The organism is Nonomuraea sp. NPDC049378, assembly GCF_055586745.1.
The window spans coordinates 394,139-449,991 of sequence record NZ_JBVJHP010000003.1 but is presented as its reverse complement, the minus strand read 5'-3'; the positions used below and the strand labels follow the sequence as shown (position 1 = coordinate 449,991).

At 71.1% G+C, this 55,853-nt stretch carries 54 protein-coding genes (2 of these 54 running past the window's edge); 32 read left to right on the top strand and 22 right to left on the bottom strand.

The genetic code is table 11. The features are described 5' to 3' along the window. On the top strand, positions 1-434 hold the end of the coding sequence (truA, locus tag ACZ6SA_RS09770) for a tRNA pseudouridine(38-40) synthase TruA (protein ID WP_347646488.1). The gene continues 451 nt to the left of window position 1, outside the view; 434 of the gene's 885 nt are visible here — the last part of the coding sequence; its start codon lies off the left edge, out of view; the stop codon is at positions 432-434. Here the strand turns inward: truA and ACZ6SA_RS09765 are convergent. From ACZ6SA_RS09765 to ACZ6SA_RS09755, 3 genes are all read right to left on the bottom strand, one after another. Then, on the bottom strand, positions 399-2,591 hold the full coding sequence (locus tag ACZ6SA_RS09765; RefSeq protein WP_347646489.1) for a hypothetical protein: 2,193 nt from the start codon (positions 2,589-2,591) through the stop codon (positions 399-401). The genes truA and ACZ6SA_RS09765 overlap by 36 nt on opposite strands. A 101-nt stretch (positions 2,592-2,692) precedes the next feature. Continuing rightward, a complete protein-coding gene (locus ACZ6SA_RS09760) occupies positions 2,693-3,598 on the bottom strand; it encodes a hypothetical protein (protein ID WP_347646490.1) in 906 nt (301 codons plus the stop codon). A gap of 24 nt (positions 3,599-3,622) precedes the next feature. Continuing rightward, positions 3,623-4,321: a CAP domain-containing protein gene (locus tag ACZ6SA_RS09755; RefSeq protein ID WP_347646491.1), complete on the bottom strand. Its 699-nt coding sequence runs from the start codon at positions 4,319-4,321 to the stop codon at positions 3,623-3,625. A gap of 371 nt (positions 4,322-4,692) precedes the next feature. Here ACZ6SA_RS09755 and rplM point away from each other — a divergent pair, with 371 nt between their 5' ends. The 3 genes from rplM to glmM all read left to right on the top strand — a co-directional run bounded on the left by rplM (position 4,693) and on the right by glmM (position 7,096). After that, positions 4,693-5,136: a 50S ribosomal protein L13 gene (gene rplM, locus ACZ6SA_RS09750; RefSeq protein WP_132334437.1), complete on the top strand. Its 444-nt coding sequence runs from the start codon at positions 4,693-4,695 to the stop codon at positions 5,134-5,136. 75 nt (positions 5,137-5,211) lie between these two features. Beyond that, positions 5,212-5,736 carry a 30S ribosomal protein S9 gene (rpsI, locus tag ACZ6SA_RS09745; protein WP_347646492.1) on the top strand — a complete coding sequence of 175 codons (525 nt, stop codon included), beginning with the start codon at positions 5,212-5,214 and terminating at the stop codon, positions 5,734-5,736. Position 5,737: 1 nt separating this feature from the next. Beyond that, on the top strand, positions 5,738-7,096 hold the full coding sequence (gene glmM, locus ACZ6SA_RS09740) for a phosphoglucosamine mutase (protein ID WP_465827425.1): 1,359 nt from the start codon (positions 5,738-5,740) through the stop codon (positions 7,094-7,096). A 164-nt stretch (positions 7,097-7,260) separates the two neighbouring features. Here glmM and ACZ6SA_RS09735 read toward each other — a convergent pair whose 3' ends face one another. From ACZ6SA_RS09735 to coaA, 6 genes are all read right to left on the bottom strand, one after another. Further along, on the bottom strand, positions 7,261-7,977 hold the full coding sequence (locus ACZ6SA_RS09735; RefSeq protein ID WP_465827423.1) for an ABC transporter permease subunit: 717 nt from the start codon (positions 7,975-7,977) through the stop codon (positions 7,261-7,263). Then, positions 7,977-8,891: an ABC transporter ATP-binding protein gene (locus tag ACZ6SA_RS09730; RefSeq protein WP_347646495.1), complete on the bottom strand. Its 915-nt coding sequence runs from the start codon at positions 8,889-8,891 to the stop codon at positions 7,977-7,979. The genes ACZ6SA_RS09735 and ACZ6SA_RS09730 overlap by 1 nt, the downstream gene beginning before the upstream one ends. After that, the gene (locus ACZ6SA_RS09725) at positions 8,888-9,745 is read right to left on the bottom strand and encodes an ABC transporter permease (RefSeq protein WP_347646496.1); all 858 of its coding nucleotides are present in this window, start codon (positions 9,743-9,745) and stop codon (positions 8,888-8,890) included. Before ACZ6SA_RS09725 ends, ACZ6SA_RS09730 begins: the two co-directional genes overlap by 4 nt. Continuing rightward, positions 9,738-10,646 (bottom strand): ABC transporter ATP-binding protein, encoded by a 909-nt coding sequence (locus tag ACZ6SA_RS09720; protein ID WP_347646497.1) that lies wholly within the window; start codon positions 10,644-10,646, stop codon positions 9,738-9,740. The genes ACZ6SA_RS09725 and ACZ6SA_RS09720 overlap by 8 nt, the downstream gene beginning before the upstream one ends. Positions 10,647-10,685: 39 nt before the next feature. Then, the gene (locus ACZ6SA_RS09715) at positions 10,686-11,612 is read right to left on the bottom strand and encodes a DUF389 domain-containing protein (protein WP_347646498.1); all 927 of its coding nucleotides are present in this window, start codon (positions 11,610-11,612) and stop codon (positions 10,686-10,688) included. Positions 11,613-11,781: 169 nt separating this feature from the next. Beyond that, the gene (gene coaA / locus ACZ6SA_RS09710; RefSeq protein ID WP_347646729.1) at positions 11,782-12,684 is read right to left on the bottom strand and encodes a type I pantothenate kinase; all 903 of its coding nucleotides are present in this window, start codon (positions 12,682-12,684) and stop codon (positions 11,782-11,784) included. A 160-nt stretch (positions 12,685-12,844) separates the two neighbouring features. Here coaA and ACZ6SA_RS09705 point away from each other — a divergent pair, with 160 nt between their 5' ends. The 12 genes from ACZ6SA_RS09705 to tsaD all read left to right on the top strand — a co-directional run bounded on the left by ACZ6SA_RS09705 (position 12,845) and on the right by tsaD (position 23,407). Further along, positions 12,845-14,257 carry a PhoX family protein gene (locus ACZ6SA_RS09705; RefSeq protein ID WP_347646499.1) on the top strand — a complete coding sequence of 471 codons (1,413 nt, stop codon included), beginning with the start codon at positions 12,845-12,847 and terminating at the stop codon, positions 14,255-14,257. 10 nt (positions 14,258-14,267) lie between these two features. Next, positions 14,268-14,618, top strand: a complete 351-nt coding sequence (locus tag ACZ6SA_RS09700) for a holo-ACP synthase (RefSeq protein WP_347616766.1) — start codon at positions 14,268-14,270, stop codon at positions 14,616-14,618. Positions 14,619-14,627: 9 nt separating this feature from the next. Continuing rightward, positions 14,628-16,166 carry an NAD(P)H-hydrate dehydratase gene (locus ACZ6SA_RS09695; protein ID WP_465827421.1) on the top strand — a complete coding sequence of 513 codons (1,539 nt, stop codon included), beginning with the start codon at positions 14,628-14,630 and terminating at the stop codon, positions 16,164-16,166. 29 nt (positions 16,167-16,195) lie between these two features. Further along, complete coding sequence (gene alr / locus ACZ6SA_RS09690) at positions 16,196-17,344, top strand: alanine racemase (protein ID WP_465827442.1); 1,149 nt, start codon at positions 16,196-16,198, stop codon at positions 17,342-17,344. 20 nt (positions 17,345-17,364) lie between these two features. Then, positions 17,365-18,414, top strand: coding sequence for an alpha/beta fold hydrolase (locus ACZ6SA_RS09685; protein ID WP_347646502.1), 1,050 nt, complete (start codon positions 17,365-17,367; stop codon positions 18,412-18,414). Further along, positions 18,414-18,872 (top strand): tRNA (adenosine(37)-N6)-threonylcarbamoyltransferase complex ATPase subunit type 1 TsaE, encoded by a 459-nt coding sequence (gene tsaE, locus ACZ6SA_RS09680; RefSeq protein WP_347646503.1) that lies wholly within the window; start codon positions 18,414-18,416, stop codon positions 18,870-18,872. Before ACZ6SA_RS09685 ends, tsaE begins: the two co-directional genes overlap by 1 nt. Positions 18,873-19,039: 167 nt before the next feature. Then, a complete protein-coding gene (locus tag ACZ6SA_RS09675) occupies positions 19,040-19,714 on the top strand; it encodes a hypothetical protein (RefSeq protein WP_347646504.1) in 675 nt (224 codons plus the stop codon). Between the two features lie 3 nt (positions 19,715-19,717). Then, on the top strand, positions 19,718-20,254 hold the full coding sequence (locus tag ACZ6SA_RS09670) for a class F sortase (RefSeq protein ID WP_347646505.1): 537 nt from the start codon (positions 19,718-19,720) through the stop codon (positions 20,252-20,254). Between the two features lie 32 nt (positions 20,255-20,286). Next, a complete protein-coding gene (locus ACZ6SA_RS09665) occupies positions 20,287-21,213 on the top strand; it encodes an aminoglycoside phosphotransferase family protein (RefSeq protein WP_347646506.1) in 927 nt (308 codons plus the stop codon). Between the two features lie 79 nt (positions 21,214-21,292). Then, the gene (gene tsaB, locus ACZ6SA_RS09660) at positions 21,293-21,940 is read left to right on the top strand and encodes a tRNA (adenosine(37)-N6)-threonylcarbamoyltransferase complex dimerization subunit type 1 TsaB (RefSeq protein WP_465827419.1); all 648 of its coding nucleotides are present in this window, start codon (positions 21,293-21,295) and stop codon (positions 21,938-21,940) included. An 11-nt stretch (positions 21,941-21,951) separates the two neighbouring features. After that, positions 21,952-22,383 carry a ribosomal protein S18-alanine N-acetyltransferase gene (rimI, locus tag ACZ6SA_RS09655; protein ID WP_465827441.1) on the top strand — a complete coding sequence of 144 codons (432 nt, stop codon included), beginning with the start codon at positions 21,952-21,954 and terminating at the stop codon, positions 22,381-22,383. Then, complete coding sequence (gene tsaD, locus ACZ6SA_RS09650) at positions 22,376-23,407, top strand: tRNA (adenosine(37)-N6)-threonylcarbamoyltransferase complex transferase subunit TsaD (RefSeq protein WP_347646508.1); 1,032 nt, start codon at positions 22,376-22,378, stop codon at positions 23,405-23,407. Before rimI ends, tsaD begins: the two co-directional genes overlap by 8 nt. A 35-nt stretch (positions 23,408-23,442) precedes the next feature. On the opposite strand, the gene ACZ6SA_RS09645 is transcribed toward tsaD, so the two are convergent. After that, the gene (locus ACZ6SA_RS09645; RefSeq protein WP_347646509.1) at positions 23,443-25,317 is read right to left on the bottom strand and encodes an apolipoprotein A1/A4/E domain-containing protein; all 1,875 of its coding nucleotides are present in this window, start codon (positions 25,315-25,317) and stop codon (positions 23,443-23,445) included. 191 nt (positions 25,318-25,508) lie between these two features. Next, positions 25,509-26,687: a class I SAM-dependent methyltransferase gene (locus ACZ6SA_RS09640; protein WP_465827416.1), complete on the bottom strand. Its 1,179-nt coding sequence runs from the start codon at positions 26,685-26,687 to the stop codon at positions 25,509-25,511. A gap of 402 nt (positions 26,688-27,089) precedes the next feature. Here ACZ6SA_RS09640 and groES point away from each other — a divergent pair, with 402 nt between their 5' ends. The 3 genes from groES (at position 27,090) to ACZ6SA_RS09625 (ending at position 30,272) form a co-directional block, all read left to right on the top strand. After that, positions 27,090-27,401 carry a co-chaperone GroES gene (gene groES, locus ACZ6SA_RS09635; protein ID WP_043623565.1) on the top strand — a complete coding sequence of 104 codons (312 nt, stop codon included), beginning with the start codon at positions 27,090-27,092 and terminating at the stop codon, positions 27,399-27,401. 71 nt (positions 27,402-27,472) lie between these two features. Beyond that, complete coding sequence (gene groL / locus ACZ6SA_RS09630; protein WP_347646511.1) at positions 27,473-29,092, top strand: chaperonin GroEL; 1,620 nt, start codon at positions 27,473-27,475, stop codon at positions 29,090-29,092. 544 nt (positions 29,093-29,636) lie between these two features. After that, positions 29,637-30,272 carry a sigma-70 family RNA polymerase sigma factor gene (locus ACZ6SA_RS09625; RefSeq protein ID WP_132334441.1) on the top strand — a complete coding sequence of 212 codons (636 nt, stop codon included), beginning with the start codon at positions 29,637-29,639 and terminating at the stop codon, positions 30,270-30,272. 109 nt (positions 30,273-30,381) lie between these two features. On the opposite strand, the gene ACZ6SA_RS09620 is transcribed toward ACZ6SA_RS09625, so the two are convergent. Together ACZ6SA_RS09620 and ACZ6SA_RS09615 are read right to left on the bottom strand one after the other, a co-directional pair. Then, complete coding sequence (locus tag ACZ6SA_RS09620) at positions 30,382-30,759, bottom strand: DUF5319 domain-containing protein (RefSeq protein ID WP_090930411.1); 378 nt, start codon at positions 30,757-30,759, stop codon at positions 30,382-30,384. A 39-nt stretch (positions 30,760-30,798) separates the two neighbouring features. Next, complete coding sequence (locus ACZ6SA_RS09615; protein WP_465827414.1) at positions 30,799-31,809, bottom strand: helix-turn-helix transcriptional regulator; 1,011 nt, start codon at positions 31,807-31,809, stop codon at positions 30,799-30,801. Between the two features lie 474 nt (positions 31,810-32,283). On the opposite strand from ACZ6SA_RS09615, the gene guaB reads away from it, so the two are divergent. The 4 genes from guaB to ACZ6SA_RS09595 all read left to right on the top strand — a co-directional run bounded on the left by guaB (position 32,284) and on the right by ACZ6SA_RS09595 (position 36,420). Next, a complete protein-coding gene (gene guaB / locus ACZ6SA_RS09610; protein WP_347646513.1) occupies positions 32,284-33,765 on the top strand; it encodes an IMP dehydrogenase in 1,482 nt (493 codons plus the stop codon). A 16-nt stretch (positions 33,766-33,781) separates the two neighbouring features. Continuing rightward, positions 33,782-34,891, top strand: a complete 1,110-nt coding sequence (locus tag ACZ6SA_RS09605; protein WP_443153148.1) for a GuaB3 family IMP dehydrogenase-related protein — start codon at positions 33,782-33,784, stop codon at positions 34,889-34,891. A gap of 63 nt (positions 34,892-34,954) precedes the next feature. After that, positions 34,955-35,209 carry a hypothetical protein gene (locus ACZ6SA_RS09600; protein WP_347646515.1) on the top strand — a complete coding sequence of 85 codons (255 nt, stop codon included), beginning with the start codon at positions 34,955-34,957 and terminating at the stop codon, positions 35,207-35,209. Beyond that, on the top strand, positions 35,206-36,420 hold the full coding sequence (locus tag ACZ6SA_RS09595) for an RNA polymerase sigma factor (RefSeq protein ID WP_347646516.1): 1,215 nt from the start codon (positions 35,206-35,208) through the stop codon (positions 36,418-36,420). Before ACZ6SA_RS09600 ends, ACZ6SA_RS09595 begins: the two co-directional genes overlap by 4 nt. 23 nt (positions 36,421-36,443) lie before the next feature. Here ACZ6SA_RS09595 and ACZ6SA_RS09590 read toward each other — a convergent pair whose 3' ends face one another. Continuing rightward, positions 36,444-37,010 (bottom strand): dihydrofolate reductase family protein, encoded by a 567-nt coding sequence (locus ACZ6SA_RS09590; RefSeq protein WP_347646517.1) that lies wholly within the window; start codon positions 37,008-37,010, stop codon positions 36,444-36,446. A 69-nt stretch (positions 37,011-37,079) separates the two neighbouring features. Here ACZ6SA_RS09590 and ACZ6SA_RS09585 point away from each other — a divergent pair, with 69 nt between their 5' ends. Both ACZ6SA_RS09585 and ACZ6SA_RS09580 read left to right on the top strand, forming a co-directional pair. Beyond that, positions 37,080-37,652: a TetR/AcrR family transcriptional regulator gene (locus ACZ6SA_RS09585; RefSeq protein WP_347646518.1), complete on the top strand. Its 573-nt coding sequence runs from the start codon at positions 37,080-37,082 to the stop codon at positions 37,650-37,652. Positions 37,653-37,661: 9 nt separating this feature from the next. Continuing rightward, positions 37,662-38,447 carry a phosphotransferase family protein gene (locus ACZ6SA_RS09580; protein WP_465827410.1) on the top strand — a complete coding sequence of 262 codons (786 nt, stop codon included), beginning with the start codon at positions 37,662-37,664 and terminating at the stop codon, positions 38,445-38,447. Between the two features lie 7 nt (positions 38,448-38,454). Here ACZ6SA_RS09580 and ACZ6SA_RS09575 read toward each other — a convergent pair whose 3' ends face one another. Genes ACZ6SA_RS09575 through ACZ6SA_RS09560 form a run of 4 tightly spaced genes read right to left on the bottom strand, consistent with a single transcriptional unit; the run spans position 38,455 to position 42,230 of the window. Further along, positions 38,455-39,279 (bottom strand): class II fructose-bisphosphate aldolase, encoded by an 825-nt coding sequence (locus ACZ6SA_RS09575; protein WP_347646520.1) that lies wholly within the window; start codon positions 39,277-39,279, stop codon positions 38,455-38,457. Between the two features lie 13 nt (positions 39,280-39,292). After that, a complete protein-coding gene (locus ACZ6SA_RS09570) occupies positions 39,293-40,222 on the bottom strand; it encodes a 1-phosphofructokinase family hexose kinase (protein ID WP_443153120.1) in 930 nt (309 codons plus the stop codon). Then, positions 40,219-41,355, bottom strand: a complete 1,137-nt coding sequence (gene nagA / locus ACZ6SA_RS09565) for an N-acetylglucosamine-6-phosphate deacetylase (protein WP_347646522.1) — start codon at positions 41,353-41,355, stop codon at positions 40,219-40,221. Before nagA ends, ACZ6SA_RS09570 begins: the two co-directional genes overlap by 4 nt. Continuing rightward, positions 41,352-42,230, bottom strand: a complete 879-nt coding sequence (locus tag ACZ6SA_RS09560; protein WP_465827407.1) for an SIS domain-containing protein — start codon at positions 42,228-42,230, stop codon at positions 41,352-41,354. Before ACZ6SA_RS09560 ends, nagA begins: the two co-directional genes overlap by 4 nt. Positions 42,231-42,359: 129 nt before the next feature. On the opposite strand from ACZ6SA_RS09560, the gene ACZ6SA_RS09555 reads away from it, so the two are divergent. Both ACZ6SA_RS09555 and ACZ6SA_RS09550 read left to right on the top strand, forming a co-directional pair. Beyond that, positions 42,360-43,130, top strand: coding sequence for a DeoR/GlpR family DNA-binding transcription regulator (locus ACZ6SA_RS09555; protein WP_347646524.1), 771 nt, complete (start codon positions 42,360-42,362; stop codon positions 43,128-43,130). Positions 43,131-43,207: 77 nt separating this feature from the next. Continuing rightward, the gene (locus ACZ6SA_RS09550) at positions 43,208-44,941 is read left to right on the top strand and encodes a glycerol-3-phosphate dehydrogenase/oxidase (RefSeq protein ID WP_347646525.1); all 1,734 of its coding nucleotides are present in this window, start codon (positions 43,208-43,210) and stop codon (positions 44,939-44,941) included. 4 nt (positions 44,942-44,945) lie between these two features. Here ACZ6SA_RS09550 and ACZ6SA_RS09545 read toward each other — a convergent pair whose 3' ends face one another. Continuing rightward, a complete protein-coding gene (locus ACZ6SA_RS09545) occupies positions 44,946-47,078 on the bottom strand; it encodes a beta-propeller domain-containing protein (protein ID WP_465827404.1) in 2,133 nt (710 codons plus the stop codon). Positions 47,079-47,110: 32 nt separating this feature from the next. Continuing rightward, positions 47,111-49,252, bottom strand: coding sequence for a protein kinase domain-containing protein (locus ACZ6SA_RS09540; protein ID WP_465827402.1), 2,142 nt, complete (start codon positions 49,250-49,252; stop codon positions 47,111-47,113). A gap of 129 nt (positions 49,253-49,381) precedes the next feature. On the opposite strand from ACZ6SA_RS09540, the gene ACZ6SA_RS09535 reads away from it, so the two are divergent. Continuing rightward, the gene (locus ACZ6SA_RS09535; RefSeq protein WP_347646528.1) at positions 49,382-49,975 is read left to right on the top strand and encodes a TetR/AcrR family transcriptional regulator; all 594 of its coding nucleotides are present in this window, start codon (positions 49,382-49,384) and stop codon (positions 49,973-49,975) included. A gap of 5 nt (positions 49,976-49,980) precedes the next feature. Then, positions 49,981-50,718 (top strand): MBL fold metallo-hydrolase, encoded by a 738-nt coding sequence (locus ACZ6SA_RS09530; RefSeq protein WP_347646529.1) that lies wholly within the window; start codon positions 49,981-49,983, stop codon positions 50,716-50,718. Between the two features lie 7 nt (positions 50,719-50,725). Here ACZ6SA_RS09530 and ACZ6SA_RS09525 read toward each other — a convergent pair whose 3' ends face one another. Then, a complete protein-coding gene (locus ACZ6SA_RS09525) occupies positions 50,726-51,466 on the bottom strand; it encodes an N-acetyltransferase (RefSeq protein ID WP_347646530.1) in 741 nt (246 codons plus the stop codon). A 78-nt stretch (positions 51,467-51,544) separates the two neighbouring features. Here ACZ6SA_RS09525 and ACZ6SA_RS09520 point away from each other — a divergent pair, with 78 nt between their 5' ends. After that, the gene (locus ACZ6SA_RS09520; RefSeq protein ID WP_465827399.1) at positions 51,545-53,038 is read left to right on the top strand and encodes a DUF885 family protein; all 1,494 of its coding nucleotides are present in this window, start codon (positions 51,545-51,547) and stop codon (positions 53,036-53,038) included. Between the two features lie 52 nt (positions 53,039-53,090). Next, positions 53,091-53,912: an SDR family NAD(P)-dependent oxidoreductase gene (locus tag ACZ6SA_RS09515; protein ID WP_347646532.1), complete on the top strand. Its 822-nt coding sequence runs from the start codon at positions 53,091-53,093 to the stop codon at positions 53,910-53,912. Here ACZ6SA_RS09515 and ACZ6SA_RS09510 read toward each other — a convergent pair. Beyond that, entirely contained in the window at positions 53,903-54,841 is a 939-nt protein-coding gene (locus ACZ6SA_RS09510; protein ID WP_347646533.1) for a DUF2207 domain-containing protein, read from the bottom strand. The genes ACZ6SA_RS09515 and ACZ6SA_RS09510 overlap by 10 nt on opposite strands. Before the next feature lie 54 nt (positions 54,842-54,895). Between ACZ6SA_RS09510 and guaA the strand changes: the two genes are divergently transcribed. Further along, positions 54,896-55,853 carry the 5' portion of a glutamine-hydrolyzing GMP synthase gene (gene guaA, locus ACZ6SA_RS09505; protein WP_465827439.1) on the top strand. The gene runs 632 nt beyond the window's last position, so the window shows 958 of its 1,590 coding nt (coding positions 1-958); the start codon lies at positions 54,896-54,898; its stop codon lies beyond the right edge, outside the window.

Below are 55,853 nucleotides of genomic sequence, written 5' to 3'. Positions count from 1 at the left end.
GGCCGCTGGACGACGGCGCGCTCGACGCGGCCGCCGCGCGGCTGATCGGCGAGCACGACTTCGCCGCGTTCTGCAAGAAGCGCGAAGGGGCCACGACGATCAGGGAACTGCAGCGCCTCGACTGGGTCCGCGAGCAGGACGGCACCCTTGTGGCGACCGTCGTGGCCGACGCGTTCTGCCACTCGATGGTGCGGGCGCTGGTCGGCTCCCTGCTGGCCGCCGGTGACGGGCGGCGGCCGGTGGAGTGGCCCGGTGAGGTGCTCGGCAGGGCCGTACGCGACTCGGGCGTGCACGTGGCGCCCGCGCACGGGCTCTGCCTGGAGGAGGTGGGCTACCCCCCGGACGCGGAGCTCGCCGCGCGGGCCGCGGCCACCCGGCGCGTGCGCACGCCGGCGGGCTCAGCCGCCGTTGACGCGGCGCTCGAGGACGAGTGACGTCTCGTCGCGGAACGCCCCGCTCACCTTGGGCAGCGTCCTCTCGCCGGCCGACGGGGTGTGGCCGTCGGCGTGGGTGGCGTAGCTGAAGACGAGGTAGCGGCCCCACACCAGGCCCGCCGCGTAGCCGCCCGCGACGTGCACCCGCTCGCCGCCCGAGCCCTCACCGCCGGGAAGCGGGCGGAACCAGACGTTGCGCGACAGGTTCTTCGCCTGGTCGACGGCCTCGGCCGCGGTCTTGTCAGGAAGTACGGCGATGCCCGTGGTCACCGCGTAGCGCCGTTTCCTGTCGACGTACGTGGCCCTGAGCACGCGGCTGCACTTCTGCTCCTTGAGCGCGTCGGCGAAAGCACCCATGGCCGCCTTGTCGCAGGCCGTCTCGATGCCGGCCTTGACCCGCGTGAATGTCGCGCCGGCCGCGCTCACCTTCTTGTCGGGGAACGCCTCCGACAACGACAACTTCTGCGGGTCGGTCCGCTCGGAGTCGAGCGCGGACGCGCCCTCGGCGGGTGGGGAGGCGGCCGGCTCAGAACTCGGCTGGACGGACGCGCTCGGCCGGGCGGCGGCGGTCGTCGGCGCGGGGTCGCTCACGGCCTGCCAGGCGAAGAACCCGCCGGTGGCCACACCCGCCAGGGCCAGCGCGCCGAGTGTGACGAGCAGGGCGCGCCTGCTCCTGCCCGGCGGCGCGGGAGGCGGGGGCGGGGCCTGGAACGGGGGTTGTTTGAACGCTCCAGCCGGGAAGGCGGGGCTGCCCACCGGTGGTGTGGGCGCGTCGAGCGAGACCGGTTGTCTCTGGCCCCAGGTGTCCCGGGGGAAGGGGAGATCGGGAAGTTTCTCCTCTTCTGGGGGGAGGGGCGGCCAGACGGGTACGTCGCCCGGTTCGGGCGCGCGCGCCGACGGGTCGCCGGGCTCGGACGCCCTCTCCTGACGTGCGGCGTCACGCCTGGCGGCTTTCGGGTCGAAGTAGTGGGCCGGCTTCTTGGACTTCGTGACTTCCTGCCCGACCGGGCGGGCGACGTCGTTGTGGGCGATGGGCCGGGTGTCGTCGCGTTCGGCGGCGACCGGTGCCGAAAGGGGAGGCTCGCCGGACGCGTCGCCGGTCCGGGGCTTCGCGGTGCCCGGCGGCTCTGCGACGTCCGCGTCCCCTGCGGGCTGGGCCGTGCCGGACGGGGTGGTTCCCGGGTCGCCCGCTTCGACGGGGCCGGGGGTGGTGGCTCGGGGTGCTTCTGGCCGGTCGGCGCCGGGCCGGGGGACTTCGGCCTGATCGGTTTCCGGGTGGCCCGCGTCGGCCGGGCGGGTGAAGCCCTCCGGGTCGGTGGCGTTCGGGTCGAAGGAGGCGGGCAGGGGGCCGGGCTCGTCGGGGTCGGGGTCGGCCACGAGCTCGCCGGTGGCGGCCGGCCACGGCGGCATGGCGTGGGGGTCGCCGGCGGGCGCGGGCCACACGGGCATGCCGGCCGCGGCGGCGGTGAACGCGGGTGGCGGCTCCCACGGCGGCGCGCTGGGCACCACCGGCTTGGCGGGCCAGCGGCCGGTCTCCTCCGGAGCGTCCCACGCCGGTGGGTCCTGCGCCTGCGGACCTCGTCCCTGTGCGTCCTGTTCGTGTGCGGACTGCATGCGCTCGGCCGGGGACCGGCGGGCCGTGGTGTGACCGGGGCGCGCGGGATCGGCCTGCTCGCGAGCGGTCCGCGGGCCGCTGAGGAGCTCACGCGCGGCCGAAGGGCGGCCGGGGAACGCCTGGTGGGCGTGCGGATGGTCGCCCCATTCCTGGTCGGCGGGGTCGACGCCGGTGTGGTCGGCGAACCAGTCGTAGGGCGCGGTGTCGTCGCCCGACACCTCCCACGGTTGGGCACCCGGCCGGTCGTCAGGCGCCGGCAGGTCGGGTGGCGGGCCCTGGAAGACGGGAATGGCGGGGCGCGCCCTGGTCGCCGCCGCTTCGCCGGAAGCGGCTCCGGTCGATGGGGTGCCGTAGGGGGCGCCGCCGTAAGGGATGCCGGTAGTGGTGTCGGATGGGGTGCCGGATGGGGTGCCGGATGGGGTGAACGCCGGTGGAACGTCTCGCCCGTCGGTCTGGCCGAAGCTCGGCGGTGGCGTCGCTGGTGCGGCCGAGTTGTCGGCTTCCCTGCGATCGTGCTCAGACCCGGGTTCCTGGCCACGCATAGGGCGAGCCTAGCGAGAGAGACGAGATCGTTACGTCGGTATGAGCGTTCCCGAAAGGATCCGGCATCCCGTTTGGGGCGTTACGCGCGCGAAGACGGGTTTCAGATTCGCGGGCTTCCGGTGACCGACCGGTTGTCCAGCGCCTCGAACACCGTGGCCTTGGTGATGTCGTTCACGGCGGCGAAGAGCTGCTTGCTGCCCTTGTTGTCGGGCTTTGTGCCGTCCTTGTTCTGGAACCACACCATGATCGCGTAGTGTCCGTGCGTCAGGATCCTGGTGCCGCCACTGCCCGAGCCGATGAACTTGGTGACACTGTCCTTACCCGCCAGCGGTTTGACGTAGTTTTCCGTGTCGCCGACCTTGGCCACCTTGCTCGCGGCCTTGGTGCTGGTGAGGTTGGCCACGCCGATCGTGCCGATCACCTTGCCCGCCTTGTCGCGGAAGCTGGCGCGGACGAGCTGGGTGCACTTGCCGGACTTGAGCGCCTTCTTGAGATCGTCGCCCAGGGCGCCGTCGGAGCACTTCTTGTCCTTCTTGGTGATCGTCCGCTCGTACGAACGCTTCGACACGGTGATCTTCTTCTTGCTGCCGAAGATCTCCTTCACCGAGATCGGGTCGGGGTCCGTGGAACGGCTGGCGGCGAAGCCGTACTCGCCGGGAGGCGCGGACGGCAGGGGCGCGGCGGTCATGCGGGGCCTGCCGGTTTCGGTGGCGACGGGGTCGTCGGCGTTCCACATGAGCACCAGGCCGCCGCCGAGCAGGCCGAGCACGGCCACGCCGCTGATCGCGAACCACAACGGGGCACGCGAGCGCGAGCCCTCGTCGTACGGACTCCACCCGACCTTGCTCTGCGGGCTCTTCGGCGCCTGCTCCTGGGGCTCGCCGGCGGCGCGTTCCTTGCGGCGCGGGCGGCGGAAGGCGCTGCCCGGCTCCTCGGGCGCGTTCCCCATCCCGTAGGGGGCGCCGCCCGATCCGCTCTCACGTTCCCCGTTGCCGTTGGAAACCATGGGGCGACATTACCGTGATGTTCGTCATCGGGTTCCGAAGTCCTGGGTCCACCACGGGCCGTTGGGGCCGTCGGCGACGCCGACGCCGATGGCCTTCAGCCGGCAGTCGAGGATGTTCCTGCGGTGGTCGCGGCTGTCCAGCCAGCCGCGTACGGCCTCGTCGGGCGTGGTGTAGCCGGCGCCGATGTTCTCGGCGGCGCCCCAGTGGTATCCCGCGCGCTCCATGCGGTCCCACGGGGAGCCGCCGTCGGGGGAGTTGTGCACGAGCCGACCGGTGCGGGCCATCTCCAGCGAGTGCGTACGGGCGGAGCGGGTGAGCCCGCGGTCGACCCTGAGCGCCCCGCACCCATGCCTGACCCTGGCGGCGTTGGTGAGCGAGACGACCCTGGACGCCATGCCCGCCATGACGCGCACGCCCTCGCCGTCGCTGCGGAGCTCGGCGGAGCCGTCGCCGTCGCTGGTGAACCCGGGAATCTGCCCGTCGGGCTTCTTGGTGACCTTGGGGGTCGTCCTGCCGCGCGGCGTGGGTCTGGTCGTGATCTCCCTGGGGATCCGCTGGGCGTGCGGCCGGGCCTTCTTCGAAGCCTTGGGCGTGGCGTGGCCGGTGGCGGCCGCGGGCGGGACGGTCTCTTCGAGGTAGACGTGGCGGGCGGGCTCGGCGTCGTCGGTCAGCCGGCCGATCAGCACGCCCGTGAACAGGACCGCCATCAGGCAGGTCAGCACACCCAGGTGATTCCGGCGCCGAGCGCCCCGCTGGGTTGGCCGGGTGTGAGAGTTCTGCCACATACCGCCATCAACGATAGGGATGTCTGGTCCTGGGAAAGAAGAGGTCCCAGGGAAACGAAATCGAACCGTTCTGCGGTCGGGTAGACTCGTCCGAGGTTACCGGTCTTTTGACCAGCGCGCCTCCGGGCGGGTAGCCTAATCGTTCGTTGTGTGCATAGGTCCAGCGTGACCAATGCGCGGCGCGTCCGGCGTCATCTCCCGTGTTGCGGAGACGGAAGGTCCGGGCCGTCGTGTGCCCGCACCGACCGACCAATGTTGCTGTCGCATCCGACAGCGCCGAAGACGCGAGCATAAAGAAGGCTACGACCGTGCGCACGTACTCACCGAAGCCCGCCGACGTCCAGCGTCAGTGGTACGTCATCGACGCGACCGATGTCGTGCTGGGCCGGCTGGCCAGCCACGTCGCGACCCTGCTCCGCGGCAAGCACAAGCCGATCTTCGCCAACCACGTCGACACCGGTGACTTCGTCATCGTCATCAACGCGGACAAGATCGCGCTGAGCGGCAACAAGCTCGAGCAGAAGAAGGCGTACCGTCACTCGGGTTACCCGGGCGGTCTGCGTTCCGTCAGCTATGGCGAGCTCATGGAGAAGCGGCCGGAGAAGGCCGTCGAGAAGGCCGTCAAGGGCATGCTGCCGAAAAACTCCCTGGGCCGGAAGATGGCGAAGAAGCTGAAGGTCTACGCGGGCTCCGAGCACCCGCACCAGGCCCAGCAGCCGGTGCCGTTCGAGATCAGCCAGATCGCCCAGTAAGTAGACCCGCGGGGGAGACCCCGTCGCATGCCCCCGCAAGGGGTAGCGCCGAGTTTCGAAAGTAAGAGGAGAACCGTGGCTGAGCCCACCGGTGTCGAGACGGCCGTCGAGACGGCCGAGGCGGAGGACTTCTCCAGCGAGGAGTTCCCGTCCGAATACACCACAGAATCCACCGCCAGCGCTGACGCTCCCGTGCGCAAGCCCGTCACCACGGGCAACTCGTACGGCACCGGCCGCCGCAAGGAGGCGATCGCCCGCGTGCGCATCGTCCCCGGCACCGGTAAGTGGACGATCAACGGTCGTTCGCTGGACGTCTACTTCCCGAACAAGGTCCACCAGCAGATCGTCAACGAGCCGTTCGTGGTGCTCGGCGCCGAGGAGGCGTTCGACGTCATCGCGCGCATCGACGGCGGCGGCGTCACCGGTCAGGCCGGCGCCCTGCGCATGGGCCTGTCCCGCGCCCTGGCGATCCTGGACGTCGACGTCAACCGCCCGCCGCTGAAGAAGGCCGGCTTCCTCACCCGTGACGCCCGCGCCACGGAGCGGAAGAAGTACGGCCTCAAGAAGGCCCGCAAGGCTCCGCAGTACAGCAAGCGCTGAGTTGGCGCGCCTTTTCGGCACCGACGGGGTACGCGGGGTCGCGGGTCGCGACCTCACGGCGGAGCTCGCCATGGACCTTTCGGTCGCGGCGGCTCATGTCCTCGGCGATGCGGGCGCGTTCTCCGCTACCGGCCCCAGCCGTAAGAGCAGGCCGGTAGCGGTCGTAGGCCGGGACCCACGCGCCTCGGGAGAGTTTCTCGAGGCCGCGGTGGTCGCCGGCCTCGCGGCGTCTGGAGTGGACGTGCTGCGCCTCGGCGTGCTGCCCACCCCGGCCGTCGCCCACCTCACGGCCGCGCTCGGCGCCGACCTCGGCGTCATGTTGTCGGCGTCGCACAACCCGGCGCCCGACAACGGCATCAAGTTCCTGGCCCGTGGCGGCTTCAAGCTGTCCGACGCGGTCGAGGACGAGATCGAGCGGCGGCTGGGCGAGGAGTGGAGCTTTCCCGTCGGCTCGGCCGTGGGCCGCGTGCGCGACGCGTACGGTGAGGCCGACCGCTACATCTCCCACGTGCTGACCACGATGAGCGCCTCACTCGACGGCCTCGACATCGTGGTCGACTGCGCGCACGGCGCCGCCCACATGGTGGCGCCCGAGGCGCTCGTACGCGCGGGGGCCAGGGTCGAGGCCATCGGCTCCAGGCCTGACGGGCTCAACATCAACGCCGGCCACGGCTCGACCCACCTGGACAAGCTCCAGCAGGTGGTCGTCTCGCGCGGCGCCGACCTGGGCGTGGCCTACGACGGCGACGCCGACCGTTGCCTGGCCGTCGACCACACCGGCTCGATCATCGACGGCGACCGCATCATGGCCGTGCTCGCCGCTGCCATGCACGGCGAGGGGCTGCTGGCGAAGGACACCGTGGTCGCGACCGTGATGTCCAACCTCGGTTTCAAGCTGGCGATGCGCGACGCGGGCATCACCGTGGTCGAGACCGCCGTCGGTGACCGCTACGTGCTGGAGCGCATGAAGCACAACGGATACAACCTCGGCGGCGAGCAGTCAGGCCACGTCATCATGCTCGACCACGCCACCACCGGCGACGGCCTGCTCACCTCGCTCCACCTGCTGGGCGTGGTGGCCAAGACGGGCGTGCCGCTGAAGGAGCTGGCCTCGGTGATGACGCCGCTGCCGCAGATCCTGATCAACGTCAAGGACGTCGACAAGGGCAAGGCCTCCGTGCCCGAGCTCGTCGCCGCCGTCCAGCAGGCGGAGGCCGAGCTGGGGGAGACGGGGCGGGTGCTGATCAGGCCGAGCGGCACCGAGCCGATGATCCGGGTCATGGTCGAGGCCGCGTCGGAGGAGCACGCCACCCTGGTGGCCGGCCGCCTCGCCGACGTGGTGCGCACGTCCTGCGTCTGAAGGTTTCTCACGTCGGGTACGGCACGCGGTGCCGTACCCGACGCTCATGAGCGGGACCTGAGCTGCGCGTCCCGCCCGCCAGGCAACCGCGCGATATGGTTGCCGGCCCCGATCACTGTGGTCACAGGGCTCAGACGGCAGTCGCGGGAGCAGATCAAAGGTGTCTACTCGTCGCCCGTGAGGGAGAAGGCCCGCAGCCTGCGGCCCGCCCAGAAGACGGCGGCGACCGTGACGATGATCAGCGCCGGCACGGCGAAGCCGAGCGTCACGTCGGCCTTGAGGAACGCCGAGTCGGAGATCTGGTCGGCGATCGACTTGCCCCACTGCTGGATCGAGAACTTGCGGGCACCCGGCAGGAACCCGCCCACCAGGGTCTCCCACACCAGGGCGTAGATGATGCCGATCGCCACCGCGTGCCGCGTCAGGACGCCCAGCAGGAGGAAGACGGCTGCGTAGGCGATGCCGGCCAGCAGCGCCCCCAGGGCGAACCCCGAGGCGATGCCGTCCTCGTTGCTGACCAGGAGCCAGGCCGACACGTACGTCGGGATCGCCCCGAACACGGCCAGCAGCGACGCCGCCACCACGAACTTCGTCCGGATGATGACAGGGCGGGAGATCGGCTTGGACAGCAGGTGGATGATGGTGCCGTCGTCGATCTCCGGGGCGATGACGCCCGTGCCCGCGATCAGGCCCAGGAGGGGCAGCATCGTGTTGATCGCGAAGTTGTCCATCAGCAGCATGGCCGAGCGCTGGCCGGTCTCGCCGAACAGGCGCAGCAGCACCGCCAGGGCGATGAGACCCAGCGGCAGCACCAGCAGCAGGATGATGCGCCGGCGGCCCAGCAGGGCGCGGTACGTGATGCCCGCGACCACGGTGTTCATCAGGTGCTCCTGGTGATGAGGTAGGAGAAGACGCTTTCCAGGTCCTCGTCCGCGGGGGAGATCTGGTGCAGGTGCACGCCTTCCTCCTTGGCGACCCTGGGGAGGAGCCGGGCGAAACGGCGGAACTCGGTGGCCTGGACCTCCAGGCCGTCGGGGCGGAGGGTGATGCCGCCGGCCGAGGGGTCGCGGATGAGCGCGGCTGCGAGCTTCCTGTCGTCGCTCGAACGGATCATGAACAGGTGCGGCCGGTCGGTCATCAGGCGGCGGATCTCGCGGAAGTTTCCCGAGGCCGCGTGGCGGCCCGCCACCAGGACCTCGATGTGCTGGGCTACCCGTTCGACCTCCTCCAGGATGTGGGAGCTGAACAGGATCGTCTTGCCCCCCGCGCCCATGGAGCGGATGAGGTCCATCAGCTGGAGGCGCTGGCGGGGGTCCATGCCGTTGAACGGCTCGTCGAGCAGCAGCACCGGCGGGTCGTGGACGAGCGCCGCGGCGACCTTGACGCGCTGGCGCATGCCCTTCGAGTACGTCTCGACGCGGCGGTCCTTCGGCTCCTCCATCTCGACGGTGGCCAGGGCTTTGCGGGCGGCTTCCGCGGGGTCGGGCAGGCCGTGGAGCCGGGCGGCGGAGAGCACGAACTGCCAGCCGGTCAGGAAGCCGTACACGCCCTCACGTTCCGGAACGAGGCCGATATTTCGGTAAATGCGGTGGTTCTTCCAGACCTTGGTCCCGTCCAGCGTGACCGAGCCGCCCGAAGGGGCCAGGAAGCCCGCCATCATGTGCAGGAGCGTCGACTTGCCCGCGCCGTTGGGCCCGAGCAGGCCGGTGACGCCTGGGCCGATCGTCATCGTCACGTCGTTGACCGCCACCACGTTGCCGTACCAGCGGGAGACCTGCGAGAGCTCGATCTTCATCGCGCGGCCGCCTTCCTGTAGCGCAGCGCGAGGGCGGCCAGCCCGGCGCAGATCAGCACGACGAGGATCGCCGCCGAGGCGGGGCCGTTCGGGTAGTCGCCCTCGATGGAGTGGGGCGGCGTGCCGAACACCCACGACTGCACGGAGTCGACCAGCCAGAACGGGTTGATCAGCCAGGCCCAGGCGGCCTGCGACTCGTTGCCGGTGGAGGCCAGCGTGCCGTAGATCACCGGGACAGCCGCGAACGACAGCAGGTAGACGGTGATCACCGACGCCACGCCGAGTCCGCGCCGGGGCGTGAACGAGGCCAGTGCGAGGCCGAAGGCCGACAGGAGCAGCGCCAGCACGAGCGCCATGGTCATGGAGCCGGCGTATTCGCCGGTGGCCGGCGGGCCGGGGAGGTCGATCACCAGTTCGCCCACGTACATCAGCGTGAGCGGCGCGGCGACCAGCAGGAACACCGCCGCGGTCATCGCGGCGACCTTGGCCCCGACGTACTCGTTGATCGCCACGGGCCGTGACAGGTAGAGCGGCAGCACGCGGTAGCGCAGGTCGGGGGCGACGACGGTGGGGGCCTGCGAGGCCAGGAAGATCGCCACCACGGCCTGCATGATGACCGCGTAGCCGCTGTAGGGGATCTCGCTTCTCCTGAGCAGGGCCATCAGCGCGATGTTGACGATCGCCGGCACCAGCATGATGGTGGCCAGGGAGAACGGCATGATCTTGCTGCGGGCCGGGCGGCCGAGGCCGAAGATGCCGCGCAGGCTGTGCAGGGTCAGGGCCCTGGTGGCGTAGCCGCGGCCGAGCCGGGGGCCGTCGTAGTGCCGGTAGCCGATGTCGTAAATTTCAGACACTTGTGCTCTCCTCCCGGAAGACGTCCTCGATGCGGTGACGTCCCTGTTCCAGGCGGATGAGGCAGAGGTCCAGGTCGACGGCGGCGTCGCGGATGGCGTCGTACGTCTCGGGCCCGAGCACCTTGACCACCAGCATGCGGCCCTGTGGCGAGACGGTCTGGCCGTCGCCGGTCAGGCGGGCGGTCAGCGCGTCAAGGCCCTCGTCGACCTCGACCGTGACGGTCTGCGTCGCCTGGGTGAACTCGCCGATCGTCGAGGAACGCAGCAGCCGCCCCGCGTCGATGACGATCACGTGGTCGCAGATGCGCTCCAGCTCGCCCAGCAGGTGGGAGGTGACGAGCACGCTGATGCCGAACTCGGTGCCGATGCGCCGGATCAGCGTCAGCATCTCGTCGCGGCCGCGTGGGTCGAGCCCGTTGGTGGGCTCGTCGAGGAAGATCAGTTTCGGGTCGTGGACCAGGGCCTGGGCCAGCTTGACCCGCTGCTTCATGCCGGTCGAGTAGCCGCCGACGGGACGGTAGCGCTCTTCCGCCAGGCCGACGTGGCGCAGGACGTCGGCGGCGCGCTCGCGGGCCGCCGTGCGCGGCAGCCCGGACATCTGGGCGAGGTGGACGACTAATTCGGTGGCGGAGACGTCGGGCGGAAGACACTCGTGCTCGGGCATGTAGCCGACGAGCCTGCGGATCTCCGCGCCCTGCGCGGTCACGTCCAGATCGAGCACCCGCGCGGTGCCGCCGGAGGGCGGCAGCAGACCGAGCAGGATCTTGATCAGTGTCGACTTGCCCGCGCCGTTCGCCCCGACCAGGCCGGTGACACCGGGCCCCACGGTGACGGAGAGCTGATCGACCGCCGTGACGGTGGGAAAGCGCTTGGTCAGCCCCTCGGTAGCGAGGATGTGCATGTGCCGGACACTACCGGGCGATCAGCGCCGTGGCCTCGTTCAGACGGATGAACGGCGTCCTACTTGAGGCCAGAATTTCCGCTGGACCATCAGGGTCGTGGTGCCCGCCAGGATCATGCCGGCCACGTTCATCGACAGTTGCGACACCGAGCCCGCGACCTGCGCCCACTGGCCGAGCGCGAGCGCGACGGCCAGGTAGCCGGCGGCGGGCACCGTGGTGACCGAGATGAAGACGCCGATCAGGGCCGTCGACTTGCCCGCCGTGATCGACAGCACTCCGGCCACGCCCGCGAGCAGCGCCACGATGAACGACCACCGGTCGGGCGTGACGATAAACCTGACCTCCTCGCCGGTGGCGAGGTCGCCGGGGCCGATCCAGCCGAGCCAGTGGGAGACGAGCGCGCAGGCGAAGGTGACGGCGATCGCCGCCGCGAACCCCGTGATCAACGTACGGAGCGCGTGGACGACCAGCCGCCACCTGCGGCGCAGCAGGCCGAAGCAGACGGCCGCGATCGGGCCGAACTCCGGGCTGAGCACCATCCCGCCGATGATGAGGATGACGGAGTTCTGCAGCACGCCGATGCCCGCCAATTGCGTGGCGATGGCGAGGAAGACCAGGAACGCCCACGTGATGCCGGACTCGCCCTGCACCCGGTGCGCGAACTCCTCCCAGATGACCGCGTCGTCGGGCTCGCCCGGCGCCTCCTCGACCGCCTCCTCCGCCGTCCTGGACAACGACAGGTCGACGTGCTCGATGGCGATCGAGCCCTCCTTCTCCAGCCACTTGAGCCGGCCCAGCACCTCGTTGGCCGACTCCCTGGCGGCGTCGCAGAGGATCACGTCGCCGCTCGGCAGGCGGGCCGCCCCGGAGAGGACGACGATGTTGGTGACGCCAGGGCAGTCCTCCAACACCGCCGTCACCTCCTCCGCGCGTGAGGGCGGGCTGATCAGCCGTAGATGGAGCATCCGGCCATTGTCGTCGATCGGACGTTGACGTGGTTTTGACACGTGTGCGCGAGGGTTTCCCGCATGTGCCGCTTCAGCTGCCACGACCACGGTGAGGAGTGCTGGTTCGCCGGCATCGACGACCAGGAGTGCGGGGGCAGGTTCGCGCGTTACCTGTACGAGGAGGCGTTCAGGTCTGGCGGAGCCGTACGCGCTGCACCGAGTGATCGGCGCCCTTCTTGAGCACGAGGTCGGCGCGGCCTCTGGTGGGGGCGATGTTCTCGACGAGGTTACGTTCGTTGATGTCGCGCCAGACGTTGACCGCGAAGTCCGTGGCCTCGTCGTACGACAGCTCCGCGATGTGCCGGAAGTACGACTTCGGGTCCTCGAAAGCGGTCCGGCGAAGCTTGTGGAACCGTTCGACGTACCAGGTGCGGATGTCCTCGACCTTGGCGTCGACGTAGATGGAGAAGTCGAAGTAGTCGTTGACGGCGAGGGAGGTGGGTGGGGCGGGCTGGAGGACGTTGAGGCCCTCGATGATCAAAATGTCCGGACTTTTCACGGTCTGGTGTGCGCCGGGGACGATGTCGTACTCGAGGTGGCTGTAGACCGGCGCCCGCGTCGCCGCCGCCCCGGCCTTGACCTCCGCCACGAACCTGACCAGCGCCCGCCGGTCATAACTCTCGGGGAAGCCCTTGCGATGCATGATGCCCTTCTTCTCCAGCACCGCGTTCGGGTGGAGGAAGCTGTCGGTGGTGACCAGTTCCACGTGCATGTGCTCGGGCCAGCGGGCGAGCAGGGTGTGCAGCAGCCGCGCCGTCGTCGACTTGCCGACCGCGACGCTGCCCGCGATGCCCAGGATGTACGGCACCCGCTGCTCGTCACGCCCGAGGAAGGCGCTCAGCACGCTGCTGCGCTGTTTGGACCCGGTGAAGTGCAGGTTCAGCAGCCGGGTCAGCGGGAGGTAGATGTCGGTGACTTCGGTGAGGTCGATGGGGTCGTCGACGCCGCGCAGCTCTTCCAGCTCGTCTGCGGTGAGAGTCAAGGGCGTGTTCTTGCGGAGCTCGCTCCACTGCTCCCTGCTCAGTTCCACGTAGCCGTTGTTCACCTAGGCAGCGTAGCGATGGAGGAAAGAGCGGATCTTGGCGGGTCCTGACCGGTCGTCCACAGGTTGTGGACGACGGCCGGAGATTACCGCTGATTCCGGTATGCGAAGGTTTGTCGAGGGCTACTGTTGCTGGCGGGAGGCTTCCGTGGACCGTCGTCGTTTCATCACCAGCGTGGTCGCCGCTGCCGGCGTCGCGGGCCCCTTCGCCGGGGTCGCCTGCGCGGGCGCCCAGGGAGGGGCGAAGCCGGTCCGCGCGTACGGGCCGCCGCGTCCCGTGAAGGATCTTCGTGACGGCAAGGTGCGCCTGCACCTGCCCGGCGGGTTCAAGTACCGCTCGTTCAGCCCCGCCGGCGACCGGTTCGGCGACGGCTCGGCCGTGCCCGGCAGGCACGACGGCATGGCGGCCTTCGCCGGCCCCGGGGGCAGCGCCGTCCTGGTCCGCAACCATGAGGTCAACGGGCCTGTCGGCGCGTTCGGCGACAAGGGCAGGGCGTACGACCCCATGGCAGGGGGAGGCACCTCGACGCTGCAGGTCACCCGCTACGGAGAGGTGATCAAGAGCGGCCCCTCGCTCAGCGGCACCATGATGAACTGCTCGGGCGGCCCCATGTCGTGGGGGGCCTGGGTGACCTGCGAGGAGACGGTCAACGGCCCCGACGTGGGCGACGACTTCTCCGGCGGCGACAACTCCAAGCTCACCCGCCCGCACGGCTACATCTTCGAGGTGCCGCTCGACCGCCCCGCCGCCGCCCGGCCGATCAGGTCCGCGGGGCGTTTCCCGCACGAGTCGGCCGCCTTCGACCCGTCCACGGGCGCGATCTACCTCACCGAGGACAACTTCGGCTTCCCGTCCGGCTTCTACCGCTACCTCCCGCCCAGACATCCCGCCGTGGCGGGGCGGCTGCTCGACGGCGGCAGGCTGCAGATGCTCGCCGTCAAGGGTGCCAAGCGCAAGGATCTGTCCGAGGGCCAGGAGCCGGGCGCCTCGTACGCCACCACGTGGGTGGACATCGACGACCCCGATCCCCGCTTCACGGGCACGCCGTCCAACGACGACGCCGTCCAGGCGGTGGGCCGGCAGGGCAGGGCGGCCGGCGCGGCGATCTTCTCCCGGCTGGAGGGCGCGGTCTACCACCAGGGGACGGTCTACTTCGTCTCGACGCAGGGCGGGGCCACCGCGTCCGGTGACACGCCGCCCGACGGGTTCGGCAAGGGACGGGGACAGGTGTGGGCGTACGAGACGTGGAGCGGCCGGCTCAAGCTCGCCTACGAGTCGCCGCGCTCGGAGGTGCTCGACCTTCCCGACAACGTGACGGTCAGCCGCCGCGGCACGCTGGTGTTGTGCGAGGACGGCGACGGCGCCAACTACCTGCGCGGGCTCAGCAGGGCAGGGGAGATCTTCGACTTCTGCCGCCTGGAGCCGATCCCCGGCGACGCGGGAGCCGAGTTCGCCGGCTCCACGTTCGGGCCCGGCGGCCACACGCTCTACGTCAACATCCAGGCCGAACACGGCATGTCGATCGCCATCTGGGGACCCTGGGAGAAGGGGCTGTTCTAGGCTTGGTGCGGTGATCCTGGGCATCGGGGTGGACATCGTGGACATCTCCCGCTTCGAGGCGACGCTGCGGCGCACGCCGCGCCTGCGCGAGCGGTTGTTCACCGAGGCCGAGCGGCCGCTGCCGGTGCACTCGCTGGCCGCCAGGTTCGCCGCCAAGGAGGCCGTGGCCAAGGCGCTCGGCGCTCCGCAAGGGCTGGGGCATCAGGAGGCCGAGGTGCGCTGCGACGACCTCGGCAAGCCCGAGCTGGTGATCACCGGGCGGGCCGCGGAGGTGGCGTACGAGCTCGGGATCAAACGCTGGCACCTCTCACTCAGCCACGACGCGGGCGTCGCCGTGGCCTACGTGATCGCGGAGGGATAGCTTCGGATCATGCGCACCGCCTACACCGCCGACCAGATCCGTGGCGCCGAGCACGCGCTCATGGCCCTCCTGCCGGAGGGCACGCTGATGCAGCGGGCCGCGTCGGGGCTCGCCGCCGTCTGCGCCGACCTCCTCGGCCGGGTGTACGGCCGGCGCGTCGTGCTCCTCGTCGGCAGCGGCGACAACGGCGGCGACGCCCTCTACGCGGGCGAGCGGCTGGCCCGGCGAGGCGCCAGAGTAGGCGCGGTCCTGGCCGGGTCCAAGACCCACGAGGCGGGCCTGCTCGCCTTCACGCGGGCGGGCGGCCGGGTCGTCGACCGGGCGGCGATCGACGACGCCGACCTGATCATCGACGGGCTCGTCGGCATCGGGGCGGCGGGGGCGCTGCGGGAGCCGTACGCGGAGCTCGCCGCGCAGGCCAACGCCGCCCGCGCCGCGATCGTCGCCGTGGACGTGCCGAGCGGAGCCGACGCGAGCAGCGGCCGGGTGCCGGGCGCGGCCGTGCGGGCCAAGGTGACCGTGACGATGGGGGCGTACAAGACCGGGTTGCTCGTCGATCCCGGCGCGGCCTGCGCGGGCGCGGTCGAACTGGTGGACATCGGGCTCGGCGACCACCTGCCCGATCCCGACGTGGCCGCGCTGACCGGCTGCGACGTCGACGTCCTGCTGCCGCGGCCGGCCACCGAGTCGGACAAGTACCGCAGGGGAGTCCTGGGGGTCGCGGCGGGCAGCGACCTCTACACCGGCGCCGCCGTGCTCGCCGTGGGCGGCGCGCTGCGCGCCGGGGCGGGCATGGTGCGCTACGCGGGACGGCACGCGCCCGTCGCGCAGGTGCGTGCGCACTGGCCCGAGGCGGTCGTCACCGAGCTGGACCGGCCCTCGATCGACGGCGTCGGGCGGGTGCAGGCATGGGTGCTCGGGCCAGGGCTCGGCACCGATGACTGGGCGCACGAGCTGGCGGCCAAGGTGCTCGCCTCCACCGTGCCCGTACTGATCGACGCCGACGGGCTGACGCTGGTGGCCAGGGACCGCGGGCTGCTGCGCCGCGGCGCGCCCGTGCTGATCACCCCGCACGCGGGCGAGCTGGCGCGGCTGATCAGGGCCGAGCGCGACGACATCGAGGCGGCCCGGCTGGAATACGCCCGCAGGGCGGCGGCGGAGCTCGGCGTGACCGTCCTGCTCAAAGGCTCCACCACGGTGGTGGCCGAGGACGCGCGGCCGGTGCGGGTCAACGTCACCGGCTCGCCGTGGCTGGCCACAGGGGGTACGGGCGACGTGCTGTCCGGGGTCGCGGGCTCGCTGCTCGCGCAGGGTCTGAGCTGCTACGACGCCGCGTCCTGCGGCGCCTACCTGCACGGGCTGGCCGGAGGGCTGGCCGCCGTGGGCGCGCCGCTGACGGCGGCCGACGTGGCCACCGCCGTCCCCGCGGCCATCCGCGCCGTGAGCGGCGGCCCACCAGGCGGCCCATCAGGCGGCCCATCAGGCGGTACGGCCTGGCGGGCGGCGGGGGTCGTGGGAGAGGATAATCGCGCTCGACCACGTGCGTGACCTGCCACACTAGAAGGATGTACTCCCCGATGACCACGCCCGCGCAGGCTCGGGTCGACCTGGCCGCGATCAGGCACAACGTGGCCCTGCTCAAAGAGCGGGCCGGCGGCGCGGAGCTGATGGGCGCCGTCAAGGCCGACGCCTACGGCCACGGTCTGGTGCCCGCCTCCGAGGCGGTCCTGCAGGGCGGCGCGAGCCGGCTCGGCACCGCGTTCGTCGGGGAGGCGCTCGCGCTGCGCGAGGGCGGCGTGACGGCGCCGATCCTGTCCTGGCTCCTCACCCCGGGAGAGCCGCTCGACGACGCCGTGCAGGCCGACGTCGAGCTGTCGGCCTCCGACGAGGGGATGCTCGGCGAGATCGCCGCCGCCGCACGGCGCACGGGCCGCACCGTGAAGCTGCACCTGGAGGCCGACACCGGCATGAGCAGGGGCGGCTGCCCGCTCGCCGCCTGGCCGGCGCTGCTGGCCGCGGCGCTGCGGTTGCAGGCCGAGGGCGCCGTCGCGATCGCCGGGCTCTGGTCCCATCTCGCCTGCGCCGACATCCCCGGCCACCCGTCCATCGGGCGGCAGCTGGAGGCGTTCGAGGCGGCGCTGAAGCTCGCCGAGCAGGCGGGCGCGGCCGGTTCCCACGTGATCAGGCACATCGCCAACTCCGCCGCCACCGTGACCCTGCCCGAGGCCCGCTACGACCTGGTCAGGCCCGGCATCGCGATCTACGGCCTGAGCCCCATCCCCGAGCTGGGCGACTTCGGCCTCAGGCAGGCCATGACGCTGGTGGCCCGGGCCGGGCTGGTCAAGCGGGTCCCCGAGGGCTCCGGGGTGTCCTACGCCCACCTCTACGTCACCGGACGCGAGACCACGCTCGGGCTCGTGCCGCTCGGGTACGCCGACGGCATCCTGCGGCACGCGACGGGAAAGGCCGAGGTCCTGGCGGGTGGGCGGCGCAGGACGATCGCCGGCCGGGTGTGCATGGACCAGTTCATGATCGACATGGGCGACGACGCGCTGTCGGCGGGCGACGAGATCGTGCTGTTCGGGCCGGGTGACGAGGGCGAGCCGACCGCTCAGGAGTGGGCGGATACTCTCGGCACGATCACGCATGAGATCGTGACCAGGATCGGTTCGCGTGTGCCGAGGGTCTACGCGCACAGGACTCGGAGCACCTCGCGGCGGGCATGAGCGGGAGAAGGGTCGGGGAGATGACGACGACAAGACGGCGCAGGGTGGGGATCGCCGGCGCGCTCGTCGGTGCGGCTTCCGCCGGTGTCGCGGCGGCGGCGCTGGCCAAGCGCTATGCGGTCGGCCGCATCAGGCTGCGCCCCGACGACGAGGCCAGCGAGCCGTTCGGCGAGTTGCGGGGCAGGGAGCGCACGCTCGTCACCTCCGACGGCAAGGCGCTGCACGTCGAGATCGACGGGCCGGACGACGCGCCGCTGACCATCGTCTTCTGCCACGGCTACTGCCTCAGCCTGGAGTCCTGGCACTACCAGCGTAAGGATCTGCGGGAAAACTACCGTCTCGTGCTGTGGGACCAGCGCTCCCACGGCCGCTCGCAGCGCGCCGGCTCCGACGACAGCACGATCGACCGGCTGGGCGACGACCTGGCCGAGGTGATCGAGGCCCACGTGCCCGGCCCGTGCGTGCTGGTCGGCCACTCCATGGGCGGCATGACGATCATGGCCCTCGCCGACCGCCGTCCTGAGCTGTTCGGCGAGAGGATCCGCGCGGCCGCGCTCGTCGCGACCTCGGCGGGCAAGCTGGCCGAGCTCACCCTCGGCCTGCCCGCGCTGCTGTCCAAGGTCGTGCACAAAATGGCCCCCACCACGGTGTCGATGCTGGGCAAGCGGGGCGCGCTGGTCGACCGCACCCGCCACGCGGGCAGCGACATCGCCTTCCTGATCACCCGCTACATGGGTTTCGGCGACTCCAAGAACGTCAGCCCGACGCTGGTCGACTTCGCCGAGTCGATGATCAGGGCGACGCCGACAGAGGTGGTCGCCGACTTCTACCCCGCGCTGATGAACCATGACAAGCTCTCCGCGCTGCACGTCCTCGACCCGGTGCCCACCGCGATCCTGGTGGGCGACAGCGACTGGCTGACGCCGCCCGAGCACAGCAGGGCCATCGCCGCCGCGCTGCCCAAGGCGCAGCTCACCGAGGTGCCCGACACCTCCCACCTGATCCAGCTGGAGCGCCCGGGCATCGTCAACGACGCGCTGCGTGACCTGGCGAAGAGGGTGGAGCTCTAGTGCGGCTCGCGACCCCTGAGGACATGCGCGCCTATGGCGCCCGCCTGGCCGCCCGGCTGCGCCCCGGAGACCTGCTGGTCCTGTCGGGCCCGCTCGGCGCGGGCAAGACCACGCTCGTGCAGGGCATCGCGGAAGGCCTCAAAGTACGCGGCCCGATCACCTCGCCCACCTTCGTGATCGCCAGGGTGCACCCGTCGCTGCGCCAGGGGCCGCCGCTCGTCCACGTCGACGCCTACCGGCTGGGCGGCGATCTCGAGGTCGACGACCTCGACCTGGACGCCTCGCTGGAGGAGTCGGTCACCGTCGTCGAATGGGGCGAAGGGCTCGTCGAGGGCCTGGCCGACGACCGGCTGGAGATCCACATCGACCGCGAGGCGGGCGACGAGGCCCGCCTCGTGACCCTGCGCGGCGTGGGCGAAAGATGGGCCGACACGCCGTCTGAGCCGCCGGAAGAGTAAAACGGCGGTCAAGCTCCGGCAATGCTGGCACCCTTGACGTACCCGGCCGATGATGTAAATCATGATCGTTGACTAGGGTTCGCCCAGAATTTCTGGGTATCAGGAGGGGCGACATCCATCTCTTTGGTGGATGCTGGGGTGTAACACGGCAAAGTGGGGTGCGGCCGGTGCTCAGGGTCAGGCGAGTCGCGTACGCGGGAGCCATCGTCATTCTCGGTCTGACCGGCTGCACAGCCTCGGCCGAGACCGATCCGACAACGACACCCTCGCCCACGGCCAGCGGCACCACCGCCGCCCCGACCGCCAGCGGCAGCCCGAGCCCCACGGCCACCAGGCAGACCATCTCGGTGCAGCTCAACCCCGACCGCGTCACCGCGGGCGAGACGTCCACGGTGTGGATCCTGGCCAACTGCCCGGTTCCGACCGGCGGCCCCGCCCACACCGGCACCGCGACGTCCAAGGCCTTCATCAACGGCGTCACGCTCAACCCGGTCCCCGCGGCGTCGGTGACCCCCACCCCGACCGCCACCCCGGCCAACGGCTCGCCGTGGGTGCGCGGCGAGGCACAGGTCTCGGGGACGGTCAAGCGCGGCAGCTACCGCGTCGACGTCAAGTGCGACGGCACCAACGACATGGGCAGGGCCACGCTCAGGGTCGTCGCGGCCGAGCCCGACGACGACCCGACCGGCGTGCCCACCAAGGCGCCCAAGGCAGGCGGGGGCGGCACGTACGCGAAGGACGCCGACGAAGAGTCGTCCATCCCGCTCGGCCCCGCCGGCGCGCTGGTCGCGCTGGCGCTGGCCGCCGGCGTCGGCATAGCGGTCAAGCGCCGTAAGGCATAGACCGTGGCCCGCCCAGGACGGGTGGTGCTCGCGGGCGCCGTGACGGGACTGCTGCTGGTCGCGTTCGGCAACAACCTCAAGACCGGCACCACTCCAGCACAGGCCGTCGTTCCGGAGAGCATCGACATCCCGTCGATCGACGTCGAGGCCCCGCTGATGGAGCTCGACCTGCTGAAGAACGGCGAGGTCGAGCTGCCGCCGTACGAGAAGCCGAAGACGGCCGGCTGGTTCACCGGCAGCGCGGTGCCCGGCGAGAAGGGCGCCTCGGTCATCATCGGCCACGTCGACACCAAGACGGCGCCCGCCGTGTTCTACAAGCTCAGGAACTTACGCAAGGGCGAGACCGTCAAGGTCGAACGCAGCGACGGCAAGACCGTGACGTTCAAGGTCGACGGGATCGAGCAGGTGCACAAGGACGACTTCCCCGCCAAGCGCGTCTACGTCGAGGACGGGCTCAAGCTCGTCACCTGCGGCGGCAAGTTCGACTATGCCAAGGGCGAATACCTGGACAACATCATCGTGTACGCGTCCCGGGCCTGAAATCCGCTTGCGTCCCCCGGGACGATGAAGACATGAGTGCGGACACCATTCCGCCCGCGTCCGGCGCCCGCGTGCCGTGGCACGACGTGCACCCGCCGGTACGCGCGGCGGTCGAACGTTTCCTCGGCGGGCGCGTGGCGGAGGCGACGACGCAGCCCGGCGGCTTCACGCCGGCGGCCGCCGTCCGGCTGCGCACCGAAGGCGGACGGCGGGCGTTCGTCAAGGCCGTCGGCCCCGAGCCGAACGCCGACAGCGTTCGCATGTACCAGAACGAGCTCGAGATCGCGGCAGCCCTGCCCGCGTCCGTGCCGGCGCCCCGCCTGCTGACGGGTTTCGAGCTGGACGGCTGGGTGGCGCTGGTCTTCGAGGACGTCGAGGGCGCGCATCCCGAGCTGCCGTGGCGGCGTGACCAGCTCGACCGGGTGCTGGACGCCCTCGACGAGATGTCGGCCGCGCTCACACCCTCACCGATCGACGTGCCGCGGTTGGGCGAGACGTTCGGCTCGTTCGACGGCTGGCGCAGCCTGCTCGACGAGGACACCACCGGCCTCGACCCGTGGGCGCTGCGCCACCTCGATGAGCTGGCCGGGCTGGAGTCGGGCTGGGCGGCGGCCGCGGCAGGAGACACCCTGGTCCACGCCGACGTGCGGGCCGACAACATCCTGCTCACCGACGAACGTGTCTACTTCGTCGACTGGCCGTGGGCCTGTCTGGGCGCGCCCTGGGTCGACCGGGTCTACCTGCTGCCGTCGGTCGGCATGCAGGGCGGGCCGCCGCCGTACGAGCTGTGCACCGACCCCGATCCCGCCGTGACCGCGACCGTCGCGGCCATGGCCGGCTATTTCGTCCACCACGGCCGCCTGCCCGATCCGCCGGGGCTGCCCACGGTCAGGGCGTTCCAGCGGGCGCAGGGCGTGGTGGCGCTCGACTGGTTGCGGCGGCGTACGGGCTGGGCCTGACACTGTCCCGCACCGGCTTGTCGCCGGGCGTGCCGGTAACGGCCGGGAGAGACCTTTACGGCGGGTACGCTAGACAGTCGTGCTGGTCCTGGCCTTTGATACCGCGACACCCGCCGTCACCGCCGCCCTCCACGACGGGGAGCGGGTGCTCGCCGAGTCGACGACGATCGACGCCCGGCGCCACGGCGAGTTGCTCGCCCCCACCATCGAGCGTGTCCTGGCCGAGTCGGGGGCGTCGCTGCGCGACGTCACGGCCGTCGTGGCGGGCAGTGGCCCCGGGCCCTACACCGGGCTGCGTGTCGGCCTGATGACCGCGCAGGGGCTGTCCACGACGCTGGGCGTGCCCTCCTACGGCGTGTGCACGCTCGACGCGGTCGCGTTCGGCAGTGGCCTGGCAGAGCCGTTCCTGGTGGCCACCGACGCGCGGCGCAAAGAGGTGTTCTGGGGGCGTTATGCCGACATGCGCACCCGGGCCGAGGGCCCGTTCGTCGACCGGCCCGCGGAGGTGCCGGTGGAGGGGCTGCCGGTCGTGGGAGCGGGTGCTGCGCTATATCCCGAAATTTTGGGAAACGGGAGCGACGTGCCCCCGTACCCCAGCGCGGGGGCGCTGGCCGCGCTCGCGGCCGAGCGGCTCGCCGAGGGCGCCCCGCTCGGTCCGCCCCGGCCGATCTACCTGCGCAGGCCCGACGCCGTGGTGCCGGGCGCGCCGAAGAGGGTGACGGCGTGAAGCTCAGGCCGATGACCGAGGCCGACCTGCCGGCGGTCATGGCGATCGAGCAGGCCACCTTCCCGCTCGACGCGTGGAGCGAGGGCATGATGCGCGGCGAGCTGGCCGACATGCCGCGCACGCGCCACTACGTGGTGGCCCTGGTCGACAGCGAGATCGTCGCCTACGCCGGGCTCGCCGCCGCGGCCGACCAGGCCGACGTCCAGACCATCGCCGTGCTGGAGAGACACCAGGGCACCGGCATCGGCAGCGCGATGCTCACCGAGCTGCTGGCCGAGGCGCAGCGCAGGGGAGCGCGGGAGATCTTCCTGGAAGTACGCGCCGACAACGCGCGCGCGCAGACGGTCTACCGGCATTTCGGGTTCGAGGAGATCGGCACCCGCCGCCGCTACTACGACGACGGCACCGACGCGATCATGATGAGAAGGAAGCTCGATGGCTGACGAACCGCTGGTCCTGGGGATCGAGACCTCCTGCGACGAGACCGGCATCGGCATCGTCAGGGGTCACACGCTGCTGGCCAACACCATCGCCTCCAGCATGGAAGAGCACGCCAGGTTCGGTGGCGTGGTGCCCGAGGTCGCCTCGCGCGCCCATCTGGAGGCCATGACGCCGACCGTGGAGGCCGCCCTTGCCGAGGCCGGGCTGAGGTTCTCCGACATCGACGCCGTCGCCGTGACCGCGGGCCCAGGGCTCGCCGGCGCGCTGCTGGTCGGGGTGGCCGCGGCCAAGTCCTACGCGCTCGGCCTCGGCGTGCCCCTCTACGGCGTCAACCACCTGGCCGCCCACGTCGCCGTCGACCAGCTGGAGCACGGGCCGCTGCCCAAGCCGTGCGTCGCCATGCTGGTCTCGGGCGGCCACTCGTCGCTGCTGCTCGTGCCCGACGTCGCCGAAGACGTGATCTCGCTCGGCTCCACCGTGGACGACGCGGCCGGTGAGGCGTTCGACAAGGTGGCGCGGGTGCTGGGGCTGCCCTTCCCCGGCGGGCCGTACATCGACAGGGCCGCGCGCGAGGGCTCCGGCGAGGCGATCGCGTTCCCGCGCGGCAAGCTGGACGACGGCACGCTCGACTTCTCCTTCTCCGGGCTCAAGACGGCCGTGGCGCGCTGGGTCGAGGCCCGCGAGGCGTCAGGGCAGGCCGTGCACGTGCCCGACGTCGCCGCCTCGTTCCAGGAGGCCGTGGTCGACGTGCTGACCCGCAAGGCGCTGCAAGCGTGCAGGAAATACGGGGTGGACGATCTGCTGATCGGCGGCGGTGTGGCGGCCAACTCCCGGCTGCGCGCGCTGGCGCAGGAGCGCTGCGAGGCGGCCGGTGTGCGCCTGCGGGTGCCGCGGCCCGGGTTGTGCACCGACAACGGCGCCATGGTCGCCGCCCTGGGCTCCGACCTGGTCGCGGCCGGCATCACCCCCTCGACCCTGGAGATCCCGGCCGACTCCTCGCTCCCGATCACGACGGTGCACGTGTAGGGCGCGGGCAGGCCGGCGGGTGCCCGCGCGAGCGGTCAGTCTTTCGCCCTGGTCGGGCGGAGCAGGGCCTCGGCCAGCGCCAGCATGGTCTCCTCCAGGGCGCCGAGACGCTTGTTGAGGTCTTCGGCGGCGGGCTGCACGATGCCGGTGACCGTCTCGGCCAGCTCGTCGCGGTCGGGACGTGTCCTGACCAGCTCGGTGAGCGCGGTGGCGGCGGTGGTCAGCCGCTCGGCCTGGTCGCCGGTCTGCGAGCGGATCAGCTCGCCGATCCGCTCGGGGATGGCCAGGGTGGCGGGCAGCTGGCCGACGCGCTGGTTGACCGACTCGATGCGGTCGTCGACGGACTCCAGGTGCTCGCTGGCCTGCTCGGCGCGGGTGACCAGGCCGTTGACGTGGGTGTCGAGGACGTTGAAGCGGCTGTCGAGCCCTCCGAGGTGGCCGTCGATGGCGTCGAAGCGGCTGCTCAGGTGCTCTTCGGCCTCGCCGAGGCGCTCGTCGATGGCGTCCATCTGGCCGTCGAGCCGGTTGAAGCGGCCCTCTGCGCGGGTGGTGCTCTCGCCCACGCGCTGCTCGGTGCCGGACATGCGCTCGTCGAGGGCGGTGAAGCGGGCGTCGACGCGTACGTCGAGCGCGTCGAAGCGGTCGTCGTGGCGGCCCAGATGGCCGTCGAGGATGCCGAGGCGCTTGTCGACCGCGCCGAGCTGGCCGTCCATCGACGCGAGGCGCTTGTCGACGCCGCCCACCCGGGTGTCGAGGCCGTCGATCCTGGTGTCGATGTCGGCCAGGCACTCGTCGGCGGACTCCAGCCGGCCGCCGAAGTCGGCCACCCTGGTGTCGAGGCCGGAGAGCGCGCTTTCCGCCCGGTCGAGCCTGGCGTCCACGCCGCCGAGCCGGGCGGTCAGGCGCTGCTCGCTCTCGCCGAGTTGGACGGCGAGGTGGCGGTCGGTCTCGTCGAGCCTGGCGGCGAGCCGCTGCTCGATGTCGGAGAGGTGGCCGGTGAGCTGGTCGTCGGCCTCCTTGAGCCGGATGGCGAGCCGCTCGTCGGCCTCGACGAGGCTCCTGGCCAGCCTCTGGTCGGTCTCGTCGAGCCGGGCGGTCAGGCGCCGGTCGGTGCCCTCCAGGCGCACGGTGAGCCGCTCGTCGGTGTCGTCGAGCCGGGTCGTGAGGTGCTGGCCCGCCTCGTCGAGCCGGGCGGTGAGGCGCTGGTCGGTCTCGTCGAGGCGGGCAGCCATGCGCTGCTCGGCGGCGTCGAGGCGGGCCCGCGTCTGCTCGGCCGAGTCGGCGATGCCCTCGGACAGGTCGCTGATCACGCCCTCGACGCGGTCGGTGCGGGTGGCCAGCTCGGCCATTGACCGGTCGAGCCTGGTGAAGCGGCCGGCGGCGGCCTCCATGCTGGAGCTGAGCGTGGTCAGCCTGGTGGCGAAGTCGGACATGCCCTTGGTGATGCCGTCGGCGGTGTCGAGCACCGCCTGCAGGCGGTTGAGCGCCTCGTCGACGCCCTCGCCGACGGTGCCGACGCCGGCCTGCAGGCCGGGCAGCTCGGACATCGGGGCGACACGGGCGTCGACGCCGCTCACCCGCTCGCCGACGGCGTCGACGTGGTCGCGGACCGCCTCCACGTGCTGCGCCAGGCCCTCGGCCCACATCGGCGGCTTGGCGGTGATGTCGTCCAGCCGTCCGTTGACCGCCTCAAGGGTGCCGCTCAGGCCGCCGAGCTCGCGCTCGCGCACCTCGCGCAGGAGCCACTCCATGCCTTCGAGCCGCTGGCGGATCTCGTCGAGCATGGCGCCCTGGGTGCGCTGCTCGTAGACGTGATCCTGGGAGGCGCGCTGCAGCAGGTCTCGCATTCTCTCTGAAATGGCCAGATGGCCGCCTGCCTGAAGAAGGGTGGTGTGGTTGGAATGATCCACCGAAAGCTCCTTCGCTCGCCGACGGTCTGCCGCGCAGCGGTGGGGTAGGTCAGGTTTGCAGATGAAAGAGCGAGAACACGGTTAACCGCACTGGGGAGAACTCCCGCCCGCCCACCTTAGCCTTTTGATCAAGGTCCGTCAGCGCCGAATGGAAAGATCGCTCGAAACCGAAGAATGCCCGAGATGCCTGCTCAGCGGGGTGATGGTGGATTGCAGATGATGACCGATGGTTTATCAAGAATGCGGGTCAGGATGACGACGGCTGTTCTGTCCCCGTTGAGTCGCAAATCGCTGCGCAGGCGTTCGATGTCGACGGCTGAGGCGCGCTTCTTGATGGTGACATTTCCGATTTTCCGCTCTCGGAGTGCGGCGCGTAGTTTCTTCAGCGAGAACGAAAGTACGTCGTCTATCTCGTACCTCGCCGCCCATGGGGTGTCCACGGGGTCGTCGCCCGTGATGTACGCGATCATCGGGTCGAGCAGGCGGCCGCCGACGATCTCGGCCACCTCGCCCACGAGGTGCGCGCGGATGGCGGCGCCGTCGGGCTCGTAGACGTACCGGGCCGGCGGGCCCGTGGCGGCCCGGACGCCCGTGGCGGTGAGGGTGTGGCCGCCGGGCAGCAGGGTGGCCCGGCGGTCCGCCTTCCGGCCGGCCCCGGTCCAGAGCGTCGCCTCCTTCACCTCGCCCTTGAAGGACACCCACTCGGCCTCCGCCCCTTCGGGGATGAACGTGTAGGGGATGCCGGGGGCGACCTTGAGACAGGCCGCACGAGCCCTGGAGACGAGGTCGAGCACCACCGGCCAGGGCGGCGAGTAGGCCATGGGGTCGAACGTGCGGCCCCTGCTCGTACGCCGTGCCGGGTCGGCGAAGAGCACGTCGTAGCGCTCCGGCTCGACGCCGGCCGCGTCGGCCACGCGCACCGTCACCCGGTCGCCAAGCCCGAGCGCCTCGGCGTTGGCCCTGGCCACGGCGGCGGTCAGCGGGTCGGCGTCGACGGCCTCCACGGCGCAGCCCGCGCGGGCCAGCGCCAGCAGGTCGCCGCCGATGCCGCAGCACGCGTCCACGACTCTCGGCTCCGGGGCGCGGGCGGCCACCAGGCGGGCGGCGCGGTGCCCGGCGACCTCCGTCCGGGTGGCCTGCTCCAGGCCGTGCGGCGTGAAGTACATCAGCCGGGCGTCCTCGCCGAACTTGGCCGTGGCGCGCTCCCTGAGCCCCGCCTGGGTGAGCGCCGCCGAGGTGAGCGCCGCGTCATATGTCCTGCGCAGCCTCGTGGCGGCGGCCACCGGGTCGGCGCCGGCGAGCTCGCCGGCCTGCGCGAGCGCCCGCCGCCCGCGCGGGGTCAGCAGCTCGTTGAAGGCGTCGAGGTCCACGTCACACGACGTTAGCGGCACCTGGGACGTACCCGCGGCGCGGGGATCCGGCCGGAGCGGTGGGGCGCGGGGGATACCGTGGAACGGTGGCCCGGTCGCGTACCAGAAGATGCCGGGTCGTCAGGACGGCGCGACACGCGCGCTCGCGAATCTCGCGGCAGGAGGATCTTTACGAACCCCTGTATGACCGGCCATTACGCTGATAGCGCCTTGTTGCCAGCACCCTGATCGCTCTCAGCAGACGCGTTCGTGTTGACTGTCAAGCCCCTCTTGCATATGTTTCCTGTTGGCACTCTCCCCTTGAGAGTGCCAACGTGCGACGAGGCAGGTCTGACACCCGCGACGGCAGGCCCAGCTGGTCGCCTCTTCTAGATCATTCAAATCTGAAGGGGAGGTCCGATCGTGACGACCGCCACCAAGGTTCCCGTTAAGCCGCTCGGCGACCGCATTGTGGTTCAGCCGCTTGAGGCCGAGCAGACCACCGCTTCCGGCCTGGTCATCCCGGACACCGCCAAGGAGAAGCCGCAGGAGGGCAAGGTCCTCGCGGTGGGCCCCGGCAACTGGGACGAGGACGGCGACAAGCGGATTCCGCTCGACGTCTCCGAGGGCGACATCGTCCTCTACAGCAAGTACGGCGGCACCGAGGTCAAGTACGGCGGCGAGGAGTACCTCGTGCTCTCCGCCCGCGACGTTCTCGCGATCATCGAGAAGTAGGCCGGTGCGTCGAGCCCCGGGCGCTCCAAGGGGCGACCGGGGCTTTCGACGCTAGGAGAGGACTTTCAGCTATGGCGAAGATCCTGGAGTTCGACGAGGACGCCCGCCGCGCGCTAGAGCGTGGCGTGAACGCCCTCGCGGACGCCGTGAAGGTGACCCTTGGCCCGCGTGGCCGCAACGTCGTCATCGACAAGAAGTTCGGTGCGCCGACGATCACGAACGACGGTGTGACCATCGCTCGTGAGATCGAGCTGGACGAGCGCTACGAAAACCTCGGCGCCCAGCTCGCCAAGGAAGTTGCCACCAAGACCAACGACATCGCCGGTGACGGCACCACCACCGCGACGGTGCTGGCCCAGGCGATGGTCCGCGAGGGCCTGCGCAACGTGGCGGCCGGCGCCTCGCCGCTGTCGCTCAAGCGCGGCATCGACAAGGCCGCCAAGGCGATCAGCGACAAGCTGCTCGCCACCGCCCGGCCGGTCGAGGACAAGAAGGAGATCGCCAACGTTGCGACGATCTCCGCCCAGGACGCGCAGATCGGCGACCTGATCGCCGAGGCGTTCGACAAGGTGGGCAAGGACGGCGTGCTCACCGTCGAAGAGTCCAACGCCATGGGCATGGAGCTCGAGTTCACCGAGGGCATGCAGTTCGACAAGGGCTACCTGTCGGCCTACATGGTGACCGACCCCGAGCGGATGGAGTCCGTCCTCGAGGACGCCTACATCCTGCTCACCCAGGGCAAGATCGCCTCCATCGCGGACTTCCTGCCGCTGCTGGAGAAGATCGCCCAGACGAAGAAGCCGCTGCTCGTGGTCGCCGAGGACGTCGAGGGCGAGGCCCTGGCCGTTCTGGTGACCAACAAGATCCGCGGCACCTTCACCTCCGTGGCCGTCAAGGCCCCGGGCTTCGGCGACCGCCGCAAGGCGATGCTGCAGGACATGGCCATCCTCACCGGCGGCCAGGTCGTCAGCGAGGAGATCGGCCTCAAGCTGGAGCACGTCGGTCTCGAGGTGCTCGGCCAGGCCCGCCGCGTCGTGGTGACGAAGGACAACACCACCATCGTCGACGGCGCCGGCGACGCCCAGGCCATCGAGGACCGCGTCAAGGAGATCAAGATTGCCATCGAGCAGTCCGACTCCGACTGGGACCGCGAGAAGCTGCAGGAGCGCCTGGCCAAGCTCGCCGGCGGTGTGTGCGTGCTGCGTGTCGGCGCCGCCACCGAGGTCGAGCTCAAGGAGAAGAAGCACCGCCTCGAGGACGCGATCTCCGCGACGCGCGCCGCGATCGAGGAGGGCATCGTCTCCGGCGGCGGCACCGCGCTGATCCACGTCGCCAAGGGCCTCGACGACCTCGAGCTGTCCGGCGACGAGGCCACCGGCGTCGGCATCGTGCGCCGCGCGCTGGTCGAGCCGGCCCGCTGGATCGCCGAGAACGCCGGTCTCGAGGGTTACGTGGTCACCCACAAGATCGCCGAGCTGGAGGCCGGTCACGGCCTCAACGCCGCGACCGGCGAATACGGCGACCTGCTCGCGCAGGGCGTCATCGACCCGGTCAAGGTCACCCGGTCGGCGGTGCAGAACGCCGCTTCGATCGCGGGCATGCTGCTCACGACCGAGGCGCTCGTGGTGGACAAGCCCGAGGAGGAGGCCCCGGCCGACGGCCAGGGTCACGGTCACGGCCACGGCCACTGACCGCTTCTCCCGTTTCGCGACACGGCCCGCATCCCCAGGGGATGCGGGCCGTTCGCGTTCGCTGAGCTCCTGGCCGGCCCCGGCGACGACGCCCTCCGGGCACGGGCGATCCCCGCGTCGACGCGGTCAGTGGCGTTCACGGCGGGTTGTCCCGGGGTGGAGCGTGGGTCTGTCCGCGGAGGCGGCAGAGGCGGCCCTGGAAGGCGGTGGGCCTGCGGTGTCCTTGTCGTGCCCGCCTGGGACGTGCCGTGGTGGGTCTCGCCCTTGCTCGTTCGGATGGGGGCGGTGGTGAGGGCTCGCGGCGCGGGTGGGCGCAGGGTTCTGGGGAGAAGTGGGGGAAAAGGTGGAATAATGCAGTAAACCGGGAGAGGGTGATATGCGTCGGCGGTCTGACAAATGTCGTGCATTCCCGGTTATGGGATGAAACATTATGCCAGCCGTTTCGCCGTAGTGTGCCCATTTGATTACCGATAGTTATCGTCGCTTCAATGTGACCAATCCGTAGCCGTTCGCCATGACGACAGGCCGGATCAGTGCGGGCATCATGCCTATCGTGAGCGAGGGAAGCGTCGCCGACGCCAAAATTGGGGTAAGGCTCGCGTCGAGACTTCCGGCACGGACGGATGACTCCGACCTTAGGGAACTGACGAGCCTCGCCGTGCAGGGAGATCGCAGTGCGATCGAATCTCTGCTCGGCGAGTTGCGTCCGATGGTGGTGCGGTATTGCCGTGCCAGGCTGGGCAGGGTTTCTGGGCAATATCACATTGCCGATGACGTCGCCCAGGAGGTGTGCATCGCGGTCCTGTCCGCGCTGCCGCGTTACCGCGACATGGGGCGGCCGTTCGCCTCCTTCGTGTTCGGGATCGCCTCGCACAAAGTGGCCGACGCGCTGCGGAGCTCCGTGCGCTCGGCCGTTCCGACCCAGGACCTGCCCGACGGGCCTGACGACGGGCCTGGGCCCGAGGAGACGGTGGTCCGCTACATCGAGGTGGAGCACGCGCGCAGGCTGCTGGCCAGGCTGCCGGAGAACCAGCGGGAGTTGTTGCTGCTGCGGGTGGTGTCGGGGCTTTCGGCGGAGGAGACCGGTAATGTACTCGGCATGTCACCGGGTGCGGTCCGCGTCGCCCAGCATCGGGCGCTGGCCAGGTTGCGGCAGATGGCCGAGCTGGAGTCGGCTTGACTCCAGAGCACGAGACCGACGCGCTGCTCGACGCGCTCGGTCGTGGAGAGATGCCTGACCCAGGCGATCCGGCCGCACGGTTGCTGGCCGTGCTGCTCGACGACGTGGATCAGCGGCGCTCCTCCGTGTCGATGACACCATCGACATAGCCTCTGGCGTATTCCCAGCTGACGTAGTCGGCCGGGTCAGGGTGGAAGGCCGGCTCGTGGACCTGCGGCTGGCCCTTCTCGATCATCTGTCGCAGGTTGCCGCGCAGCAGCTCCCAGTCGAAGAAGTGCTGCTCGCCGCATTCGGGGCAGTCGAGCACGAGGCCCAGCACTCCCTGCGGTTCGAGCAGGGAGCGGAAGACCTCGACGTCGGCGAGGTCGGTGATGGCCTCGTCGCGTTCGGCCGCGGTGAGTGGTTCGGCGTCGTCTAGGGCGCCCATCGCCGAGGAAGGGTCGTTAGGGTCGTCCGCGAACGGGTCGCGGGGGACGTCTTCCAGCACCTTCCCACCATATGACCGATGCGGCCCGAGCGGTGGATATTACCTCAGCCATCCGCGCCTGGCGGCCTCCACGCCTGCCTGGAAGCGCGATTGGGCGCCCAATTCGGCCATGGCGCCGGCGAACCTGGCGCGTACCGTCCTGACCGAGATGCCGAGCTGGCGGGCTATCGACTCGTCGCACAGGCCCTGGGCGGCCAGGCGCAGCACCTGCGCCATCCCGTCGATGCCGCGCCCCCACGGCAGGGGCGTGGCGCGGCCCCACAACTCGTAGAAGAGCGCGCGGAGCATGCCCACCACGATCGGCGTGCGTACGAGGTAGAAGTGGTAGGCGTGGTCGGGCAGGTTGCCGCCCCAGAACGCGGGCAGGCCGGCCACGTCGGCGCCGGCGGCCATGAACCAGGTCGGCACGCGATCCAGCGTGCGCACCTTGCCGCCGGCTTCGACCAGGCGGGTCAGCAGATCGCGTACGCCTGGGAGTGTCAGTGCGGAAACCGGCAAGATCACATGAACGGCAAGAAGATTTCGATGCTGCGCATCAATCCATGGATCCGCAAATTTACGAGCAAAATCGCTCATCGTTCGTTCATCCGGGATTGCTGTGTGCAATTCCAGCGTCGGTGACTGCACGGCCATGCCGACCACGCTTTCGAACAGGACGTCGGCCCCGTTCAACATCTCCACCGTGAATGGACCGCTCTGGTAGTCGCGTCCGGCGTCGTAGTCGTGGATCAAACCCCGGATGGAGGCGAGCGCCGAATCGATCATCCGGCTCTCCTCGGCCAGCCGATCGAGCCGCTCGGCGATCACCTGCCCGAGCGCCGCCGCGGGGTGGCGGGCCAGGTATTCGCCCGACCGTTCGTCCACCACGCCCAGCTTGACCAGGTCGTCGAGCTGGCTGGTGACCTTCTCGACGGGGCCGTCGATGGCCTGCGCGAGGTCGGTGCGGGTGGCTCTGTGCAGGCGCAGCACCGTCGAGTAGAGAGCCCTCTGGGCAGGGTCGAGGCCCAGCGTCTCGTAGGGGTCAGACGCGGCTCTGGGCTCGTTGCGCATCGTGGGCGGCTCCGTAGGGGGGACACGGGCGTGCCGCGAGAATAACGCCGCATTGCGCCCGTGTCCGCTCGTTCCGCCGACTGGCCGGGGGAGGTGTGCAACTTCGTGCAGTTGCACGTTTTGACCTTGCGATGTGCCGGTGAGTGACCCAGGCTTTACCTAGCGTCGGCATCCCGAAACAGGCATGGCTGCGCCGCCCATCAGGACGCGGAGGGGGGTTCGGTGGTGCGTACGCGCCGCCACGCCTGGATGCCGGTGGCTGGGGGATGGGACGGGTCACCGACCGTTCATCGCCCAGCGCTGTGAGATGCCGGGAGTACGACGGACCGTGGGGGTCATCGTGCTCCCGGCGCCAGCGCCGAGCCGTGAGGCCGGGAAGACTTTCTCCCGCGCCGGGCCCGAGGCCATGAATGCGCTTTTGGAGGCAGGCCCTAGACTTGGCTGCATCAGCGCATCGGCAGGAGGGGCCGCAGCATGTCCAAGTTCACCGAGACCGGTCTGACCTTCGACGACGTGCTGCTGGTGCCCGGCTATTCCGATCTCCAACCAGGTGACGCCGACACCAGGTCCCGCCTGTCCCGCGGGGTCACGCTGTCCATCCCGCTGGTCTCCGCCGCCATGGACACCGTGACCGAGGCCCGGATGGCGGTCGCCATGGCGCGGCAGGGCGGCATCGGCATCCTGCACCGCAACCTGTCGGTCGACGAGCAGGCCCAGCAGGTCGATCTGGTCAAGCGCTCGGAGGCCGGCATGGTCACCAATCCGGTGACGTGCAGCCCCGATGACACGCTGGCCGACGTCGAGCGCTTGTGCGCGACCTACCGGATCTCGGGGGTGCCCGTCACCGACGTGTCGGGCACGCTGGTCGGCATCGTGACCAACCGCGACATGCGCTTCGAGACCGACCAGTCGCGGCCCGTGCACCAGGTCATGACCAAGATGCCGCTGGTCACCGCGCCGGTGGGGGTGTCGCGTGACGACGCCTTCGCCCTCCTCAGGAAGAACAAGATCGAAAAGCTGCCCCTCGTCGACGCGGAGGGCAGGCTGCGCGGCCTGATCACGGTCAAAGACTTCACCAAGAGCGAGCAGTACCCTCTCTCCACCAAAGACGCCGACGGCCGGCTCATCGTGGGGGCGGCCGTCGGCGTCGGCGGTGACGCGGAGGTGCGGGCCAAGGCGCTGATCGAGGCCGGGGTCGACGTGGTGGTGGTCGACGTGGCCCACGGCCATTCCAAGGGCCTGGCCGAGATGATCGCCAAGATCAAGGCCAACAGCAAGGTCGAGGTCATCGGCGGCAACATCGCGACCAGGGCGGGCGCGCAGATGCTGGTCGACGCGGGTGTCGACGCGGTCAAGGTGGGCGTGGGCCCTGGCTCCATCTGCACCACGCGGGTGGTCGCCGGGGTCGGCGCCCCGCAGGTGACCGCCATCCACGAAGCCTCCAAGGCGTGCGCGCCCGCGGGCGTGCCGGTGATCGGCGACGGTGGCCTGCAATACTCCGGTGACATCGTCAAGGCGATCGCCGCCGGCGCCGACACGGTCATGCTGGGCTCGCTGCTCGCGGGGTGCGAGGAGTCGCCCGGCGAGCTGATCTTCATCAACGGCAAGCAGTTCAAGTCCTACCGGGGCATGGGCTCGCTCGGCGCCGTACGCAACCGCGAGCGCGGCGGCGCCTCCTTCAGCAAAGACCGCTACGCCCAGGCCGACGTCGGCGGCGAGGACAAATACATCCCCGAGGGCATCGAGGGTCAGGTGCCCTATCGCGGACCGGTGGCGGCCGTCGCCCACCAGCTCATCGGCGGGCTGCGCCAGGGCATGTGGTACGCCGGCTGCCGCACGATCTCGCAGATGCACACCGACTGCGAGCTCATGCCGATCACGGCGGCAGGTCTCAAGGAGAGCCACCCCCACGACATCCAGATGACGGTGGAAGCTCCGAACTATCACAGAAGGTAAGTTGATGACTCAGCAGGTGGAGATCGGCCGGGGCAAGACCGGGCGGCGGGCATACTCGCTTGACGAGATCGGGCTGGTGCCCTCGCGGCGCACCCGTGACCCGGAGGAGGTCTCGATCGCCTGGCAGATCGACGCCTACCGGTTCGAGTTGCCCGTGGTGGTCGCCCCCATGGACAGCGTGGTCTCGCCGGCCACCGCCATCGCGATCGGGCGGCTGGGCGGGCTGGCCCCGCTCGACCTCGAAGGGCTCTGGACCCGCTACGAAGACCCCTCGCCGCTGGTGGAGGAGTGCGCGGCGCTCGACGCGGCGGCGGCGACCAAGCGGCTGCAGGAGATCTACGCGGCGCCGATCCAGGAGGAGCTGATCGGCCGGCGGATCGAGGAGATCCGTGCCTCCGGGGTCACGACCGCCGTGCGGCTGTCGCCGCAGCGCACGGTCCAGTACCACAAGGCCGTGATCGACGCGGGCGTCGACATCTTCGTCATCCGCGGCACGACCGTCTCCGCCGAGCACGTGTCAGGGCGGGCCGAGCCGCTCAACCTCAAGCAGTTCATCTACGAGCTCGACGTGCCGGTCATCGTGGGCGGCTGCGCGACCCACACGGCCGCCCTGCACCTGATGCGCACCGGCGCGGCGGGGGTGCTGGTCGGCTTCGGCGGCGGCGCCTCCCACACGACGCGCAACGTGCTCGGGGTGGCCGTGCCGATGGCCACCGCGATCTCCGACGTCGCCGCGGCCCGGCGCGACTACATGGACGAGTCGGGCGGGCGCTACGTGCACGTGATCGCCGACGGCGGAATGGGCACGTCGGGCGACATCGCCAAGGCCATCGCCTGCGGAGCCGACGCCGTGATGGTGGGTTCGCCGCTGGCCCGTGCCGCGGAGGCGCCCGGCCACGGGTTCCACTGGGGGTCCGAGGCGCACCACCCCGATCTGCCCAGGGGGCGGCGGGTGGAGTTCGGGACGGTGGGGACGCTGGAGCAGATCCTGCACGGGCCGTCGAGCGTGGCCGACGGCTCGATGAACCTCATGGGCGCGCTCAAGCGCACCATGGCCTCCACCGGCTATTCCGACATCAAGGAGTTCCAGCGAGTCGAGGTCGTGGTCGCCCCGACTCATCCCTGACCAGTCACCGTCCCGTCACCGCGGCCCTGCCCGCCCGGCCGCGGTGAAGCTAGTGTTTCGGGCATGGAATCCCTCGAAGAGAGAATTGCCCGGCTGGAGACGCAGATCGCCTACCTTCAGCGGCACCTCGGCATCGACCCCGCGCTGATCGACTCCGTTGACCAGGGTTCGCAGTTGCCGCCCGACTTCTACGTGGCGTTGCGGAAGGGGAAGACGATCCAGGCGATCAAGATCTACCGTGAGGCCACCGGGGCGTCGCTGCTGAACGCGAAGAACGCGGTCGAGCAGATGGAGCGGCAGGTCTCCGGCCGGAGGTGAGCTGTTCCGAGGCTGAGCGGGTCTTCCGGGAGGAGTACGGCCGGGCCGTCGCCGTGCTCGTCCGCTCCTTCGGCGACATCGACCTCGCCGAGGAGGCGGTCCAGGAGGCCTTCACCGTGGCGGTGCGCCAGTGGCCGTCCGCGGGGCCGCCGCCGAGCGCGGCCGGGTGGATCATCACCACCGCGCGCAACTGGGCCATCGACCGGCTGCGCAGGGAGTCGGCGCGGTCCGGCAAGCACGCGCAGGCCGCGCTGCTGAACACCGCCGGCGAGCCGGTCGAGCAGGGTCCCGTGCGGGACGACCGGCTGCGGCTGATCTTCACCTGCTGCCACCCCGCGCTCGCGCCCGCCGCCCGGGTGGCGCTGACGCTGCGGCTGCTGGGCGGGCTCGCGACGGCGGAGATAGCCCGCGCGTTCCTGGTGCCCGAGCCGACCATGGCGCAGCGGATCGTGCGGGCCAAGCGCAAGATCAGGGACGCGGGCATCCCTTACCGGGTCCCGTACGAGGCCGACCTGCCCGAGCGGTTGCGGGCCGTGCTCGCCGTGATTTACCTGATCTTCAACGAGGGGTACACGGCCAGCTCGGGTGACCGGCTCGTCCGCGACGATCTCTGCGCGGAGGCCATCAGGCTGGGGCGGTTGCTCGCCGGGCTCATGCCGGAGGAGCCCGAGGTCATGGGGTTGCTGGCGCTGATGTTGCTGATCGAGTCGCGGCGCGCCGCGCGTACGGGGCAGGCCGGCGAGCTGGTGCCCCTGCCCGAGCAGGACCGGACGTTGTGGGACCGGGCGCTCATCGACGAGGGTCAGGCCATCGTGCGGTGGTGCCTGGAGCGGGACCGGCCGGGCCCCTACCAGATCCAGGCTGCCGTCAACGCCGTGCACGGCGACGCGCGAACCGCCGAGGACACCGACTGGCGGCAGATCGTGCAGCTCTACGACCTGCTGACGGACTTCGATCCCGGGCCGGTCGTGGCGGTGCACCGGGCGGTCGCCGTGGCCGAGGTGGAGGGTGCGGAGGCGGCGCTGAAACTGCTGGACGGGCCGGCGGCGGACGACTATCACCTGTTCCATGCCGTACGCGCCGATCTGCTGCGGCGGCTGGGACGCGAGAGGGAGGCGGCCGAGGCGTACGCGGCGGCGATCGAACGGGCGGGCAACGAGGTGGAGCGGGACTTCCTGCGGAGCAGGGCGGGAGGGCCCTTCCGCGGGTGATCCGCGAGACCGCCCGGCGTGCGTCAGCGGGTGTAGGTCGTCAGGAGAATGCCGCTGCTGAACGTCTCGGCGCCGGTCAGGGTGAACGTCGTCGGCCGGAACCCGCCGTGGAAGGCGGGGATGCCCGCTCCCGCCACCACCGGGTAACACTTGACGATCAGCTCGTCGATCTCGGGCAGGAGTTGTGCGGCCACGTTGCCGCCGCCGCACAGCCAGATGTCGAGCCCGTCCTCCTGCTTCAGCCGCCGCACCAGGCCGAGCGGGTCGTCCGCCACCAGCTCGACGGCCGGCTCGTCGACGCTCTTGATGGTGCTGGAGATGACGTACTGCTTCATGTGGGCGTAGGGGCTGGTCACGCCCGCCGGCAGGCCGAGTTCGTACGTGCCTCTGCCCATGATCACGGTGTCGAACCGCTGGTTGGGGGCGTCGATGCCGGCCTGGGCCCGGAGCTGGGTGGGCACCGTCTCCGGCATGCGCGTGTTGATCCAGGTCGCCAGGTCGTCGGCCACCGGGTAGAAGTCGTATTCGCCGTTGGGCCCTGCGATGTAGCCGTCGATGGAGGTCGCGACGTAATACGTGAGCTTGCGCAAAACTACTCCTTTTAAAGTACTATGTCTGAAGTGCTTCAAACATAGTACTACAAATGGAGTGATGTCAAAATGGTCAGGCAGAACGTCGCCCGGCGGGCGGCACTGGTCGATGCCGCGATCGAGGTGCTGGCCGAGGAAGGGGCCCGCGGGCTGACGTTCAGGGCGGTGGACGCCCAGGCCGCCGTGCCGACCGGCACCGCGTCCAACTACTTCGCCAGCCGCGACGACCTGCTGACCCAGGCGGGCGGCCGGATCTACGAGCGGCTGCAGCCCGACGCCGCGACCATCGCGGCGAGCCTCGACGGGCCGCGCGACCGCGGCCGGGTGACCGCGCTCATGCACGAGCTCGTCGACCGCATCTCGGCGTTCAGGTCGGGCTATCTGGCGCTGCTGGAGCTACGGCTGGAGGCGACCAGGCGGCCCCGCCTGCGCGAGGTGCTGACCGAGCGGATCCGCGCCGACGTCGAGGCCAACGTGCGCCATCACCGCGAGGCGGGCCTGCCCGGCGACGACACCACCGTGGTGCTGCTCTACCTGGCCCTCAACTGGCTGATCGTCGAGCGGCTGACGCTGCCGGACGTGTTCGGCGAGGGGGAGGTGCACGCGCTCGTGAGCGCCGCCGTCGAACGGCTGCTCCCCTAGCATGCGGGGATGGCTGATCATCGGCACACGCACGAGCTCGTCCAAGAAGGCGATCTCATCACCAAGCGGTACGTGGACGGCAAGCCAGGCGCGGCCGAGCGCGAATGGCGGGCGCTGACCCTCCTGGCCGAGCACGCTCCGGGGCTGGCCCCCGAGCCCGTGGCCTTCGACGGCCGCTCGGTCACGATGACCAGGATCGACGGGCTGCCGATGCGCGGGATCGAGGTGCGGGCCGAGCACGTCGCCGCCATGGCCGAGGCGCGCGCCCGGCTGCACGCCGCCATCCCGTACGGAGTCCTGCGGGACGTTCCCGTGCGCCCGTGGTCGAACACGGCGGTCGCCGACTGGATCAGGCGACGCGCCGCGGCCTGGCAGCCCAGGGGACCGCTGGACGGCAAGGCCGTCGACGAGGGATCGCGGTGGCTGGAGAGCTGGTCGCCGGGCGAGTCGGGGGTCACGCCCGCGTTCGGCGCGGGAGACGGCAACCTGGCCAACTTCCTGTGGGACGGTTCCCGCGTCCGCCTGGTCGACTTCGAGGACTCCGGGCGCAGCGACGTGGCGTACGAGGTGGCGGAGGTGGCCGAGCACGTGTCGATGTGGGTGGACGGCGAGGTGGAGATCGCGTCCGCGTTCGGCCTGAGCCCGCAGGAGGAGCGGCGGACCCGCGAGCATCGCAGGCTGCACGCCCTCATGTGGTTGTTCCTGCTGTCCCGCGACTCCCCCGACTCGCCGCGCAACCCGCCCGGCACCTTCGAGCGGCAGGCCGAGCGGGTGCTGGCGCGGCTGGGAGCGTGAGCGCGCCTCAGCCCGTGAGCACGCCCAGCAGGTGCGTGACCTCCCTGGACACCGCGTCGCGCCCGGCCTTGAGATATTTCCTGGAGTCGACGACCCGCTCGTCGTGGGCCAGATAGTCGCGGACGGCGCCGGTGAACGCCTTGTTCAGGTGGGTCGCTATGTTGATCTTCTTCATGCCCTTCCCGACGGCCTCGCGCAGCACGTCGTCAGGCACCCCCGACGAGCCGTGCAGCACGAGCGGCACCGGTACCGCGGCCCGCAGCTCGGCGATGAGCTCCAGGTCGAGCACCGCGTCCTTGGACGTCATGGCGTGCGAGGTGCCCACCGCGACGGCCAGCGCGTCGACGCCCGTCCTCGCCACGTAGTCGACGGCCTCATGGGGTTTGGTGCGGGCGCCCGGCGCGTGCACGCCGTCCTTGCCCCCGACCTCGCCCAGCTCGGCCTCCACCCACACGCCGCGCTCATGGCACCAGGCGGCCACCTCGGCCGTGGCGGCGACGTTCTCCTCGTCGGGCAGGGCCGAGGCGTCGTACATCACCGAGCCCAGGCCGAGCTCCACCGCCTCCTCCACGAGCGCCCTGTCGGTGGCGTGGTCCAGGTGGACCGCGACCGGCACCTCGGCCCGGCGGGCGACCGCGAGCGCGGCCAGCGCGACGGGCTCCAGCGCGCCGTGGTAGCGCACGCAGTTCTCGCTGATCTGCAACACGACCGGCAATCCCAGCGCCTGCGCGCCGGCCACGATGGCGGTGGCGTGTTCGAGCTGGATCACGTTGAACGCGCCCACCCCTGCGGGCGACTGGCTGACGATGTCGCCGATGGCGGCGAGGGGCATGGCACGTGCTCCTTTACGTGATGATGATCTTCGGTTGGATGTCGGCGTACACGTCGGGGTCGAAGTCGCCGGCCACGGGCGCGGCCACGGCCGCCGCGCCCAGTGCCGCGGCCCGCCTCAGCCTGTCCGGCCACGGCGCCCGCTCCACCAGCCCCAGCGCCAGCCCGGCGACCAGCGAGTCGCCCGCCCCGGTCGGATTTCCCCCCACGGTGTACGGCATGCGAGCCCTGAACGTTCCCTCCCCGGTGACCGCCAGCAGCCCGCCCGCGCCCATGGACACCACCACGGCCTCGGCCCCCCGCTCGCGCAGCGCCTGGGCGCTCTCGGCGGGGTCGCCGCCGGGCACCGCCCTGGCCAGCTCCTCCGCGTTGGGCTTGACGACGGAAGGGCGGCCCTCGGGCGCGTGGCGCAGCGGCTCGCCGTCGGCGTCGACGATCGCGGGCACGCCCTTGCCGGCCGCGATCGCGGCGAGGGCGGCGTACGTGTCGAGGGGCACGCCGCGCGGCAGGCTCCCCGACAGGACGACCGCGTCGGCGGCGGCCACGAGCGGCTCGTAGCGCCGCACGAAGCTCTCCAGCTCGCCGGGGGTCACCTCGGGCCCGGGCTCGTTGAACAGCGCCGTACGTTGTGTCCCGGCCTCGCCCGCACCGGCGGGTGCCTCCGTGACGGCCAGGGTGGTGCGGGAGTCGGCGGCGATGGGGGTCAGGGCGCTCGGCAGCCCGGCCGCGCGCAGATCGCCTTCGATCGCCTGCCCCGTCGGCCCGCCCGCCAGGCCGGTGACCAGCACCTCGTGGCCCAGCGTCGCCAGCACGCGGGCCACGTTGACACCCTTGCCGCCGGCCCGCCGGTGCACCGCGCCGACCCGGTTGACGCCGTCCCAGTCGACCTCGGGGAGCCGGTAGGTCACGTCGAGCGCGAGGTTGAGCGTCACGGTGAGGATCATCCGGGCTCCGTCACCCAGACGCCGTCCTTCATCACCCCGCTCACCTCCAGCGCGTCGGACATCACCACCAGGTCGGCGGCCTTGCCGACGGCGATCGAGCCGATCCGGTCGGCCAGGCCGAGCACCCGCGCGGGCGTCAGCGAGGCCACCTGCACGGCGTCGGGCAGCGACATGCCCACCTCCCGCACGCTGCGCCGGAACGCGACGTCCATGGTCAGCGTGGAGCCCGCGATCGAGCCGCCCTCGACGAGCCTGGCCACGCCGCCGTCCACGCGCACCGCCATCGAGCCGAGCACGTAGTCGCCGTCGCCGAGGCCGGTGGCCGACATCGCGTCGGTGATCAGCGCGGTCCGGCCGGGGCCCGCCACCTCGTAGGCCAGCCGCAGCATGGCTGGATGCACGTGCACGCCGTCGTTGATCAGCTCGATCGTCACCCGCTCGTCGTCGAGCAGCGCGGCGATCGGCCCGGGGGCGCGGTGCCCGAGCGGCGGCATCGCGTTGTAGAGGTGGGTGGCCACGCTCGCGCCGGCCTCGATGCCGGCGATGGCCTGGTCGTAGCCGGCGTCGCTGTGGCCCACGGCGGCGATCACGCCCTCGGAGACGGCCAGCCGGATCGTGTCGAGCGCGCCGGGCAGCTCGGGCGCGATGGTGACCATGCGCACATGGCCGCGCCCGGCCTTGACCAGCTCGGCGAACTCCTGCGGCGAGGGCTCGCGCAGCAGCGCGGGGTCGTGCGCGCCGCAGCGGGCCCTGGAGATGTAGGGGCCCTCGAAGTGGATGCCGGCCAGCAGCCCCTCGTCGCAGAGCTCGGCCAGCGCCGACGCCGCCCTGAGCAGGTTGTCCGGGGTCTCGGTGACCAGGCTGGCCATCGTGGTGGTGGTGCCGTGGCGCCGGTGCAGCGCCACGGCGTCACGGGCCCGGTCGAGCTCGCCGGCCGGGAAGGAGCCGCCCGCGCCGCCGTGGTTGTGGATGTCGACGAATCCGGGCACGACGTGCTTCCCGCCCACGCTCAGGCCGGGACCGGGGGCGGATCCGTGGCCGACATGCGTGATGCGGCCGTCTTCGATGGTCAGCCACCCCTCGTGAACTCCCGCGGGTGTCACGATCCTGGCGTCGGCAAGAGTAAGGCTCATGGAGACAGAATCACAGATCGCGTGAGGTGCATGGGTTCGTCGGGGTTCAGCTGCTGGGCGAACGCGCGCGCGACGGCCACCCGCTGGGCGCGGATCAGCTCGGCCATGGGGTCGAGCCCGCTCTCGAAGAACGTGCCGCCCGCCCGCTCGACCTGCTCGCGCAGGCCGGCGGGCGCGGTGCCGAGCATCCAGGTGACGCGCCCGGGGCCGGCGATGCTGATCGGGCCGTGCCGATATTCCATCGCCGGGTACGCCTCCGTCCACGAGCGGGACGCTTCGCGCATCTTCAGCGCGGCCTCCTGGGCCAGCCCGACCGTCCAGCCGGCGCCGAGGAAGCTGAACTGCTCGGCCTTGACCAGCTCGTCGGGGAGCGGCGCGGCCACGGCCTGCCCGGCGTCCTCGATCGCCTGGGTGAGGTCCTCGCCGAGGCTGGCCCGCAGCAGGGCCAGCTGCGTGGTGGCGAACCTGGTCTGCACGACCGAGCGCTCGTCGGCGTAGTCGAGCACGACGACCTCGCCGGCGGCCCGCATGATCGGCGTTTCCGGGTCGGCGGTGATGGCCGTGGTCTTCGTGGCGGGGCTGGTGCGGGCGAGCAGCTCCAGCACCTCGGTGGTGGTGCCAGAGCGGGTCAGCGCGAGCACGCGGTCGTACGAGCGGCCGGAGGGCGCCTCGGAGGCGGCGAAGGCGTCGGTCTCGCCGTGCCCGGCCCGCTCCCGCAGCGCCGCGTACGCCATCGCGATGAACCATGACGTGCCGCAGCCGACGACGGCCACCCGCTCCCCGTGGCGCGGCAGCGCGTCGGCGGGAACGTTCGCGACGGCGCGGCGCCAGCAGGACGGCTGGGACGCGATCTCGGCCTCGGTATGGCTGGTCACCACGTGCCTCCCCATGATTGATTATTTCTGCGTTTTTTATACCAGGTAAGAGCATAAACGGACACTGGTGGCTCCGGCTCTCCAGGGTGTGCGACGCTTGCTCCTGACCTCGTCCATCAGGGAGGCCCCGTGTCCCGCTACGACCGCTGGAACGCCATCCTCGAACTGCTCTCCCAGGAGGGCAGGCTGTCGGTGGAGGAGGCGTCGCAGGCCCTCGACGTCTCCACCGCGACCATCCGGCGGGACTTCGACCAGCTCGCCCAGCAGCAGATGCTCATGCGCACCCGGGGCGGCGCGGTGGCCCAGAGCGTGAGCTACGATCTGCCGCTGCGCTACAAGACCGCCCGGCACGCCGACGAGAAGCAGCGCATCGCGGCCGCCGCGGCGGAGTTCGTGACGCCGGGCGGCGTGGTGGGGCTCAACGGCGGCACCACCACCTCCGAGCTGGCCCGCACGCTCGCCACGGCGCCCGCGCTGGAGAGCGGCTTCACCATCGTCACCAACGCGCTCAACATCGCCGCCGAGCTCACCGTCCGCCAGCACGTCAAGATCGTGGTGACCGGGGGTGTGGCCAGGCAGCAGTCGTACGAGCTCATCGGGCCGCTGGCGACCGGGGTGCTGGAGCAGGTGACGCTGGACGTGGCGTTCCTCGGGGTCGACGCGCTGGACATCGGGCTGGGCGCGTCGGCGCACCACGAGGGCGAGGCGAGCGTCAACAACCTGCTGATCAGCCGCGCCGGGCAGGTCGTCGTGGTGGCCGACTCCTCCAAGGTGGGCAAGCGGGCGTTCTCCCGCATCTGCCCGATCGCACAGATCGACACACTCGTCACCGACGCCCAGCTCTCCGACGATCTGGCCGGTGAGCTGACAGAGGCGGGGGTAAAGGTCGTACGCGCCTGACCCGCTCAGGCGTTACAGGATGATGTCGGTGAGGGTAGGAACGGGACACAGGCGACAAAGCCATCCCAGGGGGAAATATGGCGTCGGGAAGGACTGTGGCCCGTCTCGGGCCTGCCGAGCGCGCCGAGGCGCTGGAGAGCATGGCCGCGCGAGAGCTCGACGTGGTCGTGGTCGGCGGGGGCATCGTGGGAGCGGGGGTGGCTCTCGACGCCGCCACCCGCGGGCTCGACGTGGGGCTGGTCGAGGCCCGTGACTTCGCCTCGGGCACCTCGTCGCGCTCCTCCAAGCTCATCCACGGAGGCCTGCGCTACCTGGAGCAGCTCAACTTCGAGCTGGTGCGCGAGGCCCTCCAGGAGCGGGCGCTGCTGCTGCAGCACATCGCGCCGCACCTCGTCAGGCCGGTGCCGTTCCTCTTCCCGCTGACCCACTACGCCTGGGAACGGGCCTACGTCGGCGCCGGCGTGGCCCTCTACGACACGCTCGGCTTCGCCTCGGGGCTCGCCCGCGGCGTGCCCGGCCACCGGCACCTGTCCAGGTCGCGGGCGCGGCGACTGGCGCCCGCGCTGAAGAAGAGCGCGTTCACGGGCGCCATCCAGTACTGGGACGCGCAGGTCGACGACGCCCGATACGTGATGACCATGCTGCGCACCGCGGCCACCTACGGCGCCCACATCGCGCCCAGGGCGCAGGTGGTGGGGTTCCTGCGGGAGGGGGAGCGGGTCACCGGCGTACGCGTGCGCGACCTGGAGAGCGGCGAGGAGTTCGAGATCCGCGCCCAGCAGGTCGTCAACGCCACCGGGGTCTGGACCGACGACATCCAGGAACTGGTCGGCGGCCGGGGCCAGATCCACGTACGCGCCTCCAAGGGCATCCACCTCGTGGTGCCGCGCGACCGGATCCAGTCGCTGACCGGGATCATCCTGCGTACGGAGAAGTCCGTGCTCTTCGTGATCCCCTGGGGACGGCACTGGATCATCGGCACCACCGACACGGAGTGGACGCTCGACAAGGGCCACCCGGCCGCCTCCAGGGCCGACATCGACTACCTGCTCGACCACGTCAACGCCGTGCTCTCCGTGCCCCTGAGCCGCGACGACGTCGAAGGCGTCTACGCGGGGCTGCGCCCGCTGCTGTCGGGCGAGTCGGACGAGACGTCCAAGCTGTCCAGGGAGCACGTGGTCGCCCATCCGGTGCCGGGCCTGGTGATGACCGCCGGCGGAAAATACACCACCTACCGGGTCATGGCGCGGGACGCGGTCGACGCCGTGGCGCACGGCCTCGACCAGCGGGTGCCCCAGTCGTGCACCGACCGCATCCCGCTGGCCGGCGCGGAGGGCTACCAGGCGCTGTGGAACTCGCGGCACCGCATCGCCCACACCTCCGGGCTGCACGTGGCCAGGATCGAGCACCTGCTGCAGCGCTACGGCTCGCTGATCGACGAGGTGCTGGAGCTGATCGAGCGTGACCCGTCGCTGGGCAGGCCGCTGAGCGGGGCCGACGACTACCTGCGCGCCGAGATCGTCTACGCCGCCACGCACGAGGGCGCCCGGCATCTCAACGACGTGCTGACCCGGCGTACGCGCATCTCCATCGAGACCTTCCACCGCGGCGTGGCCGTGGCGCAGGAGTCGGCCGAACTGCTCGCCGAGCCGCTCGGCTGGGACGGCGAGCAGGTCAAGCGGGAGGTGGGATATTTCACCAAACGCGTGGAGGCCGAGCGCCGCTCCCAGGAACAGGACTCCGACCAGGAGGCCGACGCGATCAGGCTGGGCGCGCCGGAGATCGTCCCCGTGGTCGCGCCCGAGTCCTAGCCGGTCAGCCCGTCGGGATCCACGCCTGCTCGGCGAGCGTGGTGGCGTCGTTGACCTGCACGCCCTGCGGGGAGACCGTCCACAGGGAGTCGCCGATGACCACCGAGCGCTGGATGCCGGGCTGGAAGCCGCGCTCGTTCTCCTCGCGCTGCGCCGGATGCCTGATCATGCCGAGTTTCGACACGCCCGAGTCGTCGATCTTCAGCGCGAGCGCGCCCGACTCCCCTTCGCTCCTCAGCGGGATCACCGCCAGGCCGGTCCTGGGCCAGTAGAGGAAGGCGTGCGGATCCCACTCGGCCTCGGAGCCGGAGTCCTTCTGGAACAACTGCGACAACCTGCGCGGTGAGGCGGGGTCGCTGACGTCGAACAACGACACCTGCGTGCCCTGCGTCCTGCCCTCCTCGTTCGCCTCCTGGCCGATGCCGATCAGCCGGCCGTCGCCGGCCGGGTGCAGGTAGGCGGAGTAGCCGGTGATCTTCAGCTCGCCGGTCACCTTGGGCGCCGCCGGGTCGCGCAGGTCGAGCGTGTAGAGGGGATCGACCTGCCTGAACGTGACGGCGTAGCCGACGGGGCCGATGAACCGGACCGAGTAGATGCGCTCGCCCTTGCCGAGGCCGCCGACCTCGCCCCTCTTCTCCATGGTGGAGGCGTCGAGGACGTGGACGGTGCTCGAACTGCTCTGGCCGTCCCCGGAGTTGAGCGTGGTGGCGACGCGGAGATGGCCTTCGTGCTCCGACAGCGAGTACTGGTTCAGCAGGCGTCCCGCAACCTTCCCCGACGCCACGTAGGCGGGCGGGCCCGGCTTCGAGACGTCGAACCGGTGGATCTGCGTCTCCTCGGGCGGGAGCGTGGGCGTCGGCCGGGGCACGGGAGGCGACGTCGCCGTGACCGTCATCGTGGTCGGCGGGACTTCGACCACGGATCCCGTCACGGCGGGTTCGCTGGGGGTGGGCTCCTCGGCCGGGGCCACGCCGCGCGAGGTGGCGGAGGCGTCCGGCGAGGTCGTGCGGCCAGGCGGGGTGGCGGGGTCAGGGGCGGCGGGGTCAGAAGAGGGGGTGGAGGAGCCCGGCGAGCTGGTGGGAGCGGGCGAGGCGGGGGCGCTCCGCGAGGTGGTGGGGGCGACCGGCAGCGGGCGGAACGGCATGCCCCACCAGAGCGGGTTGCTGGCCACGTAGAGGCTGCCGCCCGTGCCGTACACGATGTCGCCGTCGGCCGCCAGGGCGATCGGGTCGGTGCCGGCGACGCCCCGGGCCAGGTCGATGGTGTGCACGGTCAACATCGAGGTGCCGGTGTAGTCGGCGGGGTGGCTGACCCGGTCGCACGCGACGGTGCTCTCCTTGGCCGTCCCCGAAGCGTCCGTGATCTTGATCTTGGGCAGCCAGGCCTCGGCCGGCGCCTTGCGCACGGCCTCCTGGTTCTGCTTGACGCGCTCGGCCTCCGGGATGTCCCCCCGTCTGACCTGCGGGAACGTGATGTCCGGCTGGCTGCGGGTGACGAGCCTGACCGTCGAACCGACCATCCTGGCGTCGACGTACGTGCCCTGCGGCTCGACCGTGCTCAGCACCTCGGGCTCGCCGGCCAGGTCGACCAGCACGTACCGCGTGTCGCGCGGCGGCCCGAAGGATCGGTGCACGGCGCCGCCGCCGCGCATCATGACCAGCGCGCGGTCCCCGGAGATCAGCAGGTCGGCGGGGGCGCCGGGCCCGTCGCCGCCGGTCAGGTCGAGGGACTCGGTGACCTTCCTCGTGGCGGTGTCGATGATCCGCAGGGTGCCGTCCGTGACCGTGACGAGCCGGTCGCCGTCCGTCTTGACCAGGTCGGGCTCGTCCACCCCCGCCTCGTGCACGTTGGTCGTGGAGTGCTCGGAAGTGTCGGCCCCGGTGTCGGCTCCGGTGTCGGCTCTCGCCTCCGCCCTGGCGGTCATGGGCATGACGTTGCCGAAGCCGTACGGGCCGACGTTCCTGGCGGCCTGCTCGCGCAGGCCCGCGAGCAGGTCGTCGCATCCGGTGTAGGCCACCAGGCGGACGGCGCCCAGGCCCGTCCTGCTCGGCGGCGCCCCTTCCGGCGCGGAGGCGCAGGCGGCTGCCGCCGTCGCCAGCGCCGTGGCGGTCACGACCGTACGGATCAGCGTCTTCATGCCCTCCATCACGGTTGTGCGGGCAGGATGGTTCAGGAGACTCTGTCCGGATTGATGGTGAACGCCGGGCTGAAGTTGATGTCGTCGGGCACTTCCAGCAGCTTGCGCAGCAGTTTCCCGCTGAAGTCGATCACCTGGACCTCGTCGTTGGCGGCGTTGTCCTGCTCCCAGCAGTAGAGGTGCTTCTCGTCGTAGAAGCCGAGCACCTTGTCGCAGTCGGAGGAGAACTTGCGCAGGCGCTCGCCCGACTCCGAGTCCCAGATGCAGTGGTCCCCGCCACCGCCGTTGGGGCAGTCGGTGACGAACGCGCGGCCCGAGGGCGAGAAGATGTCCTGCGTGCCGGCCGACATCGTGCCGATGCCGGGGAACGAGCGGGTGGCCTTGCCCTCGGAGTCGAAGAAGCGCAGGCCCTGGTTCTTCTCGTCTCCGTAGACGTTGACCGTGCCCTCGTCGGCGCCGTCGAAGCCGAAGGCGGTCTCGCGGATCGAGGTGTCGGCCACGTCGATGGTGGTGGTCTTCTTCGTGGCCACGTCGATGATGGTGAAGCCCAGGTGGAGCCAGTCGTCGCCGTTCTTCTTCTCGGTGTTCAGCAGGATGCGCTCGCCGTCCTTCGACCAGGCCCTGATGGTACTGATCAGGGGGTCCTTCACGGTCTTGATCGTGGAACGCTCGCCGGAGTCGCGGTCGGTGATGACGATGAAGTCGAAGTCGTCGGAGCTGTAGCTCCTGCCCCGGTGCGCGAGGTGGCGGCCGTCGGGCGAGACCATCGACTCCCAGTTGCCGGCGTACTTCGTGAACGAGCCGTGCAGGGAGTTCCTGGCGTAGTCGATCCAGTCGTCCTTCTTCTCGTCCTTGACCTCGTAGGAGGTCAGGAAGATCGCGTCGGCGCGGTTCTCGTACAGGTGGATCTCGCCGCCGGGAAGTCGCGTCTTCGTGCCGGTGGGCGGCACGGCGACCCGCGTGGTGCCCGGCGACGGGTCGCGCGTCGCGGTGGTCCGCGACGGCCCGGGGGTCCTGGTGCGGGACGGCTCGGCGAGCGAGGCCTGGTTGACCTGGATGGTCACGACCACGCCGGCGAGCAGCAGCAGGGCGACCGCCACCGTGACGCCGACGATCAGCGCGGTCCTCTTCCTGCGCTGAGGTCGCGTGGCGATCTGCTCCTGCCACGCCGGTGACCAGGGCCCGGGAGGGTGCGGGGGCGGCACCGTGGCGGCGTGTGGTCCGGGCGGCGCGACGGGGCCGTGCCCGAAAGGCGGCCCGGAGTGCGGCGCTGAGTGCGGCCCGGAGGGTTGTCCTCGGTGATGGGCGAAGGGCGGCTGGGGCGCGGCCTCGGCGGCGGCCTCGGCGAGGATGCCGGCGTTGGGCGCGGGGCGCTGCAGCAGCCGCATGATGACCTGCTCCGCGGTCGGCCGTTGCGCGGGGTCCTTGACCAGGCACGCGACCACCACGTCGCGCAGCTGGCCGTCCAGCATGCCGAGGTCGGGGTGCTGGTTGAGCACGCGGTTGATCACCGCGGGCATCGTGTCGCTGCCGAACGGAGCCCGGGCGGAGGCGGCGAAGACCATCGTGCTGGCCCACGAGAACATGTCGGCGGCCGGCCCGGCGGTGTGGCCCATGATCTGCTCGGGCGCCATGTACGCGGGCGTGCCCACGATCGTGCCGGTGATCGTCGCGGTGGCGTTCAGCGCCCTCGCGATGCCGAAGTCGATCACTCTGGGCCCGTCGGCGCCGATGATCACGTTGGCGGGCTTGAAGTCGCGGTGCACGATGCCGGCCTGGTGGATGGCGGCCAGGGCGGTGGCGGTGCCGATGGCCAGCCGGTGCAGGACGGAGCCCGAGCGCGGCCCCTCCTCCATCACGACCTGGTGTAACGACGGTCCTTCGATGAACTCGCTGATGATGTAGGGGCGCTCCTGCTCGACGCCGGTGCCGAGGACGGCGGCGGTGCAGAACGGCGCTACCTGCTGGGCCACCTCGACCTCGCGCAGGAACCGCTCGATGCTCACCTGGTCGCCGGCCAGGTCGGGACGCATCCACTTGACGGCCACGCGGGTGCCCGACGGGTCGCTGGCGAGGTAGACGACGCCCTGGCCGCCCTCGCCTAGCCTGCCGGTGAGATCCAGGCCGCCCAGCCGTGGCGGATCTCCGGGTCGTAGCGGAGCGATGGATGCCATGGGGGAATTGTGTCCCCATGCCATGCATCGGCAAAAACTACCAGTCGGTAGCGATACCGAATCTTCTTCCTCCCGGCACCGGCGTCCGGCGGGGCGCCGCCTTCCCGCTCCTGCGCATACGCTGTAAACGTGACGGGTGCTGGCACGGCCGAACGCATCGTGACCGTCGCGCAGCGCATCCTCCACGAGGAGGGCGCCGCCGCGGTCAGCATGCGGCGCGTCGGCGACGCCGCTGGCATCACCGCCATGGCCATCTACCGGCACTACCCCAACCGGGACGCGCTGCTGCGGGCCGTCGCCAACCGGAGCGCGAGCGAGCTGGCCGCGGAGTGGCGGCGGCGATCCCCCTCGGGGGATCTCCTGGAGCGGATCTCGGCGGCGCTCGACGACTTCCTCGACTTCGCGCTCGGCAACCGGCACCTGTACCAGTTCCTGGTCCTCGACGCGTGGACGGGGGCGCGCCGCTTCCCCGACGACTTCCGCGACGGGCAGGGGCCGCCGTTCGCCGTTCTCGTGGAGCTCGCCGAAGAGGGCATGCGCACGGGGGTGTTGCGCGAGGACGACGTGCTCGAGACCGCGCTGACCGTCTCGTCGTGCACGCAGGGCCTGGTGCAGCAGTTCCTGAGCGGCCGCATGGGGATGGACGAGGACGACTTCCGCGCGCTCTGCCACCGGTCCATGTGGCGGATAATCGAAGGGCTGGCTCAGAACGTGGACAGGTGACGGCCATGGAGATTCGATACGCAGGAGGGCCGACGGCGGTCCTGGAGATCGGCGGGGTGCGGCTGCTGACCGATCCCACGTTCGACCCGCCCGGCGACTACCCGATCGGCGATCGGAAGCTCGCCAAGACCGTGGGGCCCGCCTTCGCCGCCGAGGAGGTCGGCCCCGTCGACGCCGTGCTGCTCTCGCACGACCAGCACCCCGACAACCTGGACCGCTCCGGCCGGTCTCATCTGGCGTCCGCGTCACTGGTGCTCTCCACCGAGTCGGCGGCCGAGCGACTGGGCGCGCCAGTGCGGGCGCTGCCCAACTGGACGTCCGTCGAGGTCGGGGCCGTGCGCGTGACCGGGGTGCCGGCGCAGCACGGGCCCGACGGGACCGAGCACCTGGTGGGCGAGGTGACCGGGTTCCTGATCGAGGGCGAGGGAAAAACCGTCTACGTGAGCGGCGACAACGCCTCACTCGACGTCGTGCGCGAGATCGCCGGGCGGACCGGCCCCGTGGACGTCGCGGTGCTGTTCGCCGGCGGGGCCAGGACACCGCTGGTGGACGGCTACCTGACGCTGTCCAGCGCCGACGCGGTCACGGCCGCCGAGATCCTCGGGGCGGGGCATGTGGTGCCGCTGCACTTCGAGCACTGGGCGCACTTCACCCAGGGCAGGGACACGGTGGAGCGGGCGTTCGCGGGATTCGGCGACCGGCTGCGCCTGCTCGCCCCCGGCGAGCGTACGCGCCTTGCCTGACCTCGCGCTACAGCGGGTGCCTCACCCAGACGTTCGGCTCCACGTAGACGGCGTGGTCGTGCTCCACGTCGCAGCGCACGGGATTGAGCGCCCCCGGCACCTCGACGGGCCCCGTACGGTCGAACGGCAGGCCGGTCCACCCTCGCCACTCCGCGAGCGTGCCCGCGATCACCATCGAGCGCGGCGCCACCTTGACGATCTTCCCGCCGGCCCGCACGTGCACCCGTAGCCAGGCGTCATGGGGCAGGCCGTCGGGGCGGGTGCGGAAGGCGTACTCGCTCATGGGGGTGTGGGGTTCGAGGTGCTTGAGGTTGGGCCTGACCGGCGCGACGAGCTCGTGGAAGCCGCGGTCGGCGGCGTGGCGGCGCATCGCCGCCACCATCGTCGAGGAGAGCCCCGTGCCCTGCAGGTCGCGCCGCACGGTGATCTCCAGGGCGGAGACGGCGTCGGGCCTGGTGCCGCGGTCGCGGGCCAGCCGGCCCGAGCGGATCACGGCGTCCCAGCCGTCGTCGGGCAGCTCGGGCCCTTTCGCCACGAACGGGATCATGCACGCCCGCGCCACCAGCCGGCCGGGTTCGGCGTCGTCGTCGGCCACGAGCACGTAGTCGGCGTAGGTGGTGGTGGCGACCGCGTAGAACAGGTCGGCGATCGGGTCGTTGAGCATGAACTCCTGCCATGTATGGTCCATGTCCCACAACGCCGACGCGAGCTCCGGACGCTCCGCGAGCGTCGTGATCTGGAGGGCCATGCGGTCCAGTTTCGCACCCCGGTCCACAGGGACGCGCGCCATTAATCCGGGCAAAAGTTGTGCGCTAGCGTCGGCGGCATGACCGAACTTGACGCCAGGTTGAGAGCCGTCGCCGACCTGATCGTGCCCGAGGCGCGCGAGGGCGGCGGCAGGCACGAGTACGACGGCCGGATCCAGGACCTGTCACCCGACGGAGTACGCGCCGGACTGGCCCGGCTCGGCGAGGGAGCCGCGCCCGCCGACCCGCACGACGCCAGGCACCTGGAGGTGTTCGAGGAGGGCCTGCGCACCCAGCTCGGCGAGCTGGCCCTGCACCGCAGGAACCCGCTGCTCCACCTCTCCAACCTCGACCTGGCGTGCTACGACCGCGACTACGCCCCGGCCGGCGACCGCGCCGCGGCCAAGGCGGCCCACCTCGCGCTCTGGCCCGAGGCCGTGAGCAACGCGCTCGACGCGCTCGACCAGGTCCCGGCCCCCGTCGCGAAATCCCTGGCGAGCACCGCCAGGGGCCTGGCCGCCGGGGTCACGGACGAGGTCGCGCTGCGGGCGCACGGCAGGCTCGTCGCCCACATCGAGAGGGCGGCGGACGAGGGCGACCCCGACGCGGCGCTCGGCGGCCAGGCCCTGGCCGGCCTCATGGGCACTTCCGAAGGGCTCCCCGTCGACCTGGGCAGGCTGGCGGAGCGGGCCGACGCCGAGCGTGACCGGCTCATGGCGCTGCTCGCCGAGTCCTGCGCCAAGCTGGGGGAACGGGGCCGCCCGCCGCTCGACGTCGTACGCGAGCTGGTCAAGGACCATCCCGACGCCGACGGCGTGATCGAGGCGGCCAGGATCGGCACGGAGAAGGCCATCGCGTTCACCCGCGAGAAGGACCTCGTGCCCTACCACGACGGCGAGTGCCTGGTCGGGCCGGCACCCGAGTCGCGCCGCTGGGCGATGGCCATGATGTCGTGGAACGCGCCCGGCGAGCCCGAGGGCCCGTCCTGGTACCACGTCACGCCGCCCGACCCGAGCTGGCCACGGCAGGACCAGGAGGAGTGGCTGGAGGTCTTCAGCCGCACCACGCTGCCCGCGATCAACGTGCACGAGGTCGCCCCCGGGCACTTCTCGCACGCCAGGGCGCTGCGGCGGGCGCCGTCGGAGGTGCGCAGGCTGCTGCAGTCGACCGCGTTCATCGAGGGCTGGGCCCACTACGCCGAGGAGCTCTGCGTCGAGGAGGGCTTCGAGGCGGGCGACCCCCGCTTCGAGATCGGCGTCTGGCTGGAGGCGCTGATCCGCGTCACCCGGCTGGCCTGCGCGATCGGCGTGCACACCGGCCAGATGACGGTCGAGGAGGGCGCCAGGCGGTTCGCGTCGGACACGCACCTGGCCGGCCCCGCCGCGACGGCGGAGGCGGAACGCGCGTCGTTCGACCCGACGTACGGCCGCTACACGTGGGGCAAGCTGCTCATCCGCGACCTGCGCGCGCAGGCCCGCAAGGAGTGGGGCGCCGGCTTCACCCTGCAGCGCTTCCACAAGTCGCTGCTCGATCTCGGTTCGCCGCCTCTGGGCTTGATCGGAGGCATCCTGTAGCGTCTGGTGATCCGGAGCACCCTGCAGTGCCGGTCGCTGAGGAGGTCTGTCCGTGCGCGAGCTCTCCGGCAAGGTCGCCGTGATAACGGGCGCGGGCAGCGGCATCGGGCGGGCGCTTGCCCTCAGGTTCGCGGCCGAGGGCATGACGCTGATGCTCGCCGACGTCGATCACGGGGCGCTTGCCGAGACGGCCGCGCAGGCGGGCGACGCCGAGGTGCTCACGCAGATCACCGACGTGTCCGACGCGTCCTCCGTACGCCACCTGGCCGACCGGTGTTTCGGGGAGCTGCGGGCCGTACACGTGTTGTGCAACAACGCGGGCGTCTTCCAGGGCGGCCACCTGTGGACCCGCGGCGAGGAGGACCTCGCCTGGCTGCTCGGGGTGAATCTGTGGGGCGTGCTGCACGGCATCCGCGAGTTCGTGCCGCGCATGATCGAGCAGGACACCGAGGGACACATCGTCAACACGGTGTCCGCGGCCGGGCTGTTCACCACGCCGGGGACGGGCGGCTACTCGGTCGGCAAACACGCCGCGCTGGCCGCCTCCCAGGCGCTCGCCCACGACCTGGCCGATGCGGGTTCCAAGCTGCGCGTGACCGCGCTCTGTCCCGGCGCGGTCAGGACGCGCATCGCCGACTCGGCGCGGCTGCGCCCTGCGAGCCTGGCCACCATGCCCTGCCGGGACGAGGCGGCCGCGCAGGAGGCGGTGAGCAGGGCGGTCGAGCGCGGCATGGAGCCGTCCGAGGTCGCCGGCCTGGTGGTGGACGCCATCCGTGACGAGAGGTTCCTGCTGCTGACCGACCAGGAACACGCCGCGCGGTTACGCCTGCAGACCGAGACGCTGCTCAGCGGGCGGCTGCCGGTTCACCACTGACGTTCGTGGGCCAGCACCCGTACCACCGTGCCGCTGCGCGGCCTGACCAGCAGGCGTACGGAGTCGCCCGGCAGCACGTCCTGGTAGACGCCCTGCTTGACCCGGAACGCGACGGCCGTCTCCGAGCCGCCGTCGTGCACCGCGATGTGGTAGGTGTTCTCGCCGTCCGTGTGAACCTCGACCCAGCGCTTGACGACGTGGCCGCTGAGCTCCTGCCGCTTGGGCCCCTGCGCGACGGCGGCCGCCGGCACGATCTCGACGCCGCGCCAGCCGCTGCCCGTGAAGATCCATTCCTGCTGCGGGTTCGCCTCCACGTGCCCCGGCCCGGCGACCTCGCGTCCGGCGGGAGTCAGCAGGAACCCGCGGCCCGCCAGGAGCAGCCCGGGCCCGGCCACGAACGACACCATCGTCGCGATCATCCCGGGCCACGACAGGCCGGCCGCGGACACGGTGGCGAACCACGGGACCACCAGCCCGCAGGCCAGCAGCACCGGAACGATCATGCTCGACCAGCGCCGCCGCGCCAGCCCGAGGTCGATGGCGCACTGCCGGACCAGGGGGAGGAACTCGCGGTCGAGCACCTGCCCGTCGGGCATGAGCGCGATCACCGGGGCCCGCGGAGCCCCGCCCATCCGGGTGCTCACCTGATCGAGCACCCACTGCTCGTACGGCCGGAGGTGCTCCGCCCGCCGTGGCGTCAGCGACAGCCGGTCGCCCTCCACGACGGCCCACCCGCGCCCGGCCAGCTCGAACAGCGCCGAATGGAACACGTCCTGCACCCGCATGCCGCGTAAGAGCTCCGCCACGGGGGCGGGCGCCGGATGGCGCGGCTCCCGCTCCGGGGTCCTGTCGCGACCGGACACCTTGAAGGCGGCGGCCAGGGTGGCGACCCAGAGAGCCCAGGTCGTCGCCGGCCAGACAAGATCCATTGTTCTGTGTTAGCACGAGAGCGGGAGCCAGGCCAGGCGTAATGCACAAGGCCGATAGACTGTACTCACCGCGTTCCGCCTTCTGGAGGGTCTTCAGTGTCTGAATTCGACACGGTTCTGGTGGTCGACTTCGGCGCGCAATATGCGCAGCTCATCGCCAGGCGGGTGCGCGAGTGCCACGTCTACTCCGAGATCGTCCCCTCGTCGATGCCCGTCGAGGAGATGATGGCGAAGAATCCGAAGGCGATCATCCTGTCCGGCGGCCCCTCCTCGGTCTACGCCGACGGCGCGCCGCCCGTGCCGCACGGGCTGTTCGCGACGGGCGTGCCCACGTTCGGCATCTGCTACGGCTTCCAGGCCATGGCGCGGGCGCTGGGCGGCGAGGTGGCCCGCACGGGCGTCGCCGAATACGGCGGCACCGCGCTCGAGGTGCTCCAGGAGGGCGTCATCTTCGCCGGCCTGCCGAGCGCCCAGAAGGTCTGGATGTCCCACGGCGACAGCGTGGCCAGCGCCCCCGAGGGGTTCACGGTGACCGCCTCGACGAGCCAGACGCCGGTCGCCGCCTTCGAGCACCCCGAGAAGGGCCTCTACGGAGTGCAGTTCCACCCGGAGGTGCTCCACTCCGAGCACGGGCAGGCGGTGCTCAGGCACTTCCTCGAGGCGGCCGGCTGCCGCCCGTCCTGGACCATGCTCAACATCGTCGAAGACTCCGTCGAGGCCGTGCGCCGCCAGGTCGGCGACGGCCACGCGATCTGCGCGCTGTCGGGCGGCGTCGACTCGGCGGTGGCCGCCGCCATCGTGCAGCGCGCCATCGGTGACCGGCTGACCTGCGTCTTCGTCGACCACGGCCTGCTGCGCAAGGGCGAGGCCGAGCAGGTCGAGCGCGACTTCGTGGCCGTCACCGGCGTCAAGCTGCGGGTCGTCGACGCCGCCGACCGCTTCATCAAGGCGCTGGAAGGCGTCACCGACCCCGAGGAGAAGCGGAAGATCATCGGCCGCGAGTTCATCCGCG

What these genes read in the sequence shown, in the direction of transcription:
- ACZ6SA_RS09510 (WP_347646533.1), bottom strand. Translation starts at nt 54,841, where the DNA reads ATGGATCTTGTCTGGCCGGCGACGACCTGGGCTCTCTGGGTCGCCACC.
- ACZ6SA_RS09695 (WP_465827421.1), top strand. Translation starts at nt 14,628, where the DNA reads ATGCGCACCGCCTACACCGCCGACCAGATCCGTGGCGCCGAGCACGCG.
- ACZ6SA_RS09625 (WP_132334441.1), top strand. Translation starts at nt 29,637, where the DNA reads ATGCCTATCGTGAGCGAGGGAAGCGTCGCCGACGCCAAAATTGGGGTA.
- groL (WP_347646511.1), top strand. Translation starts at nt 27,473, where the DNA reads ATGGCGAAGATCCTGGAGTTCGACGAGGACGCCCGCCGCGCGCTAGAG.
- ACZ6SA_RS09585 (WP_347646518.1), top strand. Translation starts at nt 37,080, where the DNA reads ATGGTCAGGCAGAACGTCGCCCGGCGGGCGGCACTGGTCGATGCCGCG.
- rimI (WP_465827441.1), top strand. Translation starts at nt 21,952, where the DNA reads ATGACCGAGGCCGACCTGCCGGCGGTCATGGCGATCGAGCAGGCCACC.
- tsaD (WP_347646508.1), top strand. Translation starts at nt 22,376, where the DNA reads ATGGCTGACGAACCGCTGGTCCTGGGGATCGAGACCTCCTGCGACGAG.
- ACZ6SA_RS09530 (WP_347646529.1), top strand. Translation starts at nt 49,981, where the DNA reads ATGGAGATTCGATACGCAGGAGGGCCGACGGCGGTCCTGGAGATCGGC.
- ACZ6SA_RS09550 (WP_347646525.1), top strand. Translation starts at nt 43,208, where the DNA reads ATGGCGTCGGGAAGGACTGTGGCCCGTCTCGGGCCTGCCGAGCGCGCC.
- ACZ6SA_RS09760 (WP_347646490.1), bottom strand. Translation starts at nt 3,598, where the DNA reads ATGGTTTCCAACGGCAACGGGGAACGTGAGAGCGGATCGGGCGGCGCC.
- ACZ6SA_RS09765 (WP_347646489.1), bottom strand. Translation starts at nt 2,591, where the DNA reads ATGCGTGGCCAGGAACCCGGGTCTGAGCACGATCGCAGGGAAGCCGAC.
- ACZ6SA_RS09615 (WP_465827414.1), bottom strand. Translation starts at nt 31,809, where the DNA reads ATGCGCAACGAGCCCAGAGCCGCGTCTGACCCCTACGAGACGCTGGGC.
- ACZ6SA_RS09720 (WP_347646497.1), bottom strand. Translation starts at nt 10,646, where the DNA reads ATGCACATCCTCGCTACCGAGGGGCTGACCAAGCGCTTTCCCACCGTC.
- ACZ6SA_RS09715 (WP_347646498.1), bottom strand. Translation starts at nt 11,612, where the DNA reads ATGCTCCATCTACGGCTGATCAGCCCGCCCTCACGCGCGGAGGAGGTG.
- ACZ6SA_RS09730 (WP_347646495.1), bottom strand. Translation starts at nt 8,891, where the DNA reads ATGAAGATCGAGCTCTCGCAGGTCTCCCGCTGGTACGGCAACGTGGTG.
- alr (WP_465827442.1), top strand. Translation starts at nt 16,196, where the DNA reads ATGACCACGCCCGCGCAGGCTCGGGTCGACCTGGCCGCGATCAGGCAC.
- ACZ6SA_RS09665 (WP_347646506.1), top strand. Translation starts at nt 20,287, where the DNA reads ATGAGTGCGGACACCATTCCGCCCGCGTCCGGCGCCCGCGTGCCGTGG.
- ACZ6SA_RS09520 (WP_465827399.1), top strand. Translation starts at nt 51,545, where the DNA reads ATGACCGAACTTGACGCCAGGTTGAGAGCCGTCGCCGACCTGATCGTG.
- ACZ6SA_RS09525 (WP_347646530.1), bottom strand. Translation starts at nt 51,466, where the DNA reads ATGGCCCTCCAGATCACGACGCTCGCGGAGCGTCCGGAGCTCGCGTCG.
- ACZ6SA_RS09570 (WP_443153120.1), bottom strand. Translation starts at nt 40,222, where the DNA reads ATGATCCTCACCGTGACGCTCAACCTCGCGCTCGACGTGACCTACCGG.
- ACZ6SA_RS09575 (WP_347646520.1), bottom strand. Translation starts at nt 39,279, where the DNA reads ATGCCCCTCGCCGCCATCGGCGACATCGTCAGCCAGTCGCCCGCAGGG.
- ACZ6SA_RS09545 (WP_465827404.1), bottom strand. Translation starts at nt 47,078, where the DNA reads ATGAAGACGCTGATCCGTACGGTCGTGACCGCCACGGCGCTGGCGACG.
- ACZ6SA_RS09685 (WP_347646502.1), top strand. Translation starts at nt 17,365, where the DNA reads ATGACGACGACAAGACGGCGCAGGGTGGGGATCGCCGGCGCGCTCGTC.
- ACZ6SA_RS09600 (WP_347646515.1), top strand. Translation starts at nt 34,955, where the DNA reads ATGGAATCCCTCGAAGAGAGAATTGCCCGGCTGGAGACGCAGATCGCC.
- ACZ6SA_RS09735 (WP_465827423.1), bottom strand. Translation starts at nt 7,977, where the DNA reads ATGAACACCGTGGTCGCGGGCATCACGTACCGCGCCCTGCTGGGCCGC.
- ACZ6SA_RS09540 (WP_465827402.1), bottom strand. Translation starts at nt 49,252, where the DNA reads ATGGCATCCATCGCTCCGCTACGACCCGGAGATCCGCCACGGCTGGGC.
- guaB (WP_347646513.1), top strand. Translation starts at nt 32,284, where the DNA reads ATGTCCAAGTTCACCGAGACCGGTCTGACCTTCGACGACGTGCTGCTG.
- nagA (WP_347646522.1), bottom strand. Translation starts at nt 41,355, where the DNA reads ATGAGCCTTACTCTTGCCGACGCCAGGATCGTGACACCCGCGGGAGTT.
- ACZ6SA_RS09580 (WP_465827410.1), top strand. Translation starts at nt 37,662, where the DNA reads ATGGCTGATCATCGGCACACGCACGAGCTCGTCCAAGAAGGCGATCTC.